This is a genomic window from Streptomyces yangpuensis (assembly GCF_001005295.1).
Lineage (GTDB): Bacteria > Actinomycetota > Actinomycetes > Streptomycetales > Streptomycetaceae > Streptomyces > Streptomyces yangpuensis.
In genome coordinates, this window is record NZ_LBMK01000003.1 from 264,831 (window position 1) to 321,496 (window position 56,666).

54 protein-coding genes, 3 tRNA genes and 1 pseudogene are annotated in these 56,666 nt (G+C 70.8%); 31 read left to right on the forward strand and 27 right to left on the reverse strand.

Annotated elements, in window-relative coordinates; genetic code table 11:
- Positions 1-12 precede the first annotated feature (12 nt).
- From AAT21_RS16475 to rpmH, 9 genes are all read right to left on the reverse strand, one after another.
- Positions 13-630 (reverse strand): GNAT family N-acetyltransferase, encoded by a 618-nt coding sequence (locus tag AAT21_RS16475; protein WP_030956777.1) that lies wholly within the window; start codon positions 628-630, stop codon positions 13-15.
- 102 nt (positions 631-732) lie between these two features.
- Positions 733-1,827 (reverse strand): ParB/RepB/Spo0J family partition protein, encoded by a 1,095-nt coding sequence (locus AAT21_RS16480; RefSeq protein WP_079025747.1) that lies wholly within the window; start codon positions 1,825-1,827, stop codon positions 733-735.
- Positions 1,824-2,912: a ParA family protein gene (locus tag AAT21_RS16485; RefSeq protein ID WP_079025748.1), complete on the reverse strand. Its 1,089-nt coding sequence runs from the start codon at positions 2,910-2,912 to the stop codon at positions 1,824-1,826. Before AAT21_RS16485 ends, AAT21_RS16480 begins: the two co-directional genes overlap by 4 nt.
- A gap of 265 nt (positions 2,913-3,177) precedes the next feature.
- Positions 3,178-3,894 carry a 16S rRNA (guanine(527)-N(7))-methyltransferase RsmG gene (gene rsmG / locus AAT21_RS16490; protein WP_030817076.1) on the reverse strand — a complete coding sequence of 239 codons (717 nt, stop codon included), beginning with the start codon at positions 3,892-3,894 and terminating at the stop codon, positions 3,178-3,180.
- Positions 3,895-4,022: 128 nt separating this feature from the next.
- The gene (locus tag AAT21_RS16495) at positions 4,023-4,535 is read right to left on the reverse strand and encodes a Jag family protein (protein ID WP_030025736.1); all 513 of its coding nucleotides are present in this window, start codon (positions 4,533-4,535) and stop codon (positions 4,023-4,025) included.
- A 15-nt stretch (positions 4,536-4,550) separates the two neighbouring features.
- Positions 4,551-5,654, reverse strand: coding sequence for a membrane protein insertase YidC (gene yidC / locus AAT21_RS16500; RefSeq protein ID WP_046777647.1), 1,104 nt, complete (start codon positions 5,652-5,654; stop codon positions 4,551-4,553).
- A gap of 3 nt (positions 5,655-5,657) precedes the next feature.
- Positions 5,658-5,939, reverse strand: a complete 282-nt coding sequence (gene yidD, locus AAT21_RS35715) for a membrane protein insertion efficiency factor YidD (RefSeq protein WP_076043740.1) — start codon at positions 5,937-5,939, stop codon at positions 5,658-5,660.
- Positions 5,936-6,310: a ribonuclease P protein component gene (gene rnpA / locus AAT21_RS35720; protein ID WP_079025749.1), complete on the reverse strand. Its 375-nt coding sequence runs from the start codon at positions 6,308-6,310 to the stop codon at positions 5,936-5,938. Before rnpA ends, yidD begins: the two co-directional genes overlap by 4 nt.
- Before the next feature lie 21 nt (positions 6,311-6,331).
- Positions 6,332-6,469 (reverse strand): 50S ribosomal protein L34, encoded by a 138-nt coding sequence (gene rpmH / locus AAT21_RS16505; protein WP_018547628.1) that lies wholly within the window; start codon positions 6,467-6,469, stop codon positions 6,332-6,334.
- A gap of 397 nt (positions 6,470-6,866) precedes the next feature.
- Between rpmH and dnaA the strand changes: the two genes are divergently transcribed.
- The 11 genes from dnaA to AAT21_RS37590 all read left to right on the forward strand — a co-directional run bounded on the left by dnaA (position 6,867) and on the right by AAT21_RS37590 (position 21,081).
- Positions 6,867-8,648 carry a chromosomal replication initiator protein DnaA gene (dnaA, locus tag AAT21_RS16510; RefSeq protein ID WP_046777648.1) on the forward strand — a complete coding sequence of 594 codons (1,782 nt, stop codon included), beginning with the start codon at positions 6,867-6,869 and terminating at the stop codon, positions 8,646-8,648.
- An 876-nt stretch (positions 8,649-9,524) separates the two neighbouring features.
- The gene (dnaN, locus tag AAT21_RS16515) at positions 9,525-10,655 is read left to right on the forward strand and encodes a DNA polymerase III subunit beta (RefSeq protein WP_030956769.1); all 1,131 of its coding nucleotides are present in this window, start codon (positions 9,525-9,527) and stop codon (positions 10,653-10,655) included.
- Between the two features lie 246 nt (positions 10,656-10,901).
- The gene (gnd, locus tag AAT21_RS16520) at positions 10,902-11,777 is read left to right on the forward strand and encodes a phosphogluconate dehydrogenase (NAD(+)-dependent, decarboxylating) (RefSeq protein WP_030956767.1); all 876 of its coding nucleotides are present in this window, start codon (positions 10,902-10,904) and stop codon (positions 11,775-11,777) included.
- A gap of 59 nt (positions 11,778-11,836) precedes the next feature.
- Complete coding sequence (recF, locus tag AAT21_RS16525) at positions 11,837-13,000, forward strand: DNA replication/repair protein RecF (RefSeq protein WP_046777649.1); 1,164 nt, start codon at positions 11,837-11,839, stop codon at positions 12,998-13,000.
- The gene (locus AAT21_RS16530) at positions 12,997-13,533 is read left to right on the forward strand and encodes a DciA family protein (protein ID WP_046777650.1); all 537 of its coding nucleotides are present in this window, start codon (positions 12,997-12,999) and stop codon (positions 13,531-13,533) included. The genes recF and AAT21_RS16530 overlap by 4 nt, the downstream gene beginning before the upstream one ends.
- 305 nt (positions 13,534-13,838) lie before the next feature.
- On the forward strand, positions 13,839-15,860 hold the full coding sequence (gene gyrB, locus AAT21_RS16535) for a DNA topoisomerase (ATP-hydrolyzing) subunit B (protein ID WP_046777651.1): 2,022 nt from the start codon (positions 13,839-13,841) through the stop codon (positions 15,858-15,860).
- Between the two features lie 45 nt (positions 15,861-15,905).
- The gene (gyrA, locus tag AAT21_RS16540) at positions 15,906-18,524 is read left to right on the forward strand and encodes a DNA gyrase subunit A (RefSeq protein WP_046777652.1); all 2,619 of its coding nucleotides are present in this window, start codon (positions 15,906-15,908) and stop codon (positions 18,522-18,524) included.
- Positions 18,525-18,611: 87 nt separating this feature from the next.
- Positions 18,612-19,175, forward strand: a complete 564-nt coding sequence (locus AAT21_RS16545; protein ID WP_046777653.1) for a DUF3566 domain-containing protein — start codon at positions 18,612-18,614, stop codon at positions 19,173-19,175.
- A gap of 118 nt (positions 19,176-19,293) precedes the next feature.
- Positions 19,294-19,367, forward strand: a tRNA-Ile gene (locus AAT21_RS16550).
- Positions 19,368-19,512: 145 nt separating this feature from the next.
- Complete coding sequence (locus AAT21_RS39045; RefSeq protein ID WP_208809277.1) at positions 19,513-19,647, forward strand: DLW-39 family protein; 135 nt, start codon at positions 19,513-19,515, stop codon at positions 19,645-19,647.
- 123 nt (positions 19,648-19,770) lie between these two features.
- Entirely contained in the window at positions 19,771-21,081 is a 1,311-nt protein-coding gene (locus AAT21_RS37590) for a hypothetical protein (protein WP_157879725.1), read from the forward strand.
- On the opposite strand, the gene AAT21_RS16560 is transcribed toward AAT21_RS37590, so the two are convergent.
- Positions 21,068-22,372, reverse strand: a complete 1,305-nt coding sequence (locus AAT21_RS16560; RefSeq protein ID WP_046777655.1) for a serine/threonine-protein kinase — start codon at positions 22,370-22,372, stop codon at positions 21,068-21,070. The two genes, AAT21_RS37590 and AAT21_RS16560, sit on opposite strands and share 14 nt — an antisense overlap.
- Positions 22,373-22,417: 45 nt before the next feature.
- Positions 22,418-22,966, reverse strand: coding sequence for a helix-turn-helix domain-containing protein (locus AAT21_RS16565; protein WP_046777656.1), 549 nt, complete (start codon positions 22,964-22,966; stop codon positions 22,418-22,420).
- A 162-nt stretch (positions 22,967-23,128) separates the two neighbouring features.
- Between AAT21_RS16565 and AAT21_RS16570 the strand changes: the two genes are divergently transcribed.
- Positions 23,129-23,201: transfer RNA gene (locus AAT21_RS16570), tRNA-Ala, on the forward strand.
- 443 nt (positions 23,202-23,644) lie between these two features.
- The gene (locus tag AAT21_RS34510; protein ID WP_052757838.1) at positions 23,645-24,190 is read left to right on the forward strand and encodes a LysM peptidoglycan-binding domain-containing protein; all 546 of its coding nucleotides are present in this window, start codon (positions 23,645-23,647) and stop codon (positions 24,188-24,190) included.
- Positions 24,191-24,292: 102 nt separating this feature from the next.
- On the opposite strand, the gene AAT21_RS16580 is transcribed toward AAT21_RS34510, so the two are convergent.
- The gene (locus tag AAT21_RS16580; RefSeq protein ID WP_412180322.1) at positions 24,293-25,021 is read right to left on the reverse strand and encodes a DUF5324 family protein; all 729 of its coding nucleotides are present in this window, start codon (positions 25,019-25,021) and stop codon (positions 24,293-24,295) included.
- Positions 25,022-25,168: 147 nt separating this feature from the next.
- On the opposite strand from AAT21_RS16580, the gene AAT21_RS16585 reads away from it, so the two are divergent.
- A complete protein-coding gene (locus tag AAT21_RS16585; RefSeq protein ID WP_030956755.1) occupies positions 25,169-25,696 on the forward strand; it encodes a peptidylprolyl isomerase in 528 nt (175 codons plus the stop codon).
- 150 nt (positions 25,697-25,846) lie between these two features.
- A complete protein-coding gene (locus AAT21_RS16590) occupies positions 25,847-26,722 on the forward strand; it encodes a rhomboid family intramembrane serine protease (RefSeq protein ID WP_046777657.1) in 876 nt (291 codons plus the stop codon).
- Between the two features lie 115 nt (positions 26,723-26,837).
- Here the strand turns inward: AAT21_RS16590 and crgA are convergent, their stop codons facing one another.
- Complete coding sequence (crgA, locus tag AAT21_RS16595) at positions 26,838-27,092, reverse strand: cell division protein CrgA (protein WP_046777658.1); 255 nt, start codon at positions 27,090-27,092, stop codon at positions 26,838-26,840.
- Positions 27,093-27,183: 91 nt separating this feature from the next.
- On the opposite strand from crgA, the gene AAT21_RS16600 reads away from it, so the two are divergent.
- The 6 genes and pseudogenes from AAT21_RS16600 to AAT21_RS16625 all read left to right on the forward strand — a co-directional run bounded on the left by AAT21_RS16600 (position 27,184) and on the right by AAT21_RS16625 (position 31,142).
- On the forward strand, positions 27,184-27,957 hold the full coding sequence (locus AAT21_RS16600) for a DUF881 domain-containing protein (RefSeq protein ID WP_046777659.1): 774 nt from the start codon (positions 27,184-27,186) through the stop codon (positions 27,955-27,957).
- Complete coding sequence (locus AAT21_RS16605) at positions 27,929-28,684, forward strand: class E sortase (RefSeq protein ID WP_079025752.1); 756 nt, start codon at positions 27,929-27,931, stop codon at positions 28,682-28,684. The genes AAT21_RS16600 and AAT21_RS16605 overlap by 29 nt, the downstream gene beginning before the upstream one ends.
- A gap of 89 nt (positions 28,685-28,773) precedes the next feature.
- Complete coding sequence (locus tag AAT21_RS38070; protein ID WP_030011120.1) at positions 28,774-28,950, forward strand: hypothetical protein; 177 nt, start codon at positions 28,774-28,776, stop codon at positions 28,948-28,950.
- Complete coding sequence (locus tag AAT21_RS16615; RefSeq protein ID WP_046777660.1) at positions 28,947-29,585, forward strand: aminodeoxychorismate/anthranilate synthase component II; 639 nt, start codon at positions 28,947-28,949, stop codon at positions 29,583-29,585. Before AAT21_RS38070 ends, AAT21_RS16615 begins: the two co-directional genes overlap by 4 nt.
- Positions 29,552-30,403, forward strand: a pseudogene (locus tag AAT21_RS16620) (class E sortase); the annotation flags it as partial. The gene AAT21_RS16615 and the pseudogene AAT21_RS16620, both read left to right, overlap by 34 nt.
- 13 nt (positions 30,404-30,416) lie before the next feature.
- Positions 30,417-31,142, forward strand: a complete 726-nt coding sequence (locus AAT21_RS16625) for a class E sortase (RefSeq protein WP_046777661.1) — start codon at positions 30,417-30,419, stop codon at positions 31,140-31,142.
- A gap of 184 nt (positions 31,143-31,326) precedes the next feature.
- On the opposite strand, the gene pknB is transcribed toward AAT21_RS16625, so the two are convergent.
- The 6 genes from pknB to AAT21_RS16655 form a co-directional block, all read right to left on the reverse strand.
- Positions 31,327-33,366: a Stk1 family PASTA domain-containing Ser/Thr kinase gene (gene pknB / locus AAT21_RS16630; RefSeq protein ID WP_046777662.1), complete on the reverse strand. Its 2,040-nt coding sequence runs from the start codon at positions 33,364-33,366 to the stop codon at positions 31,327-31,329.
- Positions 33,367-33,560: 194 nt separating this feature from the next.
- Positions 33,561-35,027: a peptidoglycan D,D-transpeptidase FtsI family protein gene (locus AAT21_RS16635; protein ID WP_046777663.1), complete on the reverse strand. Its 1,467-nt coding sequence runs from the start codon at positions 35,025-35,027 to the stop codon at positions 33,561-33,563.
- Positions 35,024-36,448 (reverse strand): FtsW/RodA/SpoVE family cell cycle protein, encoded by a 1,425-nt coding sequence (locus AAT21_RS16640; protein ID WP_046777664.1) that lies wholly within the window; start codon positions 36,446-36,448, stop codon positions 35,024-35,026. The genes AAT21_RS16635 and AAT21_RS16640 overlap by 4 nt, the downstream gene beginning before the upstream one ends.
- Positions 36,449-36,476: 28 nt before the next feature.
- Positions 36,477-37,988: a PP2C family protein-serine/threonine phosphatase gene (locus AAT21_RS16645; RefSeq protein WP_079025754.1), complete on the reverse strand. Its 1,512-nt coding sequence runs from the start codon at positions 37,986-37,988 to the stop codon at positions 36,477-36,479.
- A 93-nt stretch (positions 37,989-38,081) separates the two neighbouring features.
- On the reverse strand, positions 38,082-38,582 hold the full coding sequence (locus AAT21_RS16650) for an FHA domain-containing protein FhaB/FipA (protein ID WP_030647603.1): 501 nt from the start codon (positions 38,580-38,582) through the stop codon (positions 38,082-38,084).
- A 10-nt stretch (positions 38,583-38,592) separates the two neighbouring features.
- On the reverse strand, positions 38,593-39,414 hold the full coding sequence (locus AAT21_RS16655; protein WP_030956730.1) for an FhaA domain-containing protein: 822 nt from the start codon (positions 39,412-39,414) through the stop codon (positions 38,593-38,595).
- Positions 39,415-39,706: 292 nt separating this feature from the next.
- Here AAT21_RS16655 and AAT21_RS16660 point away from each other — a divergent pair.
- The 6 genes from AAT21_RS16660 to AAT21_RS16685 all read left to right on the forward strand — a co-directional run bounded on the left by AAT21_RS16660 (position 39,707) and on the right by AAT21_RS16685 (position 45,317).
- Positions 39,707-39,789, forward strand: a tRNA-Leu gene (locus AAT21_RS16660).
- Positions 39,790-40,055: 266 nt separating this feature from the next.
- Positions 40,056-41,756, forward strand: a complete 1,701-nt coding sequence (locus AAT21_RS16665; RefSeq protein ID WP_046777665.1) for a sensor histidine kinase — start codon at positions 40,056-40,058, stop codon at positions 41,754-41,756.
- Between the two features lie 9 nt (positions 41,757-41,765).
- Positions 41,766-42,425, forward strand: coding sequence for a response regulator (locus AAT21_RS16670; RefSeq protein ID WP_046777666.1), 660 nt, complete (start codon positions 41,766-41,768; stop codon positions 42,423-42,425).
- Positions 42,426-42,509: 84 nt separating this feature from the next.
- A complete protein-coding gene (locus AAT21_RS16675) occupies positions 42,510-43,937 on the forward strand; it encodes a DUF2252 domain-containing protein (RefSeq protein WP_046777667.1) in 1,428 nt (475 codons plus the stop codon).
- An 87-nt stretch (positions 43,938-44,024) separates the two neighbouring features.
- On the forward strand, positions 44,025-44,888 hold the full coding sequence (locus AAT21_RS16680) for a J domain-containing protein (RefSeq protein ID WP_046777668.1): 864 nt from the start codon (positions 44,025-44,027) through the stop codon (positions 44,886-44,888).
- An 84-nt stretch (positions 44,889-44,972) separates the two neighbouring features.
- On the forward strand, positions 44,973-45,317 hold the full coding sequence (locus AAT21_RS16685; protein ID WP_046777669.1) for a rhodanese-like domain-containing protein: 345 nt from the start codon (positions 44,973-44,975) through the stop codon (positions 45,315-45,317).
- 17 nt (positions 45,318-45,334) lie between these two features.
- On the opposite strand, the gene AAT21_RS16690 is transcribed toward AAT21_RS16685, so the two are convergent.
- From AAT21_RS16690 to paaA, 6 genes are all read right to left on the reverse strand, one after another.
- A complete protein-coding gene (locus tag AAT21_RS16690; RefSeq protein ID WP_046777670.1) occupies positions 45,335-46,477 on the reverse strand; it encodes an acyl-CoA dehydrogenase family protein in 1,143 nt (380 codons plus the stop codon).
- Positions 46,478-46,609: 132 nt separating this feature from the next.
- A complete protein-coding gene (locus AAT21_RS16695; protein WP_046777671.1) occupies positions 46,610-47,716 on the reverse strand; it encodes a 2Fe-2S iron-sulfur cluster-binding protein in 1,107 nt (368 codons plus the stop codon).
- Positions 47,717-48,226 carry a 1,2-phenylacetyl-CoA epoxidase subunit PaaD gene (paaD, locus tag AAT21_RS16700; protein WP_046777672.1) on the reverse strand — a complete coding sequence of 170 codons (510 nt, stop codon included), beginning with the start codon at positions 48,224-48,226 and terminating at the stop codon, positions 47,717-47,719.
- Positions 48,220-48,954, reverse strand: a complete 735-nt coding sequence (paaC, locus tag AAT21_RS16705; protein ID WP_046777673.1) for a 1,2-phenylacetyl-CoA epoxidase subunit PaaC — start codon at positions 48,952-48,954, stop codon at positions 48,220-48,222. Before paaC ends, paaD begins: the two co-directional genes overlap by 7 nt.
- A complete protein-coding gene (gene paaB / locus AAT21_RS16710; protein ID WP_030026914.1) occupies positions 48,951-49,235 on the reverse strand; it encodes a 1,2-phenylacetyl-CoA epoxidase subunit PaaB in 285 nt (94 codons plus the stop codon). The genes paaC and paaB overlap by 4 nt, the downstream gene beginning before the upstream one ends.
- Positions 49,232-50,215, reverse strand: a complete 984-nt coding sequence (gene paaA, locus AAT21_RS16715) for a 1,2-phenylacetyl-CoA epoxidase subunit PaaA (protein ID WP_046777674.1) — start codon at positions 50,213-50,215, stop codon at positions 49,232-49,234. Before paaA ends, paaB begins: the two co-directional genes overlap by 4 nt.
- 212 nt (positions 50,216-50,427) lie before the next feature.
- On the opposite strand from paaA, the gene AAT21_RS16720 reads away from it, so the two are divergent.
- Genes AAT21_RS16720 through AAT21_RS16730 form a run of 3 tightly spaced genes read left to right on the forward strand, consistent with a single transcriptional unit; the run spans position 50,428 to position 53,127 of the window.
- The gene (locus tag AAT21_RS16720; protein WP_046777675.1) at positions 50,428-51,090 is read left to right on the forward strand and encodes a DUF5819 family protein; all 663 of its coding nucleotides are present in this window, start codon (positions 50,428-50,430) and stop codon (positions 51,088-51,090) included.
- Positions 51,087-52,301 carry an HTTM domain-containing protein gene (locus AAT21_RS16725; protein ID WP_046777676.1) on the forward strand — a complete coding sequence of 405 codons (1,215 nt, stop codon included), beginning with the start codon at positions 51,087-51,089 and terminating at the stop codon, positions 52,299-52,301. Before AAT21_RS16720 ends, AAT21_RS16725 begins: the two co-directional genes overlap by 4 nt.
- 43 nt (positions 52,302-52,344) lie before the next feature.
- The gene (locus tag AAT21_RS16730; RefSeq protein ID WP_046777677.1) at positions 52,345-53,127 is read left to right on the forward strand and encodes a TrmH family RNA methyltransferase; all 783 of its coding nucleotides are present in this window, start codon (positions 52,345-52,347) and stop codon (positions 53,125-53,127) included.
- Here AAT21_RS16730 and AAT21_RS37595 read toward each other — a convergent pair.
- Positions 53,011-54,027, reverse strand: coding sequence for a hypothetical protein (locus tag AAT21_RS37595; RefSeq protein ID WP_235439013.1), 1,017 nt, complete (start codon positions 54,025-54,027; stop codon positions 53,011-53,013). The genes AAT21_RS16730 and AAT21_RS37595 overlap by 117 nt on opposite strands.
- 109 nt (positions 54,028-54,136) lie before the next feature.
- Here AAT21_RS37595 and AAT21_RS16740 point away from each other — a divergent pair, with 109 nt between their 5' ends.
- Positions 54,137-54,835, forward strand: coding sequence for a MerR family transcriptional regulator (locus AAT21_RS16740; RefSeq protein WP_046777679.1), 699 nt, complete (start codon positions 54,137-54,139; stop codon positions 54,833-54,835).
- A 56-nt stretch (positions 54,836-54,891) separates the two neighbouring features.
- Here AAT21_RS16740 and paaN read toward each other — a convergent pair whose 3' ends face one another.
- Positions 54,892-56,574, reverse strand: coding sequence for a phenylacetic acid degradation protein PaaN (gene paaN / locus AAT21_RS16745; RefSeq protein WP_046777680.1), 1,683 nt, complete (start codon positions 56,572-56,574; stop codon positions 54,892-54,894).
- Positions 56,575-56,666: the final 92 nt, after the last annotated feature.

The following is a 56,666-nucleotide window of genomic DNA, read 5'->3' on the forward strand; positions in this document are numbered from 1 at the left end:
GTTTCACGTAAGTCAGAGAGGCCGTAGTGCCGGCTCCTTGCGCGCGGCTCCCAGCAACCGGTCCAGGGCGAGCTCGACATCTTCCTTCCAGGACAGGGTCGACCTCAGCTCCAGCCGCAGCCGCGGATGGGCCGGATGCGGCCGTACGGTCTTGAAGCCCACCGCCAGGAGATGGTCCGCCGGCAGCAGGCAGGCCGGACCCTCCCACCGTGCGTCCCCAAACGCCTCGATCGCCCGGAACCCCCTGCGCAGCAGGTCCTTGGCCACCGTCTGCACCATCACGCGGCCCAGCCCCTGCCCCTGATATCCGGGCATGATCCAGGCGGTGATCAGCTGTACGGCGTCCGGTGAGACCGGGCTCGTCGGGAAGGCCGTGGCCCGGGGAACGTACGCCGGCGGCGCGTACAGCACGAAGCCGACCGGGACCTCGTCCACATAGACCACACGGCCGCAGGATCCCCACTCCAGCAGGACAGCGGAGATCCACGCCTCCTTCTCGGTCGCCGAGGTGCCCGCCTTCACGGCTGCCTCACCGCTGACCGGGTCCAGTTCCCAGAAGACGCAGGACCGGCAACGTCGGGGCAGATCCTGAAGGTTGTCCAGCGTGAGTGGTACCAGCCGACGACCCATGAACGCATCGTATCCACTGGTCCATCGTTCTTCGACAGCACGCGAAGGGGCGGATCGCGCCGGTTCACACCGACAAGATCCGCCCCTCGGCCGACCGGGGGATCACTCCCCGGAGAGACCCTGATCCAGCACCCGGCCCTCGCCCGGTGCCAACGTCCCCAGGATCCGCTCCAGATCCTCCATCGAAGCGAACTCGACGGTGATCTTGCCCTTCTTCTGGCCGAGATCCACCTTCACCCGGGTCTCGAACCGGTCCGACAGTCGCGTCGCCAGCTCGTTGAGCGCCGGCGAGACCCGGGCTCCCGCACGCGGGCCCTTCGCCTTCACCGCGCTCGAAGGCTCCGAGGCCATCAGTGTCACGATCTCCTCGACCGCGCGCACCGACAGTCCCTCGGCGACGATCCGGTGGGCGAGCCGGTCCTGCTCCGCGGAGTCCTCCACCGAGAGCAGCGCACGCGCGTGCCCCGCCGACAGCACTCCGGCAGCCACCCGGCGCTGCACCGGCGGCGACAGCTTCAGCAGCCGCAGGGTGTTCGACACCTGGGGACGCGAACGACCGATCCGGTCGGCCAGCTGGTCGTGCGTGCAGTTGAAGTCCTGGAGCAGCTGGTCGTAGGCCGCGGCTTCTTCCAGCGGGTTGAGCTGAGCCCGGTGCAGGTTCTCCAGGAGGGCGTCCAGCAGGAGCTTCTCGTCGTCCGTCGCACGGATGATCGCCGGAATGGCCTCGAGCCCAGCCTCCCGGCAGGCGCGCCAGCGCCGCTCACCCATGATCAGCTCATAGCGACCGGGGGACGCCTGGCGCACCACCACCGGCTGGAGCAGGCCCACCTCCTGAATGGAGGTGACCAGCTCGGCGAGGGCGTCCTCGTCGAACACCTCGCGCGGCTGCCGCGGGTTGGGTGTGATCGTGTCCAGGGGAAGCTCCGCGAACGTCGCTCCCGCCACCGGGTTCGCCTCCGGCTCCGGCTCCGGACCCGGCTCCTCCACCGGAAGGACCGCGAGCGATGTTTCACGTGAAACATCGGCCTGCGCCAGAGCCGCGAGCTTCGCCGCCGCGATCCCGCGCTCGGACGTCAGCTCCGGTACCGCCGTCGGGGAGGTGGCACCGGCACTGCTCGTCGGCAGCGTCTTCTCCTGCGGAGCCTGCGGGATCAGTGCAGCGAGCCCCCGTCCCAGCCCTCTACGTCGCTCGCTCACTGGATCCCCTCCGCCACACTCTGCGTGCTGTTCATGCCCGCGCCCAGATGGGCGTGCTGGGACTCGTACTGCATTCCGACTCCCCGATACGCGATCTCTCGCGCCGCCTCCAGATAGGAGAGGGAACCGCTGGAACCCGGGTCATACGTGAGCACCGTCTGCCCATAGCTCGGCGCCTCGGAAATGCGCACCGAGCGGGGGATGCTCGTCCGCAGCACCTCCTTGCCGAAGTGGCTGCGCACCTCCTCCGCCACCTGTGATGCCAGCCGGGTCCTGCCGTCGTACATCGTCAGCAGGATGGTCGACACGTGGAGAGAGGGGTTGAGGTGGGCTCGCACCAGATCGACGTTGCGCAGCAGCTGGCCCAGTCCCTCCAGCGCGTAGTACTCGCACTGGATCGGAATCAGCACCTCGGCGCCGGCCACCAGGGCGTTCACCGTCAGCAGTCCGAGGGAGGGCGGGCAGTCGATCAGGATGTAGTCGAGCGGCTGGTCGTACGCCTGGATCGCCCGCTGGAGGCGGCTCTCCCTCGCCACCAGCGACACCAGCTCGATCTCGGCACCCGCCAGATCGATCGTGGCCGGAGCGCAGAAGAGGCCCTCGACGTCCACGACCGGCTGGACGACCTCCATGAGCGGTCGGCTGTCCACCAGCACGTGGTAGATGGACGGCACATCGGCGTGGTGGTCGATACCCAGGGCGGTGGACGCGTTGCCCTGCGGGTCGAGGTCGACCACGAGGACCCGAGCCCCGTTCAGAGCCAGCGAGGCCGCCAGGTTCACGGTCGTCGTGGTCTTGCCCACGCCGCCCTTCTGGTTGGCGACCACCATGACACGGGTCTGCTCAGGGCGCGGCATAACCGCACCGGAGCGCCCCATGGCCTCCACCGCCAGCTGGGCGGCTCTGCCGATGGGGGTCTCGTTGTCTACAAGGGGTGGGGGCGATGTTTCACGTGAAACATCCTCACCCACCTGTTCAGAGCGGGGACCGGGGACCGGGTCGGCCATCGGCCCCGCGAGGTTGGCGTCGGACCGCACGGTGTCACTCTCCTCGACATCAGGCTCGCGATGAACAGAGCCTGCCATGTCACCGGGGTCGCGAACCAGCGGGGCCCGTACTCCTGTGGATGAATCCACCGATGTGGACAACTCCGTCCCCCTTGCGTCCTTGCGCTGGAGGGGGGACGCAGCCGCACGACCGCGGCTGATGATTCCGTGCAGCAGAGAGCGACGTTTCACGTGAAACACGATGCCCGGACGGAGTCTTCAGGCCTCTACGACACTCCGAAATGCATACCTATAGGGCCCAACACGGACGAAATCTCCGCGTGGGCCCCACACAGCCAGCGAATCAACGACGGCGACGAGACCGGCCGACCCTGGCGGCCTTAGCCCGCTTGGCGGCGAACCTCACTCCACCGGGGCTTTCTCCGACCTCGACCCGGACCACCGTCGACAGCGGGTCCACCAGACCCTCGCCGACCTGCAGCACCGAGGTCTTCACCACACCGAGCTTCGTCAGCGCCGTCTTCGCCGACACCAGCTCCTCCTCGGCGGTGTCGCCCTTGAGCGCCAGCATCTCTCCGTACGGACGCAGCAGGGGAACACCCCAGCCGGCCAGCCGGTCCAGCGGAGCCACCGCACGTGCCGTCACCACGTGCACCGGCTGCAGCTTGCCGAGGACCTCCTCGGCCCGCCCGCGCACCACCGTGACGTGGTCGAGGCCGAGCAGTTCCACGGCCTCCTGGAGAAAGGTCGTCCGCCGGAGCAGCGGCTCAAGCAGTGTGATCTTGAGATCCCGTCGCACCAGGGCGAGCGGGATACCGGGCAGGCCCGCGCCCGAGCCCACGTCGCACACCGTGACGCCCTGGGGCACCACCTCCGACAGCACTGCACAGTTCAACAGGTGCCGCTCCCACAGCCGCGGCACCTCGCGCGGCCCGATCAGGCCGCGCTTGACTCCCGCGTCCGCGAGCAGCTCCGCGTACCGCACAGCTTCCGGGAAAAACTCACCGAACACCGCGCGCGCCTCTTCGGGCGCCTCGGGAAGCTCAGCTGCCTCCGTCACGGGACCGTCCTTCCGTACCTCGTGGCCTTGCGGACCACGTATTCAAGATGCCGCGTCGTTCACATGCCAGGCTGACAAACTTCGGCCCCGCCTGCGACACAGACGGGGCCGAACACTCATGCCGGCGATCAGGCCGGGAGCACAACGACGAAGCGCTGCGGCTCCTCGCCCTCGGACTCGCTCCGCAGACCGGCGGCCGCCACGGCGTCGTGGACGACCTTCCGCTCGAACGGGGTCATCGGAGCCAGCTTCAGCGGCTCGCCGGACGCCTTCACGTCCGCCGCCGCCTTCGCGCCCAGGGCCGCCAGTTCCTCGCGCTTCTTCGCACGGAACCCGGCGATGTCGAGCATCAGCCGGCTGCGGTCCCCGGTCTCCCGGTGGACGGCCAGGCGGGTCAGCTCCTGCAGGGCCTCCAGGACCTCACCGTCGCGGCCCACGAGCTTCTGCAGGTCGCGGCTGGCGGAGTCACTGACGATCGACACCGCGGCGCGGTCGGCCTCGACGTCCATGTCGATGTCGCCGTCCAGGTCTGCGATGTCCAGCAGACCCTCCAGGTAGTCGGCCGCGATCTCACCCTCCTGCTCGAGGCGGGTCAGGGTGTCGCCACTCTCAGCGGCGGCGGTGGTGGTGCCTTCCGTCACGGGAGGGACTCCTTCTTACTTCTTGGGAGAGGGCTTGCTGGGCGTCTGGCGCTTCGACTTCGTCTGCCGCTTCGGCTGCTGCCGCTTCGCGGCACCACCGCTCGCGGCATCCGCGTCCGCCGTGGCCTCGGAACTCTTGATCACGGAACCATCCGCCTGAGCGGCCAGGCCCTGCTTGGACAGCGCCGTGATGAACTTCCGCTCGATGTCGTTGCGGTCCGGGCCCTTGGCCACGATGGCAGCGACGGTCTTCTTCTTGCCCCGGCCCTTGACCTCACCGTGCGAGGTGGCGTGCTTGAGCAGCCGCGTCAGGTACTGGTCCTGCGCCTTGCTGCCCGGCGTCGGGTTCTGGTTGATCACGTACATCTGCTGACCCATGGTCCAGACGTTGGTGGTCAGCCAGTAGACGAGGACACCGACGGGGAAGTTGATACCCATGACCGCGAAGATCACCGGGAAGATGTACATCAGCATCTTCTGCTGCTGCATGAAGGGCGTCTTGACCGAGAGGTCGACGTTCTTCTGCATCAGCTGACGCTGGGTGTAGAACTGCGACAGCGACATCAGGACGATCATGACCGCGGTCACGATCCGGACGTCCGTCAGCGAGGCGCCGAGCGCGGCGACCTTCTCGGAGCTGTCCATGAACTTGGCGGCGATCGGCGCGCCGAAGATCTTGGCCTCACGAGCGCTGTCGACGAGCTGCTGGTTCAGGACGCCGATGGTCTTGCCGTCGGCGATGTTCGCCAGCACGTGGTAGAGCGCGAAGAAGAACGGCGACTGCGCCAGGATGGGAAGGCACGAGGAGAGCGGGTTGGTACCCGTCTCCTTGTACAGCTTCATCATCTCTTCGGACTGACGCTGCTTGTCGTTCTTGTAGCGCTCCTGGATCGCCTTCATCTTCGGCTGGAGCGCCTGCATGCCACGCGTCGCCTTGATCTGCTTCACGAAGAGCGGGATCAGGCAGATACGGATCAAGATCACCAGGGACACGATGGACAAGCCCCAGGCCCAGCCGCTGTCCGGCCCGAAGATCGCCCCGTACAGCGAGTGGAACTGGACGATGATCCAGGAAACGGGTGTGGTGATAAAGCTGAACAGACCGGCGATCGTGTCCACTAATCAGGCTCCTTGAGCATTGCGAGATCTACGCAACGCACTGCGCAGCTGCTCGTGCCAACGCGGGCGTTTACGGGGTGGGACATGGTCCACGCCACCCGGCGACCACGGATTGCACCGCAGGATCCGCCAGGCGGTCAGCGCTGTCCCCTTCACCGCACCATGCCGGTCGATGGCCGTGTACCCGTAGTGCGAACACGACGGGTAGTAGCGGCACACCGGCCCGAGCAGCGGACTGATCGTCCACTGGTACAGCTTGATCAAAGCGAGCAGCGGGTACTTCATCGAGCCACGCCTCCCAGGAGCCGCACCAGAGCGGCATCCAGGTCCCGGGCCAGTTCGTCGGGGCCGGCTTCGCCCGCTCCGGGCAACGCTCGTACCACCACCAGGCTACCGGCGGGCAGCTGCGACAGCCGCTCGCGGACCAGATGGCGAAGACGGCGCTTCACCCGGTTCCGTATGACGGCATTGCCGACGGCCTTGCTGACGACGAAACCCGCACGCGACGAGGGATCGATCTCCCCCGACTCGTGCGGGTCCGTTGCACCGCTTGTACGTAGGTGGACGACGAGGAGTGGGCGACCGGCCCGGCGTCCTCGGCGTACCGCGCTCGCGAAGTCCTCGCGCCGCCTCAGCCGATTCTCGGGAGACAGCACGATGTCACGACCTGCGCGCTGTTACGCGGAAAGGGCGGCGCGGCCCTTGGAACGACGGTTCGCGAGGATCGCGCGACCGGCACGGGTACGCATCCGCAGGCGGAAGCCGTGGGTCTTGGCACGACGGCGGTTGTTCGGCTGGAAGGTGCGCTTGCTCACTCGGGGGCTCCAGAGAATGAATCGTTGTGGCGGGACATCGCCTGGCTGTCACCGTGCGCCCACGAGGAAACTCGCGTGTTCGCCCGAGTGGCACCGCTAATTGATCACTATCAGTGACCTTCGCCCATCGGTAGGCAGGCGGCAGCAGCCATCGACAACTCGACCTCGTTACGGTACGCGCGGCTACGCCATCCGGTCAAACCGAGCCTGCCCGACCCCGCACTGTGCACAGGCTGTGGACAACGACTTGAACCACGGCCTCTGGCCTGACTACCGTTGCCTGACCCCGGATTTTTTGTCCCGACCGTCCCAAAGAACCACACATTCGTGGGACCCCTGTGAGAGAGCGTGCTCTGTGGCTGACGTACCTGCCGATCTTGCCGCAGTGTGGCCAAGGGTGCTCGAAAAGCTCCTCGGGGAGGGACAGCCGGGCATCGAGCCCAAGGACAAGCAGTGGGTCGAGCGGTGCCAGCCCCTCGCACTCGTCGCCGACACCGCCCTGCTCGCCGTCCCCAACGAGTGGGGCAAGCGCGTCCTGGAAGGCCGCCTCGCCCCACTGATCAGCGACGCTCTCAGCCGGGAGTGCGGCCGCCCCATCCGGATCGCCATCACCGTGGACGACTCCGCCGGCGAGCCCGCCCCCGCCGCGCCTCCCGTCCAGCAGCCCGGCGGCTACGAACCGTACGGCGGCCAGCGCCCGGGCGGCGGCGGTCCCCCGGACGACCAGCTCCCCACGGCCCGCCCCGCGTACCCCGACTACCAGCAGCCGCGCTCCGAGCCCGGCGCGTGGCCCCGCGGCGGACAGCAGGACGACTACGGCTGGCAGCAGCCGCGCCTGGGCGGCTTCCCCGAGCGCGACCCCTACGCCTCCCCGCAGCCGGGCTACCTCCAGCAGCCCGAGCCCTCGGGCTACGACCAGCAGCAGTACGACCAGTCCTCCTACGACCAGGGCTCCTACGACCAGAAGCAGTACGAGCAGAAGCAGTACGAGCAGACCCCGTACGAGCAGCAGCAGTCGCACCAGCCCCACCAGGCCCATCAATACGAGCAGCAGTCCTACGAGCAGCCCGCACCGCGCCAGGCCGCCGGCCGGCCCGCCGCGCCCCCGCCCCCGGCCGGCGGCTCCACCTCGGGCCCGCTGGAGCCGACCGCCCGGCTGAACCCCAAGTACCTGTTCGACACCTTCGTCATCGGTGCGTCCAACCGCTTCGCGCACGCCGCCGCGGTGGCCGTCGCCGAGGCGCCGGCCAAGGCCTACAACCCCCTCTTCATCTATGGGGAGTCGGGCCTGGGCAAGACACACCTGCTGCACGCCATCGGGCACTACGCGCGGAGCCTCTACCCCGGCACCCGCGTGCGGTACGTGAGCTCCGAGGAGTTCACGAACGAGTTCATCAACTCGATCCGCGACGGCAAGGGCGACGCGTTCCGCAAGCGCTACCGCGAGATGGACATCCTGCTCGTCGACGACATCCAGTTCCTCGCGAGCAAGGAGTCGACGCAGGAGGAGTTCTTCCACACCTTCAACACGCTCCACAACGCCAACAAGCAGATCGTCCTCTCCTCCGACCGGCCGCCCAAGCAGCTCGTCACCCTCGAGGACCGGCTCCGCAACCGCTTCGAGTGGGGCCTGATCACGGACGTCCAGCCGCCCGAGCTGGAGACCCGCATCGCGATCCTGCGCAAGAAGGCGGTCCAGGAGCAGCTCAACGCCCCGCCGGAGGTACTGGAGTTCATCGCCTCCCGCATCTCGCGCAACATCCGCGAGCTGGAGGGGGCGCTGATCCGGGTCACGGCCTTCGCGAGCCTCAACCGGCAGCCGGTCGACCTGGGACTCACCGAGGACGTCCTCAAGAACCTGATCCCGGGCGGCGAGGACAGCGCGCCGGAGATCACCGCCGGCGACATCATGGCGGCCACCGCGGACTACTTCGGCCTGACCGTGGACGACCTGTGCGGCTCCTCCCGCAGCCGGGTCCTGGTCACCGCCCGCCAGATCGCCATGTACCTGTGCCGGGAGCTCACGGACCTATCGCTGCCCAAGATCGGGGCGCAGTTCGGCGGCCGGGACCACACCACGGTCATGCACGCGGACCGCAAGATCCGGGCTCTGATGGCCGAGCGGCGCTCCATCTACAACCAGGTCACGGAGCTCACCAACCGCATCAAGAACGGCTGAGCGCGGGCCTCGGCCGACCGGCCCGGCGCCGCGTCAGACCCCTTTCAAACACCTTCAGAGGGCGCTCCCGGTCCACAACGGGGGCGCCCTTCTTGGTGCGTGCGCCCCTGACCTGTTCGAATACGCCCCCCGGCGGGCAAGTTATCCACAGATTCGGGGACTTTCTTCCGTCCACACCCTGGGGACCGCCCGCGTCGCCCACAATCTGTCCACAGGGGCGGTTGTTGAGGGATCATCAGGGCTGGTCAGAACCCTGTGGATTTGTGCGCAAGCGTCATCCACAGCCTGTGGACAAAAATCTCGTCCACAGCCCTGTCCACGCCGTTGTCCACCGCTGCCCCACAGGTTCCCTCATGCTGTGCACAGGTTCTGCGGACTTCTCCACACCCTTGTCCACTGTTCGGCAACCCGCCACCCCCTCTCACCGCCCGGAGTGAAAGGCGTCACACGGATGTAGACGTTTGGGCTGTGGAGTACCGGGGGAAAGCTGGGGACACACCTGTGGAGTAATCAGGGTCACCTGGGGACAGCCTGTGCAGAACTTTTCGTTCTCCACAGGGACACCGTGTTGTCCACCGGTGTCACCCACAGGCCCGGTGGATAAAAAACGCACTCTGACCTGCGCTGTCGGGGTTATCCACCGTTTCCACAGGCCCTACTACTACCCCCATAGAGAGTTAGCCCGGTTTCGGTTTTCAAGCGGGTCCTGTGCACAACTCGTCGCCCGGCCGTCCCGCCGCCTCGCTCCCGACTTGACCGTCGGCCGCACCGAGTGTCGGCGCCGTACGTCAGACTGGTCCCCGGCATCGGTCGAGGCATCGACGAGCCGACGACGAAGGCCGGCAGACGAGCGAGCAACAGCAGGAGGCGGTTCCGGTGAAGATCCGGGTGGAGCGCGACGTACTCGCGGAGGCGGTGGCCTGGGCGGCCCGCAGCCTCCCGGCCCGGCCGCCGGTGCCCGTCCTCGCGGGCCTGCTGCTCAAGGCCGAGGAAGGCACCCTGAGCCTCTCCGGCTTCGACTACGAGGTCTCGGCCCGCGTCTCGGTCGAGGCGGACGTCGAGGAGGACGGCACGGTCCTGGTCTCCGGCCGGCTGCTCGCCGACATCTGCCGCGCCCTCCCCAACCGCCCGGTGGAGATTTCCACAGACGGTGTACGGGCGACCGTGGTCTGCGGCTCCTCGCGGTTCACACTCCACACCCTTCCTGTGGAGGAGTACCCGGCACTGCCGCAGATGCCGACCGCCACCGGCACCGTGGCCGGCGAGGTCTTCGCCTCCGCCGCCAAGCAGGTCGCCACCGCCGCCGGCCGTGACGACACGCTGCCGGTGCTGACGGGTGTCCGCATCGAGATCGAGGGCGACCGCGTCACGCTGGCCTCCACCGACCGCTACCGCTTCGCGGTCCGCGAGTTCCTGTGGAAGCCGGAGAACCCGGACGCCTCCGCCGTGGCCCTGGTGCCCGCCAAGACGCTCCAAGAGATCGCCAACTCTCTGACCAGCGGTGACACCGTCACCCTGGCGCTGTCCGGCTCCGGTGCGGGCGAAGGCCTGATCGGTTTCGAGGGCGCCGGCCGCCGCACCACCACCCGCCTGCTCGAGGGCGACCTGCCCAAGTACCGCACGCTGTTCCCGACGGAGTTCAACTCGATCGCCGTGATCGAGACCGCGCCGTTCGTCGAGGCCGTCAAGCGCGTGGCCCTGGTGGCCGAGCGCAACACCCCGGTCCGCCTCAGCTTCGAGAAGGGCGTGCTCATCCTGGAGGCAGGTTCCTCCGACGACGCACAGGCTGTGGAAAGGGTCGACGCCCAGCTCGACGGCGACGACATCTCGATCGCCTTCAACCCGACCTTCCTGCTGGACGGCCTGAGCGCGATCGCCTCCCCGGTGGCCCAGCTCAGCTTCACCACGTCGACCAAGCCCGCGCTGCTCAGCGGCCGCCCGGCGATCGACGCGGAGGCCGACGAGGCCTACAAGTACCTGATCATGCCGGTGCGTCTGTCCGGCTGACATCCCGCCTGTCGACGCCGGGCCCGGTCTCGCACCCTGCTGCGGACCGGGCCCGGCGTCGTCCACAGGCTGGGGAGGACTCCGGGAGAAGCCGGAAAGCCGGACCGCTCGCCATGGAGCGCCCGCGGGGCCCGTCGCCACGGCCCGGCGTAGGCTCGGATCCGGTGGGCGGCCCCCGCTCGTCCCGCGAGGACACGGCCGGGGCAGCCCCGGCAAAGACGGCCACAACGCTTAAGGAACCACCTGATGGAGCTTGGTCTCGTCGGTCTCGGCAAGATGGGCGGCAACATGCGCGAGCGCATCCGCCGCGCAGGCCACACCGTCATCGGATACGACCGCAACCCGGACCTCGCGGATGTCCACAGCCTGCGGGAACTCGTGGACAGCCTGCAGGCCCCCCGCGTCGTGTGGGTGATGGTCCCCGCCGGTGCGGCGACGCAGTCCACCGTCGACGAGCTGGCCGAGCTGCTCTCGATCGGCGACATCGTCGTCGACGGCGGCAACTCCCGCTGGACGGACGACGAGAAGCACGCCGAGGAGCTGGCGGCCAAGGGCATCGGCTTCGTCGACTGCGGTGTCTCCGGCGGCGTGTGGGGCCTGGAGAACGGCTACGCGCTCATGTACGGCGGGGCCAAGGACCACGTCGCCCGCGTCCAGCCGATCTTCGACGCCCTCAAGCCCGAGGGCGAGTTCGGCGCCGTGCACGCCGGCAAGGTCGGCGCGGGCCACTTCGCGAAGATGGTCCACAACGGCATCGAGTACGCCATGATGCAGGCCTACGCCGAGGGCTGGGAGCTCCTGGAGAAGGTGGACTCGGTCACCGACGTCCGCGAGGTCTTCCGCTCCTGGCAGGAAGGCACCGTCATCCGCTCCTGGCTGCTGGACCTGGCCGTCAACGCCCTCGACGAGGACGAGCACCTGGAGAAGCTGCGCGGCTTCGCGCAGGACTCGGGCGAGGGCCGCTGGACGGTGGAGGCGGCGATCGACAACGCCGTACCGCTGCCCGCGATCACGGCGTCGCTGTTCGCGCGGTTCGCCTCGCGGCAGGACGACTCCCCGCAGATGAAGATGATCGCCGCCCTCCGCAACCAGTTCGGCGGCCACGCGGTCGAGAAGAAGTAGCAGCTCAGCAGCACAGCAGTACGAAAGAGCAGTGGAAAGCCGGGGGAGGTCGGCGCCGTATGCATGTTTCGCATCTCTCACTGGCCGACTTCCGCTCGTACGCCCGGGCCGAGGTTCCCCTCGACCCGGGCGTCACCGCGTTCGTGGGCCCCAATGGCCAGGGCAAGACCAACCTCGTCGAGGCGGTCGGCTACCTCGCAACCCTGGGCAGCCACCGGGTCTCCTCGGACGCCCCGCTCGTACGGATGGGCGCGGACCGGGCGGTGATCCGTGCGGCCGTCACCCAGGGCGAGCGCCGGCAGCTGGTCGAGCTGGAGCTGAACCCGGGCCGCGCCAACCGGGCCCGGATCAACCGGTCCTCGCAGGTCAGGCCGCGGGACGTGCTGGGGATCGTACGGACGGTGCTGTTCGCCCCCGAGGACCTGGCCCTGGTCAAGGGCGACCCGGGCGAGCGCCGCAAGTTCCTCGACGAGCTGGTCACCGCGCGCTCGCCGCGGATGGCCGGGGTCCGCTCCGACTACGAGCGCGTCCTCAAGCAGCGCAACACCCTGCTGAAGTCCGCGGCGATGGCCCGCCGGCACGGCGGGCGCCAGGGGGCACCTCCCGGACGGAGTTCGGGTGCGGATCTGTCCACCCTCGACGTGTGGGACCAGCACCTCGCCCGCGCGGGCGCGGAGCTGCTGGCGCAGCGCCTCGACCTGATCGCGACGCTGCTGCCGCTCGCCGACAAGGCGTACGAGCAGCTCGCACCCGGCGGCGGCCCGCTGGGGCTGACGTACAGGAGCTCGGCCGGCGAGAGCGTCGACAGCGGTGCGGCGCGCAGCCGGGAGGCGCTGTACGAGGTGCTCCTCGCCGCGCTCGGCGAGGTGCGGGGGCAGGAGATCGAGCGGGGCGTGACGCTGGTCGGCCCGCACCGCGACGACGTGCTCCTGCGGCTGGGGGAGCTGCCCGCCAAGGGCTACGCCAGCCACGGCGAGTCCTGGTCCTACGCGCTGGCGCTGCGGCTGGCCTCCTACGAGCTGCTGCGCTCCGAGGGCAGCGAGCCGGTGCTGATCCTGGACGACGTGTTCGCGGAACTGGACGCGCGGCGCCGGGAGCGGCTGGCGGAGCTGGTGGCGCCGGGCGAGCAGGTGCTCGTGACGGCGGCCGTGGACGACGACGTCCCCGGCGTGCTGGTGGGAGCCCGGTACGGGGTGTCCGGCGGTGAGGTGACCCGGTTGTGAACGAGCACGGCAAGGACGCGCAGCAGGCGCGCAAGGCCCCGGAGGCCTCCGGGGTGGACCTGGCCCGCCAGGCCCTCGCGGCGGCCCGGGAGCAGGCGCGGGCCCGGGGCAACGCGGCGGGCGGCAGGAAGCGCCAGCAGCAGCCGGGGCTGCGGTCGGGCGCCCGCGCCGACGGCCGCGACCCGATGCCGCTGATGGCGGCGCTGGACCGGCTGCGCACCGAGCGCGGCTGGGAGATGCCGATGGCGGTGGCGGGCGTGATGGAGCGCTGGCCGGAGATCGTCGGCCCCGAGATCGCGGCCCACTGTGAACCGCAGCGCTACGAGAACCGTGAGCTGGTCGTGAGGTGTGACTCCTCGGCGTGGGCGGCGCAGCTGAAGCTGCTGGCCCCGCAGCTGGTGGCGCGGCTGAACGCGGATCTGGGGCAGGGCACGGTGCGCCTGATCAAGGTGCAGGGACCGGGCGGACGCCCGAAGGGGTACGGCCCCTGGCGGGCTCCCGGGAGCACCGGACCCGGCGACACCTACGGGTGAGTAGCACCCGTGGGCCGCTGTCGTGGCCGCGCCGGCGGGTGGCGTCCCTCACGGTAGCCGGAGGTTGACAGGCCGAAGCGCTGGGTGCCCGTGTGAGCCTCTTTGAGCCCCTTCCCGGATATGGGGAGTCGGAGAGTGGCGGTTCAGGGCGGCACATGCGGACTCAGGTACCGGCAAACCCCCATTCATGTCCGTGGTACCGGTAGACTGGAGGAAATCCCGCCCGTTCGCGGGATCACGCAGACAACGCAGATCGACGCGGCCGCTCCCGCCGGCGCACTTGCTGGTCCGGAGTACGGGCTGCGCTGTGCCAGAAAGGGCGCTTCGTGGCCGATTCCGGCGACTCCAACGAGAAGAATTACGACGCCAGTGCGATCCAGGTCCTCGAGGGCCTGGACGCGGTCCGCAAGCGGCCGGGTATGTACATCGGCTCGACGGGTGAGCGTGGTCTGCACCACCTCGTCTACGAGGTCGTCGACAACTCGGTCGACGAGGCGCTGGCCGGGCACGCGGACACCATCGACGTGACGATCCTCGCCGACGGCGGGGTGCGCGTGGTCGACAACGGCCGCGGTATCCCGGTCGGCATCGTTCCGTCCGAGGGGAAGCCGGCCGTCGAGGTCGTCCTGACGGTCCTGCACGCGGGCGGCAAGTTCGGCGGTGGCGGCTACGCCGTCTCCGGCGGTCTCCACGGCGTCGGTGTGTCCGTCGTGAACGCCCTGTCGACCAAGGTCGCGGTCGAGGTGAGGACGGACGGCCACCGCTGGACCCAGGACTACAAGCTGGGCGTGCCGACGGCTCCGCTGGCCAAGAACGAGGAGACGGCGGAGACCGGCACCTCGGTCACCTTCTGGGCCGACGGCGACATCTTCGAGACGACCGAGTACTCCTTCGAGACGCTGTCGCGTCGTTTCCAGGAGATGGCCTTCCTCAACAAGGGCCTGACCCTGTCGCTGACCGACGAGCGCGAGTCCGCGAAGGCGACCGTGGGCGCGGACGACCCGGACGCGGACACGGCGGAGCCCACGGCGCGCACGGTGAAGTACTACTACGAGGGCGGCATCGTCGACTTCGTGAAGTACCTCAACTCGCGCAAGGGCGAGCTGATCCACCCGACCGTCATCGACGTCGAGGCCGAGGACAAGGAGCGCATGCTCTCGGTCGAGATCGCGATGCAGTGGAACTCGCAGTACACGGAGGGTGTCTACTCCTTCGCGAACACGATCCACACGCACGAGGGCGGTACTCACGAGGAGGGCTTCCGGGCCGCGCTGACGGGTCTGGTGAACCGTTACGCGCGCGACAAGAAGCTGCTGCGCGAGAAGGACGACAACCTCGCCGGCGAGGACATCCGCGAGGGTCTGACGGCGATCATCTCGGTCAAGCTGGGCGAGCCGCAGTTCGAGGGCCAGACGAAGACGAAGCTGGGCAACACGGAGGCCAAGACCTTCGTGCAGAAGGTCGTCCACGAGCACCTCAACGACTGGTTCGACCGCAACCCGGTGGAGGCCGCGGACATCGTCCGCAAGGCGATCCAGGCGGCCACGGCGCGCGTCGCGGCCCGCAAGGCGCGTGACCTGACGCGCCGCAAGGGTCTGCTGGAGAGCGCCTCGCTGCCGGGCAAGCTGTCCGACTGCCAGTCGAACGACCCGACCAAGTGCGAGATCTTCATCGTCGAGGGTGACTCCGCCGGCGGCAGCGCGAAGTCCGGCCGCAACCCGATGTACCAGGCCATCCTGCCGATCCGCGGCAAGATCCTGAACGTCGAGAAGGCGCGCATCGACAAGATCCTCCAGAACACCGAGGTCCAGGCGCTGATCAGCGCCTTCGGCACGGGTGTGCACGAGGACTTCGACATCGAGAAGCTCCGCTATCACAAGATCATCCTGATGGCCGACGCCGACGTCGACGGCCAGCACATCAACACCCTGCTGCTGACCTTCCTCTTCCGCTTCATGCGCCCGCTGGTCGAGGCCGGTCACGTGTACCTGTCGCGTCCGCCGCTCTACAAGATCAAGTGGGGCCGCGACGACTTCGAGTACGCCTACTCGGACCGTGAGCGCGACGCCCTGGTCGAGATCGGCAAGCAGAACGGCAAGCGCATCAAGGAAGACTCGATCCAGCGCTTCAAGGGTCTGGGCGAGATGAACGCCGAGGAACTGCGCGTCACCACGATGGACGTGGACCACCGCGTGCTCGGCCAGGTCACCCTCGACGACGCGGCGCAGGCCGACGACCTGTTCTCGGTGCTGATGGGTGAGGACGTCGAGGCCCGGCGCTCCTTCATCCAGCGCAACGCCAAGGACGTCCGCTTCCTCGACATCTGAGTCGGCCCGACGCTGACCGCCGCCTGAAAGGATTTCTGACCAGCAATGGCCGACGAAACCACCCCCACCGCCGAGAATTCCGCGGAGGAGCAGCCCGTGCTGCGCATCGAGCCCGTCGGGCTCGAGACGGAGATGCAGCGCTCCTACCTCGACTACGCGATGTCCGTCATCGTCTCGCGTGCGCTGCCCGACGTGCGGGACGGCCTCAAGCCCGTCCACCGGCGCGTGCTGTACGCGATGTACGACGGCGGCTACCGGCCCGAGAAGGGCTTCTACAAGTGCGCCCGCGTCGTCGGCGACGTCATGGGCACCTACCACCCGCACGGTGACAGCTCCATCTACGACGCCCTGGTCCGCCTGGCCCAGCCGTGGTCGATGCGCATGCCGCTGGTGGACTCCAACGGCAACTTCGGCTCCCCGGGCAACGACCCGGCGGCCGCCATGCGCTACACCGAGTGCAAGCTGATGCCGCTGGCCATGGAGATGCTCCGGGACATCGACGAGGAGACCGTCGACTTCCAGGACAACTACGACGGCCGCAACCAGGAGCCGACGGTCCTCCCGGCGCGCTTCCCGAACCTGCTGGTCAACGGCAGCGCCGGCATCGCGGTCGGTATGGCGACCAACATCCCGCCGCACAACCTGCGCGAGGTCGCCGCCGGTGCCCAGTGGGCGCTGGAGCACCCGAACGCCACGCACGAGGAGCTCCAGGACGCGCTTCTGGAGCGCATCAAGGGCCCGGACTTCCCGACCGGCGCCCTCGTCGTGGGCCGCAAGGGCATCGAGGAGGCGTACCGGACCGGGCGCGGCTCCATCACGATGCGCGCGGTGGTCGAGGTCGAGGAGATCCAGAACCGCCAGTGCCTGGTGGTCACGGAGCTCCCGTACCAGACCAACCCCGACAACCTCGCGCAGAAGATCGCCGACCTGGTCAAGGACGGCAAGATCGGCGGCATCGCCGACGTCCGCGACGAGACCTCCTCGCGGACCGGCCAGCGCCTGGTGATCGTGCTCAAGCGCGATGCCGTCGCCAAGGTCGTGCTGAACAACCTCTACAAGCACACCGATCTGCAGACGAACTTCGGCGCGAACATGCTGGCGCTGGTGGACGGGGTGCCGCGCACCCTGTCGATCGACGCCTTCATCCGCCACTGGGTGACGCACCAGATCGAGGTCATCGTCCGGCGTACGCGCTTCCGCCTGCGCAAGGCCGAGGAGCGCGCCCACATCCTGCGCGGTCTGCTCAAGGCCCTGGATGCCATCGACGAGGTCATCGCGCTGATCCGGCGCAGCAACACGGTCGAGATCGCGCGCGAGGGCCTGATGGGCCTGCTGGAGATCGACGAGATCCAGGCGAACGCGATCCTGGAGATGCAGCTGCGCCGCCTCGCCGCCCTGGAGCGGCAGAAGATCGTCGCCGAGCACGACGAGCTCCAGGCCCGGATCAACGAGTACAACGCGATCCTGGCCTCCGAGGACCGCCAGCGCTCCATCGTCAGCGAGGAACTGGCCGCGCTCGTCGAGAAGTTCGGCGACGACCGGCGTTCCAAGCTGGTGCCCTTCGACGGTGACATGTCCATCGAGGACCTGATCGCCGAAGAGGACATCGTCGTCACCATCACGCACGGCGGTTACGTCAAGCGCACCAAGACCGAGGACTACCGCTCGCAGAAGCGCGGCGGCAAGGGCGTGCGCGGGACGAAGCTGAAGCAGGACGACCTGGTCGACCACTTCTTCGTCTCCACCACGCACCACTGGCTGCTGTTCTTCACGAACAAGGGCCGGGTCTACCGGTCCAAGGCGTACGAGCTGCCGGACGCCGGCCGGGACGCGCGCGGGCAGCACGTGGCGAACCTGCTGGCCTTCCAGCCGGACGAGAAGATCGCGCAGATCCTCGCCATCCGCGACTACGAGGCGGCGCCCTACCTGATCCTGGCCACCAAGGGCGGCCTGGTGAAGAAGACGGCGCTCAAGGACTACGACTCGCCGCGTTCCGGCGGTGTCATCGCCATCAACCTCCGGGAGACCGGCGCCGACGGCGCCGACGGCACCGCTGACGAGCTGATCGGCGCCGAGCTGGTGTCCGCCGAGGACGACCTGCTGCTGATCAGCAAGAAGGCGCAGTCGATCCGCTTCACGGCGACCGACGACGCGCTGCGCCCGATGGGCCGCGCGACCTCGGGCGTGAAGGGCATGAGTTTCCGGGAAGGAGACGAACTGCTCTCCATGAGCGTGGTCCGGCCCGGTACGTTCGTCTTCACCGCGACCGACGGCGGCTACGCCAAGCGGACGGCGGTCGACGAGTACCGCGTCCAGGGTCGTGGCGGTCTGGGCATCAAGGCCGCGAAGATCGTGGAGGACCGCGGGTCCCTCGTCGGGGCGCTCGTGGTGGACGAAACGGACGAGATTCTCGCCATCACGCTCAGCGGTGGTGTGATTCGTACGCGCGTCAATGAAGTCAGGGAGACCGGCCGTGACACCATGGGCGTCCAGCTGATCAACCTGGGCAAGCGTGATGCCGTGGTCGGCATCGCCCGCAACGCCGAGGCCGGTCAGGAAGCTGACGAGGTCGAGGCCGACGAGAACGAGACCGAGGCGGCCGACGCACAGGCCGTCGAGGCAGCCGAGGGCACGCAGCCTTCGGCCGGGGAGCACGAGGAGTAAGTCGTGAGTGGAGCCACGGGCGCCGGACCGGCCAAGACTGGAGCGAACGGTGCCCGTGGCCCCGCCGCGGACTCCCAGGGGGGAACCGTGACGGACACCCGAGGACCGCAGGCACCGGACGGGGCCGAGGCCGAGCCCGCTGCCGGCACGGACAAGCCCGCGCAGCCGTACCAGCCGCCGCAGGCCTACGCGGCCCCCACGGGCCCGGGTGCGCCGCGCGGCGGCGGCGCGGGCGCCACCACCCAGCGCAAGCCGCGTACACCGGTGCGTACGGCGCCCAGGACGCGCAAGGCGCGGCTGCGGGTGGCCAAGGCCGACCCGTGGTCGGTGATGAAGGTCAGCTTCCTGCTGTCGATCGCGCTGGGCATCTGCACGATCGTGGCGGCGGCGGTGCTGTGGATGGTCATGGACGCGATGGGCGTCTTCTCGACCGTCGGCGGCACGATCAGCGAGGCGACCGGTTCGAACGAGGGCAACGGATTCGACCTCCAGGCGTTCATGTCGCTGCCGCGCGTGCTGATCTTCACGTCGGTGATCGCGGTGATCGACGTGGTGCTGGCGACGGCCCTGGCGACGCTGGGCGCGTTCATCTACAACCTGTCGGCGGGATTCGTCGGCGGCGTCGAGCTCACCCTCGCCGAGGACGAGTAGGCCTCCCGGCGGAGCGCCTGCGAGGGGTCGGATGACCTGCGCAGACGCCCCCCGGGAACGGATTTTGGCCTGACCGGGTCTGTGCGCTAATCTTCAGGAGTCAGCGCGCAGCGCGGATGGGGCTATAGCTCAGTTGGTTAGAGCGCATCCCTGATAAGGATGAGGCCACAGGTTCAAATCCTGTTAGCCCCACAGTGTCGAAGACCCCCAGGCCCATGGCCTGGGGGTCTTCTTCGTCGGGCCAGTTGGCGCACCGGCAGGTCACCGATCGGTATCGGTCGGTGTGTATTGTTGGGCGCCAGAAGTCCCCTACGTCAACGAAAGACGAGGTCGCGCGGTGAAGAAGCTGCTCCTGGTCGCACTGGCCGCCATCGGCGGGCTCCTCGTGTACCGCCAGATCCAGGCGGACCGCGCCGAGCAGGACCTGTGGACGGAGGCAACCGACTCCGTGCCCTCTGGTTCCGGTGTGTGAGACCGAAGGCTCAAGTTCATGAAGCCCCGGCTGCCGCTGCGGCCGGGGCTTTGTGCTGCTCTGTGACGAAAACTTACGTTTTGCAAAGATTTGGCTTGCGGTAGCAAACTCGGGGTGGGCGTGATGGGTCGGGTACGGACGTCGGTGTGGGCGGTGGCCCTCGGCACGGTGGTGGCCGGTGTGCCCGTGGCCGCGTACGCCGGGGAGAGCGCCCCCCGGCCGCTGCCCGCCTACCGCCCGGCCGACGGCGCCGTGCCGGTCGAGGGCAAGCCCTCCTCGGCCGACGCACCGCTCGTCGAGGCCGGGAAGACCTACGAGGACACCATCGGGCCGGGGCCGCGCTTCTACCGCCTCGTCCTGGCCGGCGACGGCTCCAACGCCTACGTGAGCGCTGTGGTCCGGCCCCCGGCGGGCGCCAAGGTCTCCGGCAGCGACGGCGTCGAGGTCGAGCTGATCACCACGGCGGGGAAGTCCTGCGACAACAGCACCGGCCGCGCGACCTTCGGCTACGACCCCGTGCCCCTCGCCGCCGCCGGCGTCCGCTGGGGTACCGAGGACGAGTTGTGCGCGGCCTCCGGTGTCTACTACGCGAAGGTCACCCGGACTTCGGCCAAGGACTCCGACCAGAGCCCCTGGCCGCTGGAACTGAAGGTGCAGCGCGAACCGGGCCGCGGCGCGGGCGCCCCGACCACCGCGCCCAGCGGCCGGCCCACGGAGGCGCCGTCCCTGCCCGGCACCGAGGCGGTCGGCCGCGCCGGCGGCACCGGCTTCAACGACGCGCGGGCCCTGGGCGCCGGAGTGTGGCGCGACGAGCTGCGGCCCGGGCAGACCCGCTGGTACCGCGTCCCGCTGGACTGGGGGCAGCGGCTCGGCCTGGGGGCGGAGCTCTCCGCCGCCAGCGTGACCAAGAAGTACAGCTCCGCCTCGGGCGGACTGGCCGTCACCCTCTACAACCCCTACCGGGCCGCGGTGGCGGGCAAGGACGTGTCCTACGACGGCGTGCAGGCGGGGGTCACCCTGGAGAAGACGCCCCCGGTGGACTACGTGAACCGTTTCTCCGGTGACCGGGAGACCCGGCCCGTCGGTGTCGCGGGCTGGTACTACATCGCCGTGACGATGGGCGGGAAGGTCGCCGACTTCACCGAGGACGCGGTCCCCGTCCCGCTGACGCTGCGGCTGGAGGTGGCCGGCACCCCGGCCAAGGGGCCCGCGTACAAGGAGGATCCGGCCGCGGGCGGCTTCGGGGTCGGGGCCGACGACCGGGCGGCGGCGAAGGAGGGCCTCACGGCCCCGGAGGCCGCCGAGGCGGCCGGGACCCGCTCGGTGATGCGCGTGGTCGCGAGCGCCGGATTCGGCGGCGGGACACTGCTGCTGGCGGTGCTGGGCGGCTGGGTCCTGCTCGGCCGGCGGGGACGCGGCGCTACATCTGCGTGAGGGCCCAGACGCCAACCGCGAAGCACACCAGCGCCGCGGCGAGCAGCGAGGCCACCGCCTTCGGCGGGGGCGGTGCGATGCCGCCGCGCGCCGGGACCGCCGCGGTGGGTGCCCCGGGTGCGGCCGGTACGGCCGGCGGGGGCAGGTGGAAGCTGCCCGTCTCCGAAGAGCCGTACGCGGGCCCGTGCGCGGGTGCGTACGAGGGGCCGTGCGCGGGTGCCCCGACCGTGGCGGCGGCCTGTTGCGGGACGGCGGGCACCGTGGCGGCGGCACTGCGGGGATCGGCGACGGCGGGCACCGCGGCGGGCGCCTGCGGGGTCGCCGCGACAGTCGCGGCCGACCCGGAGGCGGCTGCGGAGGCGGCTGCGGAGGTGGCTGCGGACGGGGCCGTGCCCGTCGGCCGCTCGGGACCATCGGGGCCGTCGGGGCCGAAACCGGGCGGCAGCGGGCCGAGTTGGTCGAAGACCTCCACCGGATCCTCGTCCGGGGCGGGCGCGGGCAGCAGCTCCACGGCCGCGGCAAGGGCCTTGCGCGCCCCTGTGGCCGTCCGGAACCGGTTCTGGGGGTCGGGCTGCAGGAGGTTCGCGATGACGTCCCAGAGCGGGGCGGGAACGCCCTGCGGGGCGTCCGGGGTCCCGTGTGCGAGGAAGTGGTCCACCAGGGCCCGGGAGTCGGGCTTGCTCCCCTGGAGGAGGTACAGGGAGACCAGGCCCACGGCGAAGAGGTCCGCCGCGAAGTCGGGCTCCGCCCCCATCAGTTGCTCGGGCGCGAAATAGCCCGGCGTGCCGACCACGTAGTCGGTCTCGGTCAGGCGGGGCTCGCCCTTGCGCATGGAGATGCCGAAGTCGGACAGCCGCAGGTGCGGCCGCCCGCTTCCGGTGGCCTCCATGAGGATGTTGGCCGGTTTGATGTCGCGGTGCACGACGCCTTCCGCGTGCACCGCCGCCAGGCCCGACAGCAGCTGGTCGAGCAGGGTGCACACGAAGCGGGGCGGGAGGGGGCCGTAGTCCCCGATCACATGGCCGAGGGAGCCGCCGCCGACCAGGTCCATGGTGAAGAGGACCTTGTCGTCGTCGGCCGCCCAGCTCGCCGGCGCCAGTACGTGCGGGTGGTCGATCCGCAGCGCCTGCTCCCGGACGAACCGCAGGAGCGTGTGGGCGTCGCTCTGCAGCAGCACCTTCGCGGCGACGTAGCGGCGACGGCGGTGGTCCCAGGCCCGCCACACGGCGCCCGCGCCACCGCGCCCGATCGGATCGATCAGCTCGTACCGGCCGGCGAAGACCTCACCCATGGCTGCGCCCGTCCCCCGTCACCCGGTTGTCCGTCGTCGTGCTTGTCAGTTCTGGTGCGCCTCGTAGTGGGCGACCGCGTCCGAGGTGCGGCCCGCTCCGTACACCCGGAGGAACTCTGCCAGTTCCGGGTGGCTGGGGGCGAGGCTGTTCGCCGCGTCGATGATGTCGCCGGCCGCGGAGACCGAGCGCAGCAGCGACTGGATCTCGCGGACCACGCGCTTGACGGTGGGTGCGCCGGAACCGGTGGTGGTCTGGCCGCTGCTGCTGAGGACGGATCCCCCCTGGGTCTTCTTGATCTCGTCCATCCGGTCGGTCGCCTCCGCCGCGCTGACGCTGCCGTCGGCCACCTGTCCGGCGAGGTCCTGGAGGGCCTGGACGCGCTGGACCACGGCAGGATTTCCGATCTTGGCGCGCTGGCCGCTCATCAGCTGGGACAGCATGGGCGCCGACAGTCCGAGTACTGCAGCGAGACGGGCCTGGTTCAGGCCGAGGTCGTCTATGAGCCTGCGGAAGAGCGCCCCCAGCGGCTCTCCGTACCAGCTTCGCTGGAGTTCTCTGGCTCTGGCCGTGGCCTCTTGCTGCACTGCGTCCACTCTTACTACTCCCCTTCGCTGGTGCGAACCTCGCGAGCATCTTACGGAGAGTGGTCGCAGGGCGGGAGTCCCTATCATTTTGCGAGATGAGGGGGTAGACCCGGTACTCTGTTCTGCGGAACGACCACATCCCTCACGCGGGACCGGTGCGTCCAGTTCCCTGGGGCCTTAGCTCAGTTGGTAGAGCGCTGCCTTTGCAAGGCAGATGTCAGGAGTTCGAATCTCCTAGGCTCCACATCCAAATGCCCTCTGATCTGCGAAAACGCGGCTCAGGGGGCATTTTTCATGCCCTCGGACGGCGAAGGTCTGCCCGGCCGTTCCTCCCCGGGATGCCCCCGGCGGCACCGGGCGCGGGGCCTGCGGTGCAGCTCCCCCGGTGCAGCTCCCCCCGTGCCGCGGTCCGTTCGCGGCGGACCCCGCCGCCGGGCGGCCTTCCGGCCCCGCCCTGAACGGAGTTGGCTGTCCGGGTCCGGCACGTCTTCCGGGCAGTCGGGCAGCGCCGGTGGAACGAGCCGGCGCCGTGTCTTCCCGTCCCTTCCCGTCCCTTCCCGGACCGTTCCCGCGGGCCGTGCGTCCCCCGGACGGGCCCGTCGCTGGGCCGCCCGCCGCCCGGTGGCGGACAGTGGGGAGAAGGGCATCGACACCAGGGGGGAACCCGCACGCCGGAGGCGTACAGACATGGGACTCTTCGACTTCCTGAAGTCCGACAAGAAGAAGGCGCACGAGAGCGCCGGCAGGGCCAAGGAGCAGGCGCAGCAGCAGGCGGACGAGGGGGCGGGCCGCTCCAGGAGCGCCGCGGCCGACGCCGCCTCGGCGACGAGGGCCGCCGCCGAGCGCATGGCGGCCGCCGCGCCGCCCAGGCCGGGGCCCGCCCCCGCGACCCCGACCCCCGGCTCGGCGGCGCACAAGGCGGTGCCCGCACCGCCCAGGCCCGCCGCGATGCCGAAGCCCGCGCCGCCCTCCACCCCGCCAGGGGCGGCGCACACACCCACACCCCACTCGGCCGCGCACAAGGCGGTGCCCGCGGCCCCGGTGGCCAAGCCGGGGCCCGCCGCCCAGAAGCGCACCTACACCGTCCAGCAGGGCGACACGCTCGCCGCGATCGCCGGCCGTGAGCTCGGCAACGAGGCACGCTGGCGCGAGCTCTACGCCATGAACAGAGGCGTCATCGGCGCCAACCCCGACCTCGTGCCGCCGGGCGCGGTCCTGACGCTCCCCGCCTGACCGCCCGGCTCCGCCGGCACACCGACGTGGATGGGCCCGGACCCCCGAGGGGTCCGGGCCCATCCACGATGCCGGAACGTCCTGGTGCGAGGTGCCTGGTGCCTAGTGGCCCGGGCCCGGTTCCGGTTCCGGTCCGGAGCCCGCCTCGCGCTCCTTCTCCGCCAGCTCGTCGTCGAAGCTGGCCGGCGCGGCGTCGCGGTCGGACAGCTCGGTCGCCGCCGGCGGCTCGACCAGCCAGTCCGGGTTCGACTGCTGGTCCCACCACCGCCAGGCCAGATACGCGCCGGCCGCGAGCAGACCGACCACCGCGGCACCGCGCAGCACCTTGCCGCGGCGGCGCGCCCGCTCGTGCTTGCGCACGAGCTTCTGCACTTCCTTGGCGGTCACCTGGCCGCGCAGCGCCGCCAGGGCCGCCGTCGACCGCGACGCGGCCTCCTCGGCGACGGGCGTGGCGGCCGCGAGGGCGCTCTCGATCTTCGGCTGGGTGTAGTCGGCGGCCTGACGGGCCGCCAGGCGGGTCTGGTGCACCGCGCGCGTCGCCGCCCGGTCCACGGGTGGCGGTACGTGCGCCCGCGCCGCCTTCAGCCGCGGCTGCAGATGGCAGTCGTAGGTCATCCGGGCCTGCCGCGCGGCCCCGGTGGCCGCCTGGGACACCATCGGCGTCAGCCGTTCGTTGGCCTCGTGCGCGTAGTGCACCGCAGCGTCCCTGGCGGATTCCGCGTACGGCGCCACCATTTCAGCCGCGTACCGCACGCTGTCCCTGGCGCTCTCGGCTGCCAGGCGCGCGCTGTCCTTGCCGGTCACGGGTTCCTCCTCCTCGGTGGCGGACACAGTTCACCTTTCCACCCTTTGTCGGATCATGCCTGTCATAACGCCGACAGGCATGCGTGACAGGGCATACGAGTGGAGGATTTCAGTGCCGCGGAGCGCTCCGTGCGACCATCTGGACCGACAGTGATGACTATGGAAGGCAGATCCGTGGCCGAGAAGCTCTACGCCACCCTGAAGACCACGCACGGCGACATCGAGATCGAGCTCCTGGAGAACTTCGCTCCGAAGACCGTCCGGAACTTCGTCGAGCTCGCCACGGGCGCCCGCGAGTGGACGCGTCCCACCGACGGCCAGAAGACCACGGACCCGCTGTACGACGGCACCGTCTTCCACCGTGTCATCAGCGGCTTCATGATCCAGGGCGGTGACCCGCTCGGCAACGGCACGGGCGGTCCCGGCTACGCGTTCGCGGACGAGTTCCACCCCGACCTGGCGTTCACCAAGCCCTACCTGCTCGCGATGGCCAACGCCGGCCCGGGCACCAACGGCTCGCAGTTCTTCATCACCGTCGCCCCGACCGCGTGGCTGACGCGCAAGCACACCATCTTCGGCGAGGTCACCGACCCGGCGAGCCGGAAGGTCGTGGACGCGATCGCCTCCGGTGCCACCAACCCGCGCACCGAGCGGCCGCTGGACGACGTGATCATCAAGTCCGTCGTCGTCGAGAAGCGCTGACGGCCCGGCCCGCGTCACCGCGCCTCCCTCTCATCACGCCACCGCGCCGACCGCGCTCCCGGGAACCTTTCCGCCCCGCCCGTCCGTACTGCATACGTACCGGACCGGCGGGGTGCACACCGCTCGCCCCGCCGCCGACCGAGGGGACCGATGGACACCGACCGTCTGCCGGGCTGCTACCGCCACCCGGACCGCGACACGGGGATCAGCTGCACGCGCTGCGAACGCCCGATCTGCCCCGATTGCATGATCAGCGCAGCGGTGGGGTTCCAGTGCCCCGAGTGCGTCCGTGAGGGCTCCGGGACCGGGCGCCGGCCCGCCGCCCACGCGCCGCGCACCATCGCGGGCGGTGTGGTCGCCGAGGACCCCCAGCTGGTCACCAAGATCCTCATCGGGATCAATGTGGCCGTGTTCTTCCTCTGCCTGCTGGCCCCGGCGCTGGTGGTGCAGCTGCAGCTGGTCGGCGGCTACCTCGAATACCTCGGCGGCCCCGTCCACGGCGTCGCGGGGGGCGAGTACCACCGGCTGCTGACCTCGGTGTTCCTGCACACCGAGTGGTGGCACATCATCAGCAACATGATCGCGCTGTGGGTCATCGGCGGCCCGCTGGAGGCGGCCCTCGGCCGGACCCGGTACCTCGCCGTCTACCTGCTGTCGGGCCTCGGCGCGAGCGCTTTCGTCTATCTCCTGGCCGATCCGGGCGTCCGGACCGTCGGCGCGTCCGGGGCGATCTTCGGCCTGCTCGGCGCGACCGTGGTGCTGGCCCGTCGGCTGAGGTACGAGATGCGCCCGGTGATCATCATGGTCGTGCTGATGCTGGTGCTGACCTTCGTGCCGCTCGGCGGCGTCATGCGGGTGTCCTGGCAGGCCCACGTGGGCGGTCTGATCACGGGTGCGCTGGTGGGCCTGGGCATGCTCGCGCCGACCGGCGCCCGCAGTCGTGCGTTCGTCCAGTGGGGCACCTGTGCGGTGGTGTTCCTGCTGGCAGCGGCGCTGATCGTGCTCCGTACGGCGGAACTCACCTGATCACACCGGCGTCAACTCTCCACAGAGTTATCCACAGATCTTCTGTCTTTTCCTCAGGTGTGGATGACGCTGTGGATAACTCATGGGGAGAGCTTCCGTCAGGGACTGCCGGGTGCTACTTCCACTGCGTGGAAACGCCGAATCCCGCCGCGATGAAGCCGAAACCGACCACGATGTTCCAGTTGCCGAGGGCCTCGACCGGCAGCTGGGTCTCGGTCACGTAGAACACGACGATCCACGCGAGACCGATCAGGAAGAACGCCAGCATCACCGGGGCGACCCAGCTGCGGTTCGTCAGCCGGATGTTCTGCGGCTGCCGCGAGGGCGGCGGGGTGTAGTCGTCCTTCTTGCGGATACGTGACTTCGGCACGAGGGGCTCTCCTGTCGATGCGCTGGGGACCTTGCCTGCCCCGGGCGTCCGTTAGCGTAGTGGACCTGTGGCGTTGAAGGAGAAGGGTACGTTGAGCAATTCAGACGACTCCTCCACGGGTCCCCGTCGCCGGGCCAGGCCGGTCCGGTTGCTGACGGCGGCCGTCTTCGCCCTGGCCGGGCTGCTCTTCGTCACCAGTTTCAACACATCCAAGGGTACGAACATCCGCACGGACGCTTCGCTCCTGAAGCTGTCGGACCTGATCAAGGAACGCAGCCAGGACAACGCGGAGCTGGAGGAGAGCACCGGAGCGGCCCGCGCCCGCGTGGACGCCCTCGCCGACCGCGACGACGGCAGCACCAGGGCCGAGGACGCGAAGCTGGCCGCCCTGCGCGCCGCCTCGGGCACCGAGGAACTCTCCGGCAAGGGCCTGACGGTCACCCTCAACGACGCCCCGCCGAACGCCACCGCCCGCATCCCCAACGTGCCCGAGCCGCAGCCCAACGACCTGGTGATCCACCAGCAGGACCTCCAGGCCGTGGTGAACGCCCTGTGGCAGGGCGGCGCCGAGGGTATCCAGGTCATGGACCAGCGGCTCATCTCCACCAGCGCGGTGCGCTGTGTGGGCAACACCCTGATTCTCCAGGGCCGCGTCTACTCGCCCCCGTACAAGATCTCGGCGGTCGGCGACCCGGCGGCGCTCAAGAAGGCCCTCGCCGCCTCCCCGGCGCTGCAGAACTACCAGGCGTACGTGAACGCCTACGGCCTGGGCTGGAAAGTGGACGAGCACAAGGCGCTGACACTTCCCCCCTACTCCGGCACAGTGGACCTCCACTATGCGAAGCCGGTGGGCACCACCCCGTGACCGGGTCCGTCCCGACGTCCTGCTGCGCCTGGCGGTACGGACGTTCAGCGAGGTGTGCCTGACGGCGGGCACGCTGATCGTGCTCTTCGTCGTCTACGTCCTGGTGTGGACCGGGGTCAAGGCGGACCGGGCCGCGGACGGCGAGATGGCCCGGCTGCGCGACAGCTGGGCCGCCGCGGCGCCGCCGACGGCCCCGGCCGCCCCGGCCGCGGCCCCCGCCCCCGCCCCCGCACCCGCCCCCGCGGAACCGCGCTACCCCGCGGGCCGGGCCTTCGCCGAGATGTACATCCCGCGTTTCGGCCCGGACTGGGTCCGGCCCGTCCTGGAGGGCACGGATCCGGAGCTGCTCAAGAAGGGCCTGGGCCACTACCCCGCCACCGCCCGCCTCGGCGCCGTCGGGAACTTCTCCGTGGCCGGCCACCGCCGCACCTACGGTGACCCTTTCAAGGACTTTCCCCGGCTGCGCCCGGGGGACCAGGTGATCCTCAAGGACGCGGGCACCCGGTACACGTACACGATCCGGGGCGGGCCCCTGCGCACCCTGCCCACCGATGTGGCCGTGGTCGAGCCGGTCCCGCCGAAGTCCCCGTTCACGGCACCGGGCCGGTACCTGACGCTGACCACCTGCGACCCGGAATGGGGACACAGCCACCGGCTGGTGGTCTGGGCGGAACTGACCGGGACGCGCCCCGCCGCGGAGGGCGGACCGGAGGGTTCGTCCAGGTGACCCTCCCTGCCGGGCCGCTGCCTTTAGTCTGTTCGCGTACCGCCCCCGCGGTGCGTTGAACGAATGTGGACGAAAAGGAATCAGGCGGCATGTACGGCTGGATCTGGCGGCATCTGCCGGGCAACGCGTGGGTACGCGCGCTGATCTCCCTCGTACTGGTCCTCGCCGTGGTCTTCGTGCTGTTCCAGTACGTCTTCCCGTGGGCCGAGCCGCTCCTTCCGTTCAACGATGTGACGGTGGACGAGGGATCGGGAGCCACTCCGTGAGCGCACGCATTCTGGTGGTCGACAACTACGACAGCTTCGTCTTCAACCTGGTCCAGTACCTCTACCAGCTCGGAGCCGAGTGCGAGGTGCTGCGCAACGACGAGGTCGCCCTGGCGCACGCGCAGGACGGTTTCGACGGCGTACTGCTCTCCCCCGGGCCGGGCACGCCCGAGGAGGCCGGCGTCTGCGTGGACATGGTCCGGCACTGCGCCGGCACCGGCGTTCCCGTCTTCGGCGTGTGCCTCGGCATGCAGTCCATGGCGGTCGCCTACGGGGGCGTCGTGGGCCGGGCCCCCGAGCTGCTCCACGGCAAGACCTCGCCCGTGGTGCACGAGGGCCTGGGCGTGTTCGAGGGGCTGCCCTCGCCGTTCACCGCGACGCGGTACCACTCCCTCGCGGCCGAGCCCGCCACCCTGCCCGACGTCCTGGAGGTCACGGCCCGGACCGAGGACGGGATCATCATGGGCCTGCGCCACCGGGAGCACGACGTCGAGGGCGTGCAGTTCCACCCCGAGTCGGTGCTGACCGAATGGGGCCACCGGATGCTCGCGAACTGGCTGGTGCGCTGCGGTGACGCCGGCGCGGTGGAACGCTCGGTGGGGCTGGCCCCGGTGGTGGGCAAGGCCGTCGCGTGACGACGGTCGCGCCGTCCGCGCCCACGGAGGGCCGGGCCGCGCGACGCAGGGCAGCTCAGGAGGCCGCGAAACGGGCCGCCAGGAACTCCCGGAGGAGGGGCGGGCGGCGGCGCAAGCGGCCGGCGTCGGGCGGCCCGGTGATCATCGCGAGCCGGCTGGGCGGGGAGCTCTTCATCACGGTGGGCCTGGTGATGCTGCTGTTCGTCGCCTACCAGCTCTGGTACACGAACCTGGTGGCCGAGCGGACGGCGAACGGCGCCGCCGGCTCGCTGCGGCAGACCTGGGAGCGGCAGCCGGACGGCGCGGCGGCCGCACCGCCCGTGACGGCCTTCGAACCGGGCCAGGGCTTCGCGATCCTCCACATCCCCAAGCTGGACGTGAAGGTCCCGGTCGCCGAGGGCATCAGCAAGCCCAAGGTGCTGGACAAGGGCATGGTCGGGCACTACGGCGAGGGCGCGCTGAAGACCGCGATGCCCGCCGACAAGCAGGGCAACTTCGCGGTGGCCGGACACCGCAACACCCACGGGGAGCCGTTCCGCTACATCAACCGGCTGGTGCCCGGGGATCCCGTCGTGGTCGAGACCCGGGACGCGTACTACACGTACGAGATGACATCGGCGCTGGCGCAGACACCGCCGACGAACATCGGGGTGATCAAACCCGTGCCGGAGGGATCGGGATTCACTTCCGCGGGCCGGTACATCACGCTGACCACCTGCACCCCGGAGTTCACCAGCACCTACCGGATGATCGTATGGGGCAGGATGACCGAGGAACGCCCCCGCAGCCAGGGCCCGCCGCCCGCGCTGACCAGCTAAGGACGAATCAAGCGTGTCTCGTGCCAGCCGCCGCGCCGCGGCCCCGCCCGCCGGCAGCCGCAGTGTGCTCGCCGGGTTCCTGAGCCTGCTGGGAGAGGTCCTGATCACGGTGGGCCTGGTGCTGGGCCTGTTCGTGGCGTACTCGCTGTGGTGGACCAACGTCCTCGCCGACCGGCACGCCGCCGCGCGGGGCGACGAGATCCGGCGGCAGTGGCAGGCCCCGGCCCCCGAGCAGGCCGGGCCGGGGGCGCTCGACACCAGGGGTGGGGTCGGCTTCCTGCACGTACCGGCGATGAAGAACGGCGAGGTGCTCGTCAAGGCGGGCACGGCGCCCGACATCCTGGACGACGGTGTGGCCGGCTACTACACCGAGCCCGTGAAGTCGGCGCTGCCCTGGGAGGAGAAGGGCAACTTCTCGCTCGCCGCGCACCGGGACGGGCACGGGGCGAAGTTCCACAACATCGACAAGATGAAGAACGGCGACGCGATCGTCTTCGAGACCCGGGACACCTGGTACGTCTACAAGGTCTTCGCGGAGCTGCGCCAGACCTCGAAGTACAACACCGACGTGATCAACCCGGTCCCCAGGGAGTCCGGCAGGACCGCTCCGGGCCGGTACATCACGCTCACCACCTGCACGCCGGTCTACACGTCGAAGTACCGCTACATCGTGTGGGGCGAGCTGGTCCGCACGGAGAAGGTGGACGCGAAGCGCACCCTGCCGGCGGAACTGCGCTGAGGCGGCCCTGAGTGGCCCTGGGAGCCGCTGCTGGTCCCAGGTGGCCCACCGGTCCCGGCCGTACCGCCAAAGGGCCGCAGAAGAGCGCCTGTGGGCGCCCTCGTACGGCCGTGTACGAAAAGGGTCCGGCCTTCCTCTCCGCCGAGAGGAAGGCCGGACCCTTTTCGCGCGCGTCGTGCCGGTGTCAGCGGCGGCCTCCGCCGCCGGTCAGGCCGTCGAAGATGCTGCCGCCGTTGTTGCCGCCCTGCTGACCGGCCATCGTGAACACGTTCACGGCCTGTCCCGAGGCGCCCGGAGTGCCGGGCTGCGGGTCGGTGCCCATGACGATCGCGTTGTCGTCCGAGGGACCGGTGACGATGCCAACCCGCAGGTTGGCCCGCTGGAGGTCGTTCTTGTACTGGCCCAGGGTCCGGCCGGCGAAGTTCGGGACGACCGTCGCCTGCGCGGCCTTGGCGACGGTGATGTTCACCGTCTTGCCCTGCTCGATCTGCTGGCCCGCCGCGATCTGCTGGCTGATCACCGTGCCCGGAACGGCTCCGGGCTGCTGGTCGGACTCCGTGACGCTGCCGAGCCGGAGGTTGACGGCCTTGAGGGCCTTCTCCGCCTCGTCCTTGGTCTTGCCCTTCAGCTCGGGGACCTCGGACTTGGACTGCTCCTTGGCGACCGTCAGCGTGATCACGCTGTTCTTCTCGGCCTCGGAACCGGCCTTCGGGTTCTGGTCCAGGACCGTCCCCGGGGTGCGGTCGGACTCCTGCGTCTTGCGGTCGACCTGGAAGCCCTTGTCCTTCAGCGCCTTCTCGGCCTCTTCGTACTTCATGTTGAGCACGTCGACCACGGACACCTTCGGGGCGCCCGAGGAGACGGTGATCGTGACCGTCGAGCCCTCGTCGACCTTGGTGCCCGCCTCCGGATCCTGCTTGCAGACATTGCCCTTGGGCTGGTCGTCGCAGGGTGCGTCGGCGCCCTTGACCACCTTGAGCTTGGAGTTCTCCGCGCTCTTCGTCGCCTGCTCCAGGGTCTGGCCGACGAGCTTGGGCACACTGGGCCGGTTGTCGGCCGTGTTCGAGGACAGGGCCCGGCCGATCAGGATCGCGCCGACCAGCACGAGGATGCCGGCCGCCACGAGCAGCACGGTGGACGCCTTGCTCTTCTTCTGGCTCTGGCGGCGGTTCGAGCCCGGGTCGTAGCCGCCGTGGCCCTGGTCGCCGTAGCCGTAGCCGCCGTCGCCCGGCGGCATGGGCGGCATCATCGACGTCTGGGCACCGGAGTCGGCGGTGCGCAGGGCGGTGGTGGGCTGGTCGTAGCCCTGCGGGCCGTAGCCGTGGCCCTGGTCGTGCGGGTAGCCGTAGCCGGCCACGCCCATGGCGGCGGTGGCGGCGACGGGCTGGCCGTCGAGGCAGGCCTCGATGTCGGCACGCATCTCGTCCGCCGACTGGTAGCGGTAGTCGGGGTCCTTGACCAGTGCCTTGAGGACGATGGCGTCCATCTCGGGCGTGATCTCGGGGTCGAAGTTCGACGGGGGCTGCGGCTCCTCCCGCACGTGCTGGTAGGCCACGGCCACCGGCGAGTCGCCGACGAACGGGGGCCGCACGCTGAGGAGTTCGTAAAGCAGGCAGCCCGCGGAGTAGAGGTCGGAGCGCGCGTCGACCTGCTCGCCCTTGGCCTGCTCCGGGGAGAGGTACTGGGCGGTGCCGATGACGGCGGCCGTCTGCGTCATGGTCATGCCGGAGTCGCCCATGGCGCGGGCGATGCCGAAGTCCATGACCTTGACCTGGCCGGTGCGGGTCAGCATCACGTTGGCGGGCTTGATGTCACGGTGCACGATGCCGGCGCGGTGCGAGTACTCCAGGGCCTGGAGGATGCCGATGCACATCTCCAGCGTGCGCTCGGGCAGCAGCTTGCGGCCCGAGTGCAGCAGCTCGCGCAGGGTCGAACCGTCGACGTACTCCATCACGATGTACGGGATGGAGATGTTGTCGACGTAGTCCTCGCCGGTGTCGTAGACGGCGACGATCGCCGGATGGTTCAGCGACGCGGCCGACTGGGCCTCGCGCCGGAACCGGGCCTGGAAGGACGGGTCGCGGGCGAGGTCGGCGCGCAGGGTCTTGACGGCGACGGTACGGCCGAGCCGGGTGTCGTGGGCGAGGTAGACCTCGGCCATGCCACCGCGGCCGAGCACGTGGCTCAGCTCGTACCGGCCGCCGAGGCGACGCGGCTCTTCCATAACGTTGCAGCCCTCTCCGTCAGTCCCGACCGCACCTGTGTGTGGTCCGGCGGTGTGCTGTTCGCGCAAAGGCTACCGGCCGATCGTCCGTGATCGGATCGTGGCCACAGCCTGATACAGGACCGGTACCGTACGCTCGGATCGGGGGCGGATTCAGTGACCTGCGTCACGTCGGGCGCCCCGTGATCCCCCGGTCACCCCTGGCTCTTCAGCACCGCTTCCATGACCGCCTTGGCGACCGGGGCGGCGAGACCGCCACCGCTGATGTCGTCACGGGCGGTTCCCTCGCTGTCCTCGATCACGACGGCGACGGCGACGGGCGAGGTGCCGTCCGGGTTCTCGGCGTAGGAGATGAACCAGGCGTACGGGCGCTTCTTGTTGCCCTCGCCGTGCTGGGCGGTACCGGTCTTGCCGCCGACCGTCACGTTCTTGATCTGGGCCTTGTCGCCGGTGCCCTTCGCGACGACGTTGACCATCATCTGCTGGACCTTCTGCGCGTTGTCCGCGGACAGCGGCCGGCTCATCTCCTGCGGCTCGTGCTTCTCGATGATGTCCAGGTTCGGCGCGGTGAGGTGGTCGACCATGTACGGCTTCATCAGCTTGCCGTCGTTGGCGATCGCCGCGGTGACCATGGCCATCTGCAGCGGGGTGGCGGCGGTGTTGAACTGCCCGATCGAGCTCTGGGCGTTGCCGTCCCGGCCCATCTTCTTGTCGTAGACGCTGGCGAAGGCGCGGACCGGGGTGTCGATCTTGTCGTTGTTGAAGCCGAACTTCTCGGCCGTCTCCACCATCTTGTCGCGGGTGACCTTGTCGCCGAGGTTCGCGAAGACGGAGTTGCAGGAGATCCGCAGCGCCTCGTTCAGGCTGGCCTTCTCGCACCCGGTGTGGGAGTTGGGCAGCTGGGTCTTGGTGCCGGGGAGGATGTACGGCTCGGGGGTGTCCGTCGGGTCGTCGATCCCCTTGACCACGCCGTGCTCCAGCGCCGCCGCGGCGGTGACCACCTTGAAGGTGGAGCCGGGCGGGTAGGTCTCGCGCAGGGCGCGGTTGACGAGCTTTTTGTCCTCACTGTCCTTCAGCTCGACCCAGGCCTTCTCGTCGGCCTTGGAGTTGCCGGCGAAGGTGGACGGGTCGTAGGAAGGGGTGGAGACCAGCGCGAGGATGGCGCCGGTGCGCGGGTCGATGGCGGCGACCGCGCCCTTCTTCGTGCCGAGCTTCTCGAAGGCGGCCTGCTGCGCGGCGCGGTTGAGCGTGGTGACGACGTTGCCGCCCTGCTTCTTCTCGCCGGTGAACATGCCGATGGTGCGGTCGAAGAACAGCCGGTCGTCGTTGCCGGTGAGGATGCCGTCCTCGAGCGATTCGAGCTGCGTGGCGCCGAAGGCCTGCGAGGCGTACCCGGTGACCGGGGACCACAGCGCCCCTTCGGTGTAGGTGCGCTTGTACTTGTAGTCGCTGCCGTCGGTGACCGTGGAACCGGTGATCGGCTGGCCCTGCACGATGATGTTGCCGCGCTCGGTCGCGTACTGGGCGATCTGGACCCGTCGGTTCTCCTTGCGCGTGCTGAGTTCCTCGGCCTGGACGTACTGCAGCCAGTTGGTCCGGATCAGCAGCGCGAGGACGAGCAGCCCGCAGAACAGCGAGATGCGGCGCAGGGGCTTGTTCATGACGGGCGGACCACCTGGGTCATCTCGGAGTCGGGGGACGGGGCCGGGGCCGGTGCCGGTCGGCGGGCGGTGTCGCTGATCCGGATGAGGACGGCGATGAGGATCCAGTTCGCGAGGACGGAGGAACCGCCGGAAGCGAGGAAGGGCATCGTCATGCCGGTGAGGGGGATGAGCCCCATGACTCCGCCGGCGACGACGAAGATCTGAAGCGCGAAGGCGCCGGAGAGACCGATGGCGAAGAGCTTGCCGAAGGGGTCGCGGGCGGCGAGGGCGGTGCGGACGCCCCGCTCGATGATGAGCCCGTAGATCAGCAGGAAGGCCATCACGCCGGAGAGGCCGAGCTCTTCGCCGACGGTGGAGAAGATGAAGTCGGAGTTCGCGGCGAAGCCGATGAGGTCGGAGTTGCCCTGGCCCCATCCGGCGCCGAGGACCCCGCCGGAACCGAAGCTCATGATCGACTGGCCGACCTGCTCGCAGGCGCCCGAGGTGGTGTAGCAGCCGAAGGGGTCGAGCCAGGCGTTGACGCGGGCCTGGACGTGGCTGGCGAAGGAGGCCACCACGACCGCGCCGCCGACCGACATCAGCAGACCGATGACGATCCAGCTGGTGCGCTCGGTGGCCACGTACAGCATGATCACGAACATGCCGAAGAAGAGCAGCGAGGTACCGAGGTCGTTCTCGAAGACCAGGACCAGCAGGCTCATCGCCCAGATCATCAGGATGGGGCCGAGGTCGCGGCCGCGCGGCAGGTAGAGGCCCATGAAGCGGCGGCTGGCCAGCGCGAGCGCGTCGCGCTTCACCATCAGGTAGCCGGCGAAGAAGATCGCGATGACGATCTTCGCGAACTCACCGGGCTGGATGGAGAAACCACCGACGCTGATCCAGATCTTGGCGCCGAAGACGTCGGCGCCCAGGCCCGGGACGACGGGCAGGATCAGCAGCACCAGTGCGCCGGCCATGGAGATGTAGGTGAACCGCTGCAGGACGCGGTGGTCCTTGAGGATCAGCAGCACGGCCGCGAACAGGGCGATGGCGAGCGCTGTGTAGAGCATCTGGTTGGGCGCGGAGGGCGAGAAGGCCCCGAAGCTGCGCTTGGCGAGGTTCTGCAGCCGCTCGGACTGGTCCAGGCGCCAGATCAGCACGACGCCGAGCCCGTTCAGCAGGGTGGCGAGCGGCAGCAGCAGCGGGTCGGCGTACTTCGCGTACCGGCGCACGACGAAGTGCGCTATGCCGGCGAGCACGGCGAAGCCGGCCCCGTACGCGAACATGCCGGGGGGCAGCTCGTTGTGGATCGCCAGACCCACGTTGGCGTAGGCGAAGATCGGGATGACCACGGCGAAGGCGAGCAGCAGGAGCTCGGTGTTCCGCCGGCTCGGCAGCTCGATGGCGCCGATGGTGGTCGTGTTGGTGACAACGCTCATGGTGTGGCAGGCCCCCTGTGCCCGCGGGCTACTTTCCGCACAGGCCGACCAGCTGCTGCTCCTCGGGAGTCAGGCTGGGGCCGGGTGTCTGGCTGTTCTGCGCCTCGGCGCCTCTGCGCTCTTCGTCCTTCTTGCAGGCGGAGACCTGGACGCCGAGGTCGTCCAGCTTCTTGCGGGCCCCGTCGAGGCTGCCCTCGCTGATGGTGGCCTCGACCAGCTTCCGCTTGAAGGGCGGCAGGTACTTCAGTTCGATGTCCGGGCGGTCGGTCTCCACCTTGGAGAGCTCCAGCGGTCCGAGCTTCGGGCTGATGCCGCGGAAGAGCGCGACGTGCTCGCCCTTCACACCGACGTAGAACTGGGTCTGGGTCCAGCGCCAGCCGGCGTAGAGGCCGCCGCCGATGACACCGGCGACGACGAGCAGGGTCAGGGTGCGGGTGGTCCACTTGCGCCCTTTGCTGCGGCGCCTGCGGGGGTGGTCGTACGTGTCGTCGTAGCCGGAGTCGGAGTCGTACCCGTCGGCCTCGCCGAAGGAGCCGTAGCCGCCGCCCTGGCCGTGGTCGCCGTACCCGTAGCCGGGGGCGTCGCCGCTGCCGGGGGGACCGAAGGCGCCCGCGGGCGGCGGGGCCTGGCGGCCGAGCCCGGAGGCGCGGCCGGCCGGCGTCTGCATGGCGTTGTTGTTGTCGAAGAGCTGGTGCTGGGTCTCGGCGACCGCGCCGACGACCACCGGGGTGTCGCTGACCTGGGCGGCGAGGGTGTCGCCGCTGTCGGTGTCGAGGACGTCGGCGACGATGCAGGTGATGTTGTCGGGTCCGCCGCCGCGCAGGGCGAGCTGGATCAGGGACTGCACGGTCTCGCGGGGGCCGTGGTAGTCGGCGAGCGTCTCCTCCAGCGTCTGGTGGGAGACCACGCCGGAGAGCCCGTCGGAGCAGATCAGGTAGCGGTCGCCGGCGCGGACCTCACGGATGGAGAGGTCGGGCTCGACGATGTCGCCGCTGCCCAGCGCGCGCATCAGGAGGGAGCGCTGCGGATGGGTCGTCGCCTCCTCCTCCGTGATGCGGCCCTCGTCGACCAGGCGCTGCACCCAGGTGTGGTCCTGGGTGATCTGGGTGAGGACGCCGTCGCGGAGCAGGTAGGCGCGGGAGTCGCCGACGTGGACGAGGCCGAGGCGCTGGCCGGTCCACAGCAGGGCGGTGAGGGTGGTGCCCATGCCCTCGAGCTGGGGGTCCTCCTCGACCATGACGCGCAGCTGGTCGTTGGCCCGCTGCACGGCGGTGGCCAGCGAGGTGAGGATGTCGGAGCCCGGTACGTCGTCGTCGAGCTGCACGAGGGTGGAGATCACCTCGGAGCTCGCGACCTCGCCGGCGGCCTGGCCTCCCATGCCGTCGGCGATCGCCAGGAGACGGGGGCCGGCGTAGCCGGAGTCCTCGTTCCCCTCGCGGATCATGCCTTTGTGGGATCCGGCTGCGAACCGCAGGGACAGACTCATGCGCACCTGCCCTGTCGACGAAGCTTGCTCCGGGTACAACCGGTCTCGAGCCACACTGCCCACCCTCCGGTCGGGAGCGCGCTCGTGTCCGTGTCCTCGCTGGCACGGATCACCGCCGCGCGCTCGCTCCGCTCGCTCATTCTCGTACTACTTCCGCAGCTCGATGACGGTCTTGCCGATGCGGATCGGTGCGCCCGGCGGAATGGGCGTCGGGGTGGTCAGCCGGGTCCGGTCGAGATACGTGCCGTTGGTGGACCCGAGATCCTCGACGATCCACTGGCCGTCACGGTCGGGGTAGATCCTGGCATGGCGGCTGGACGCGTAGTCGTCGTCCAGCACGATCGTGGAGTCGTGGGCGCGGCCCAGGGTGATCGTCTGTCCGGCGAGGGCCACGGTGGTGCCCGTGAGGATGCCCTCGGAGACGACGAGCTTGGTCGGCGCACCGCGACGCTGGCGCTGCTGCGGAGGCGCGGCCTGGCGGCCGCCCTGCTGCGGGGCGCCGCCGGCGCCGCCGCGGCGGGAGGACCCGCGCTGGGTCACCCTCGTGCCGAAGAGATCGCTGCGGATGACCTGGACGGCCACGATGACGAACAGCCACAGAACGGCCAGGAAACCCAACCGCATGACCGTCAGGGTCAGCTCTGACATTGCCCCCGCTTCACCCTTCGGCTTGCCGGTAAATGATGGTGGTGCTGCCCACGACGATCCGCGAGCCGTCGCGGAGCGTAGCGCGGGTGGTGTGCTGCCCGTCCACCACGATGCCGTTGGTGGACCCGAGATCCTGGATCGTCGAGGGCGTTCCGGTCCGGATCTCACAGTGCCGGCGCGATACGCCGGGGTCGTCGATCCGCACGTCGGCTTCGGTGCTTCGGCCGAGTACGAGCGTGGGGCGCGAGATCTGGTGGCGGGTGCCGTTGATCTCGATCCAGTGCCGCCGGGGGCCGCCGGAGCCGGCCCCCGGAGCCGCCGCGCCGGGACCGCCCGGGGCGGGCCTGCGGGCGCCGGGTCCGCCCGGGGGCGGGCCGGCGGGCATGGGAGGTGCGGCGACCGGCGGATAGCCGTAGCCGCTCGCAGGGGACGGCGGCGCCCCCTGTGGCTGGGAGGTGCTGGAGGCGAGGGTGCGACTGCGGACCCGGTAGAGCCCGGTGTCGAGGTCCTCGGCCTTCTCCAGGTGGACCTTGATGGGGCCCATGAAGCTGTACCGCTGCTGCTTGGCGTAGTCGCGGACGAGGCCCGCGAGCTCGTCGCCGAGCTGCCCGGAGTAGGGGCTCAGGCGGTCGTAGTCGCCGGCGCTGAGCTCCACGATGAAGTCGTTGGGGACGACGGTCCGCTCGCGGTTCCAGATGGTGGCGTTGTTGTCGCACTCCCGCTGGAGGGCTCCGGCGATCTCCACCGGCTGGACCTCGGACTTGAACACCTTGGCGAAGGTGCCGTTCACCAGACCTTCGAGTCGCTGCTCGAACCGCTTCAGAACTCCCATGGGGCACCTCCTCCGTCGTTGTCGCCCTGTACTGCTTACTGATCGTATCCACGCGTGGCGGATTCGGGTGGTTCCCCTTCGTACCTGTGGGGACGAGTGTTGGTCCTCACAAGGGATCGTAGGGGCGCCCGAGGAACAGTGTCCCGCACCCGGAGCGGAGTGCGGGAGGGGCTGTCCGCTCAGGGGCGTATGCCCCCGGGGAAAGCGATGTGAATCCACCCCGTTCTACGTGCTAATGTTTCGACGTCGCCAGGGGAACGGCCCGAAAGGGAAGACCACTGGGACGCTGCTCGGGCGAGTGGCGGAACGGCAGACGCGCTGGCTTCAGGTGCCAGTGTCCTTCGGGACGTGGGGGTTCAAATCCCCCCTCGCCCACATCGACGAGACGGTCGTCACTGCGAAAGCGGTGGCGGCCGTTTCGCTTTGTGCCCGTGACGGGGTGTGCGCGGGATTCGTGAGGTGCCGGTGGATCGCTGTCCGGTGTCCGGTGTTTCCTGTGTGGTGTCGGTCACGGCGGAGTCGGCCGCGGATGCGCGCGGGGCCAACTTCTCATGCGGGATCAGACTTTCGTCGTCGCGGGTGAGACGAAAGAGGGCGGCCGGGGCGGTGGCCGGATGTCTAGGGTCGGGCGCGTGGATGTGATGGCGAAGACACGTGCGGGCTGGGACTGGCTGCGGGGGCCCGAGCCGTGGACGCGGCGGATGCTGGCGGGGGACCTCGCGCTCGCCGCCGTGCTGGCCATACTCGGGCTGGGCGTCGAGGAACTCGACCGGGGGTCCGGGCAGCGGATGCTGCTGGGCGCCGTGGTCGTGGTGGCGCTGACCCTGCTGCGCAGGCGGCTGCCGGCGGCGACGCTCGTGGCGGGTTCGGCGCTGAGTTCGGCCCTGCCGGGGCTGTTCTTCGTCCTGCCGCTGCTGGGCTGGTCGGCCGGGCGGCGGATCGTCGGCGTGGGCCGGGCGCTGGGCGCCTTCACCCTGGCCTTCGTCGCGGCGCTCGCCTTCAGCGTCCTGGACCAGTGGTCGCAGATGCGACCGCTGCTGATCATCGTGTTCTCCACGCTGATGTTCCTGGCCGTCACCGTGATGCCGGGCCTGGCCAGCCGGTACTGGTCCCAGCGCCGCACCCTGCTGGCGGCCCTGCACGAACGCAACGGGCAGCTGCTGCGCGAGCGGGCCATGGTCGCCGGGCAGGCGCGGCTGCGCGAGCGGCAGCGCATCGCCCAGGACATGCACGACAGCCTGGGCCACCAGCTGGCGTTGATCGCCGTGCACACGGGTGCGCTGGAGGTGGATCCCGAACTCACCGACCGTCAGCGGGAGGCCGTGGGCGTGCTGCGGCAGGCCTCGGTGTCCGCCATGCACGAACTGCGCGAGGTCGTCGGCATCCTGCGCGACGGCGTGGAGGCGCCCCCGCCGGTGGAGGAGGCACAGCCCGCGGCGCGCGGCGTGGCCGGGATCGCCGGGGTCGTGGAGGCGGCGCAGGCCGCCGGGACCGAGGTGCGGATGACCACTTCGGGACGGCCGAGGCAGCTGGTCGCGGCCTGCGACCACGCCGCCTACCGGATCGTGCAGGAGGCCCTGACCAACGCCTACAAGCACGCTCCCGGGGCGCCGATCACGGTGGAGCTGCGGTACGAGGACGACTCGCTGGTGGTGGAGATCGCCAACGGGCCGTCGGCCGGACCGGACGAGGACGTGGTGTCGGGCGGGCAGGGTCTGACGGGGCTGCGGGAGCGGGCCCGGCTGGTCGGCGGCATGGTGCACGCGGGCCCCGCCGAGGGCGGCGGGTTCCGGGTGGCCGGCGTGCTGCCGTACGGCGCGGAGCCGGCCGGCGCCCAGGACGTGGCAGACGACTTCGGGCAGCAGGCCCAGGCGCAGAAGGGCACCCTGCCCCCGGCGCGGGGGCGGCGGGGCGAGCAGCAGCCGATGGACTGGGCGGCGGTGGACCGGGAGCTGGCCGTGCGGGTGCCCAGCCGTGCCGGTGGCATCGCCGTAGGCTGCGGGATCGCGTTCGCGGCGGTGGTCGTGCTGGTGATCGTGATGATCGCCGCGGCGGTGATGCTGATGGACACGGCGGTCGACTCGATGATCGGCAGGGACGAGTACGACGCCGTGCACGTCGGCGAGGCGGAGACGACGGTCCGCGACCGGCTGCCGGGCGGCGAGAGCTTCCTGACCGCGGGAGCCGACCGGAAGGGGCCGCCCCGGCCGGAGGGCTCGGAGTGCCTGGTGCTGCTGGCCAACGACCAGACCGGCCAGAGCCTGACCACGGACCTGGTTTTCCGGTTCTGCTTCAAGGACGGCAAGCTCGTGGACAAGCAGGCGTACGAGGTCAAGCAGTAGGAGCACGGGGTGACAGCCGAAGTGATCAGAGTGGTGATCGCCGACGACGAGCCGCTGATCCGGGCCGGGATCAGGATGATCCTGACCTCGGCGCCGGACATCGAGGTCGTCGCGGAGGCGGCGAACGGCCGGGAGGCGGTCGAGCTGGCCCGCTCGCACGCCCCCGAGGTGATGCTGCTCGACATCCAGATGCCGGTGATGGACGGACTGACCGCACTGGGTGAGCTGCGGCGGGCCGCTCCGGAGGTGCGGGCCCTGATCCTGACCACCTTCGGCGAGAAGGAGAACGTGCTGCGCGCGCTGGGCCAGGGCGGGGCGGGGTTCCTGCTCAAGGATTCGGCGCCGGGCGAGCTGATCGGCGCGGTCCGGGCGGCCGCGGCCGGGGACGCCTACCTCTCGCCCGGGGCCACCCGGCACGTGGTGGACCAGCTGGCGTCCGGCAAGGTGGCGGCGCGCGGCGAGGAGGCCCGCCGTCAGGTGGCCGAGCTGAGCGAGCGGGAGCGGGGGGTGCTGGCGCTGCTCGGGGAGGGCCTGTCCAACGCGGACGCGGGCCGACGCCTGCACATGAGCGAGGCGACCGTGAAGACGTACGTGAGCCGGATCCTGGCCAAGCTGGGCTGTGAGAACCGGGTCCAGGCGGCGTTGCTGGCCCGGGACGCCGGTCTGTAGACCCCGGCCGGGGGCGCCGGGCCGCGGGTGCTGGCCAGGGACACCGGGCTGTCGGTACGGTCAGCCCGTTCTCGAAGCGATCACATGAACGAACGGGTGGGGGCGGCGCCGATGGCGGCGACAGCGGGACAGCGGATTCCGGACGTGGCGGGGTTCGCGCCGCGCGTGGCGGCGGACTCGCCGAAGGAGGCGGGCAAGGCGCTGCGCGCCCGTGTGCCGAGGGCGGCGCACGCCGGCTTCACGGTGCCGGCCGGGCGGCCGGACGCGGTGCGGGCGGTGGAGGAGTCCAATGCCGGGCGGGTGGCCGAGCTGGCGCCCATACGGGTCGGCCGGATGGCGGCCAACCCCTTCGCGTTCCTGCGCGGTGCGGCCGGGCTGATGGCGCACGACCTGTCCGGAGGTCCGGTGACCGGTGTCGGTGCGCAGATCTGCGGCGACGCGCACGCGGCGAACTTCGGTCTGTACGGGGACGCGCGCGGCCGGCTCGTCATCGACCTGAACGACTTCGACGAGACCGTGTTCGGCCCGTGGGAGTGGGACGTGAAGCGGCTGGCGGCCTCCCTGGTGCTCGCCGGGCGGGTGGCCGGGGCGGACGAGGACACCTGCCGGGCGGCCGCGCTGGACTCCGTGGGCGCCTACCGGCGGACCGTGCGGCTGCTGGCCAAGCTGCCCGCCCTCGACGCGTGGAACGCGATCGCCGACGAGGAACTGGTCTCGCACGCCGACGCCCGTGACCTGCTGGGCACCCTGGAGCGGGTCTCCGAGAAGGCCCGCAACAACACCTCCGCCCGGTTCGCCACCAAGTCGACGGAGATCGGGCCGGACGGCGGCCGCCGTTTCGTCGACGCACTGCCCGTACTGCGCCGGGTCACGGACGGGGAGGCGGCGGCCGTGGCGGCCTCGCTCGGCCCGTACCTGCAGACCCTCCAGGGCGACCGGCTGCCGCTGCTGGCCCGGTACGCGATCCACGACGTGGCCTTCCGCGTGGTGGGCACCGGCAGCGTCGGCACCCGCTCGTACGTGGTCCTGCTGCTGGACCACCGGGGCGAACCGCTGGTCCTCCAGGTGAAGGAGGCCCGGCCCTCGGTGCTGCTCCCGTACCTGCCCGGGCTGGGCTTCGTCGCGCCGCCGGAGGAGCACGAGGGCCGCCGGGTGGTGGCCGGGCAGAAGCGGATGCAGGTTGTCTCCGACATCATGCTCGGCTGGACCACGGTGGAGGGGCGCCCCTACCAGGTCCGCCAGTTCCGCAACCGCAAGGGCAGCGTGGACCCGGCAGCGCTGGCCCCCGACCAGATCGACGACTACGGGCGGATGACCGGTGCCCTGCTGGCCCGGGCGCACGCGCACAGCGTCGACCCGCGGCTGCTGGCCGGGTACTGCGGCAAGAACGAGGAGCTGGACGAGGCGATGGCGGCCTTCGCAGTGGCCTACGCCGACCGGACCGAAGCCGATCACGCCGACCTGGTCGCCGCGGTGCGGGCCGGGCGGATCGCCGCGGAGGCCGGGGTCTAGAACGAGCAAGGTCGCGCCGGTTCCTGCGCGACGGGCGATGTTTCACGTGAAACATCGCCCGTCGCGGGCGGGCCGTACCCTGGCCGGGTGAGCGAGCAGACCGAGCAGCCCGAGCAGACCGTCCCCGGTGGATCCGGTGATTCCTCCGTCACCGGTGAGGAGCGCCCCGAGGAACGTCCCGAGGCGCGCCTGGAGCGGGCCGTACGGGCCGCGGAGCAGGCGCTGATCGAGTTCGAGATCGCGGTGGAGACCTTCCGCGTGGAGGTGGAGAACTTCTCCCGCCTGCACCATCAGAAGCTCGGCCCCATGTACACGCGGCTCGACGAGCTGGACGCGCTGATCGCCGAGGCGAAGGCCGCGCGTACCGGCGATGCCGAGGACCTGCGGCGGGCGCGGGACGCGCGCTCGCTGGTCATGCCGATGCCCGGGGTGGAGGAGCTCTTCCACGACTGGCTGGGCTCGGACGGCATCTCCGACGACGCCGCCGCGATGCTCACCGACCGGCCGGTGCGGCCCCCGGAGCGGGTACGCCCCTCCGAGGAGGTGCGCCGCCTGTACCGCGAGCTGGTCCGCCAGGCCCACCCCGACCTGGCCCAGGAGGAGGACGAGCGGGAGCGCCGCGACGCCTTCATCGCGCGGGTCAACGCCGCGTACGGCCGCGGCGACGAGGGGCTGCTGCGCGAGCTGGCCGAGGAGTGGGCGGCCGGCCCGGTGCCCGAGACGGCCGGGCCCGGCGAGAGCGAGGAGCTGTACGCCCGGCTGGAGTGGCTGGCGCAGCGCAAGGAGCTGCTGTCGCTCGTGGCGAAGGAGCTGGAGGAGAGCGCGATCGGGTCGATGCTGCGGATGGCTCCCGACGACCCGGACCGGCTGCTGGAGGAGATCGCGGAGCAGCTGCTCGCGCAGGTCTCCGAGCGCGAGGCGGAGCTGGCGGCCGAGCTCGCCGCCCAGTGAGGACGGGGCCGTTCGCGCACGCATGGCCGGGGCTGCGGGTCGGATAGGTTGGCAGCAGACCTGTGAAGAGAGAAGGCGACAGTTATGAACTTCGGACCGCTTCCCTCGGTGGACGCCGCCGCGGTGCCCTCCGAAGGCTTTGTCCTCGACGTCCGTGAGGACGACGAATGGGCGGCCGGGCACGTCGAGGGCGCTCTGCACATCCCGATGAGCGACTTCGTGGCCCGCTTCGGCGAGCTGACGGAGGCCGTCGATGACGGCCGCCGCGTCTACGTGATGTGCCGGGTCGGCGGGCGTTCCGCGCAGGTCACCCAGTACCTGGTGCGTCAGGACATCGACGCCGTGAACGTCGACGGCGGTATGCAGGCCTGGGACGGGGCCGGGCGCCCGATGGTGACGGACAACGGAAGCCCGGCCTTCGTGCTCTGACCCCGTGAGGGGCGGCTTCAGGCGAGGGGGTGGGCGGCCAGCAGGTCGCCCAGGGCCTCCTCGTGGGCGGCCGCAGGGCCCAGCTGGAGCTCCAGCTGCTTGGCCCAGGCGTGGTAGCGGTGCAGTGGGTAGTCGGTGTCGGCGCCGAAACCGCCGTGCAGGTGCTGCGCGGTCTGGACGACCCTGCGCACGCCTTCCGAGGCCCAGATCTTGGCGACCGCCACGTCACCGGCGCTCGGCAGCGGCCCGCCGGCGCCGCCCGTCGCGGCATCGAGCCGCCAGGCGGCCTGCCACAGGGTGACCTCCATGGCGCGCAGGTCGATGTAGCGGTCGGCGGCCTGGACGGCGACCGCCTGGAAGGTGGCCACCGGGAAGCCGAACTGCTCGCGCTTGCTGGTGTACCGGCTCGTCATGCCGAGGACGCCCTCGCCCAGCCCGAGCGCCAGGGCGCAGGTGCCCGTGGTGAGGATCTGGCGGAGCCGCTCCCAGGCTCCCGGGGTCTCGATCAGGTGGGTCCGGTCCACCCGCACGCCGTCCAGGGCGAGTTCGGCGAACCGCTCCCCACTGGTGGAGACCTGCTCGGCGAGGGCGAGGCCGTCGGCCGTGCGCGGGACCAGTGCGAGGACGCCCTCGCCCTCACCGGTGTGGGCCGGTACGGCGATCCAGTCGGCGGTGTGTGCCCAGGGGACGGCGGTCTGGGTGCCTTCCAGCACCCACGCCTCGCCGTCGAGCCGTGCGGTGACGGCGAGTTCGGCCGGGTCGTGGCCGGAGCGGCCGTGCGCGGCGGCGGTCAGCACGAGCGTGCCGCGCCCGGCGCCGGGCAGCAGGGCGGCGGCCAGTTCGGGGCTGCCGTGGGCCTGGACGGCCATGGCGGTGGCGCAGTGCTCCAGCAGGGGGACCCGGGCCAGTACCCGGGCGGCCTCGCGCAGGACCAGGCACAGGGCGATGGTGTCCAGGCCGGCGCCGTCGTGTTCCTCGGCGAGGACCAGGCTCAGCAGGTCGGACGCGGCGAGCCGGGCCCACAGCGGGCGGTCGAAGTCGTCGGCCACGGCGCCCGGGGTGAGCGCGGGGCTGGGCACGCCGTCGGGTGCGACGTCCGCGAACACGGCCCTGGCCGCCTCGACGGCGGCCCGCTGCTCCTCGGTGAAGGTGAAGTCCACTGCCTGTCCTCCCGTTCTGACCTGACGGGGCGTCAAGATAGAACACGTTCCTGAAAATGGACAGGGAGGAGGACGGCAGGGACGAGGCCAGGGACGAGGGCAGGGGCAGGGGCAGGGGCCGGTGGATGCGGCCTAGCGGTCGAAGTCGATCTCCACTTCCTCGGTGACCGGGTGCGACTGGCAGGCCAGGACGAAACCGGCGTCCGTCTCCTCGGCCTCCAGGGCGAAGTTCCGGTCCATCCGGACCTCGCCCGACACCACGAACGCCCGGCAGGTGCCGCAGACGCCGCCCTTGCAGGCGTACGGGGCGTCCGCGCGGTTGCGGAGCACCGCGTCCAGCAGTGACTCGCCGTCCCGGACGGGCCAGGTGCCGGAGCGCCCGTCGAGCCGTGCGGTGACCCGGCCCTGCGCGGCCGCGGCCGACGTCGCCGTGCGGACCGGCGCGGGGGTGGTGTCCTCGACGTGGAAGATCTCTTCGTGCACCCGGCTCCGGGCGACGCCGAGCGTGCTCAGGGCCCGCTCCGCGCCCTGCACCAGACCGTACGGCCCGCACAGGAACCAGCCCGTGACCTCCGCCACCGGGAGCAGGGCGGGCAGCAGGGACGCCAGCCGCTCCTCGTCGAGCCGGCCGGACGGCAGCCCCGACTCCTGCTCCTCCCGGGAGAGCACCGTGACCAGCTGGAACCGCGAGGGGTAGCGGTCCTTGAGGTCGGCGACCTCCTCCAGGAACATCGTCGAAGCGGCCGTACGGTCGCTGCGCAAGAGGCAGAAGCGGGCGTCGGGCCGCCCGGCAAGCAGGCTCGCGGCGATCGACAGCACGGGCGTGATCCCGCTGCCGCCGACGATCGCGGCGTAGTGCCCGGCGGCGGGGGCCGCGGCGGGATCCAGCACGAAGCGCCCGGCCGGGACCATGACGTCCAGCACGTCGCCGGCCGCGATCTCCTTGTGCGCGAAGGTGGAGAACTCCCCGCCCTCCACCAGCCGCACGCCGACCCGCAGCAGCGCGGGGCCCGGGCCGTCCGCCGTGGGGGCCGGCGAGCAGATCGAGTAGGTGCGACGGACCTCGGTGCCGCCCTCGGGAGCGGTGCGGCGCAGCGTCAGATGCTGGCCGGGGGCGTGCCGGTAGTCCTCGCGCAGCTCCTCGGGGACCCGGAGGGTCAGCGCCACCGAGTCGTCGGTGAGCCGGTCGACTTCCGCCACCGTCAGCGGGTGGAACGCGCCGTGGCGGGGGGCGGCCATCTACAGCTCCTTGAAGTGGTCGAACGGTTCGCGGCAGGCGGTGCAGCGGCGCAGCGCCTTGCACGCGGTGGAGGAGAAACGGCTGAGCAGCTCGGTGTCGGTCGATCCGCAGTTCGGGCAGCGGACGGACAGGGTCACCGGGACCGGCCCGCCGGCCGCGTGCGGCCTGGGCGGGGCGATGCCGAACTCGGCCAGCTTGCGGCGGCCCTCGGCGCTGATGTCGTCCGTGGACCAGGCCGGGGCCAGCACGGTGGTCACCCGCACCTCGGGGATGCCGTGGCCGGTCAGGACCCGCTCGATGTCGGCGGACATGGCCTCGATGGCCGGGCAGCCGGTGTAGGTGGGGGTGAGGGTGACCTCGGCATGGCCGTCCTCGTGCATCCGCACCCCGCGCACCACGCCCAGCTCGCCGAGGGTGAGCACCGGCAGTTCGGGGTCCGGGACGGAGCCGGCCAGCTCGGCCAGCTCGGCCTCCAGGCGGGTCGTCGTGACGTCGGCGGTGGTCACCATGACGCCCCCGGGTGGCTGCGGTGCAGGTGCTGCATCTCGGCCAGCATCCGGCCGAAGGACTCGGTGTGCAGTCCCTGGCGGCCGGCGCCGGCCGCCCAGGCGCCGGTGCGCGGTCCGTCGGGCAGGGTGAGCCCGGCACGCTCCACGACATCGGTCAGTGCGGCCAGCCAGCGCTCTTCGAGGGCGGCCCGGTCCACGCCGTCGAGACCCTCCACCGGCTGGAACAGCTCCCCGGTGAACTTCCACAGCGCCGTCAGCGCCGCCTGCATGCGGGCGCGGCTCTCCTCGGTGCCGTCGCCGAGCCGCAGGGTCCACTGCTCGGCATGGTCGCGGTGGTACGCGGTCTCCTTGACGGCCTTGGCCGCGAGCGGCGCGAACGGGCCGTCCCCGCGGGCCAGTTCCGCGTAGAGCTCGTGCTGGTGGACGGAGAAGTACAGCTGGCGGGCGATGGTGTGGGCGAAGTCGCCGTTCGGCTGCTCGACCAGCTGGAGGTTGCGGAAGGACCGCTCCTCGCGCAGGAAGGCCAGCTCGTCCTCGTCGCCGACCATGGACAGCAGGATGCGGGCCTGGCCGAGCAGGTCGAGGGCGATGTTGGCGAGGGCGACCTCCTCCTCCAGGACGGGGGCGTGGCCGGCCCACTCGCCGAGGCGGTGGGAGAGGATCAGCGCGTCGTCGCCGAGGGCGAGGGCCGCCGCCGCGGTGGCGGTGGTGGTGTCGGTGCCGGTCACAGGTGGCTCACTCCCTCCGGGATGTCGTAGAAGGTGGGGTGCCGGTAGGGCTTGTCGGCGGACGGGGCGAAGAAGGGGTCCCGCTCGTCGGGCGAGGAGGCGGTGATCGCGGTGGAGGGGACCACCCAGATCGAGATGCCTTCGTTGCGCCGGGTGTAGAGGTCGCGGGCGTTGCGCAGGGCCATTTCCGCGTCGGGGGCGTGCAGGCTTCCCGCGTGCGTGTGCGAGAGGCCGCGGCGCGAGCGCACGAACACCTCCCACAGGGGCCAGTTCTGCGTCATACCCGTGCCTCCTCGTTCTGTCCGGCGGACTTCGCCGTCTGCTGCTGTGCCGCCTGCTTCTGCGCGTACGCGGCGGCCGCGTCGCGCACCCAGGCACCTTCCTCGTGGGCCCGGCGCCGCTGGCCGATCCGCTGCTCGTTGCAGGGGCCGTTGCCCTTGAGCACGTCCCAGAACTCGGCCCAGTCGATGGCGCCGAAGTCGTGGTGGCCGCGCTCCTCGTTCCACTTCAGGTCCGGGTCGGGCAGGGTCAGGCCGAGGGACTCGGCCTGAGGGACGGCGATGTCCACGAACCGCTGGCGCAGCTCGTCGTTCGAGTGGCGCTTGATGCGCCAGGCCATCGACTGCGCCGAGTGCGCCGACTCGTCGTCCGGCGGGCCGAACATCATCAGGGAGGGCCACCACCAGCGGTTCACCGCGTCCTGCGCCATGGCGTGCTGCTCCTCGGTGCCCTGGGAGAGGGCCATGAGGAGCTCGAAGCCCTGGCGCTGGTGGAAGGACTCCTCCTTGCAGATCCGGACCATGGCGCGGGCGTAGGGCCCGTAGGAGCAGCGGCAGATCGGCACCTGGTTGGTGATCGCCGCGCCGTCCACGAGCCAGCCGATGGCGCCGACGTCGGCCCAGGTCAGGGTGGGGTAGTTGAAGATCGAGGAGTACTTCTGCTTGCCCGAGTGGAGCTTGTCGAGAAGCTCGTCGCGGCTGGTGCCGAGGGTCTCGGCCGCGCTGTAGAGGTAGAGGCCGTGTCCCGCCTCGTCCTGCACCTTGGCCATCAGGATCGCCTTGCGGCGCAGCGAGGGTGCCCGGGTGATCCAGTTGGCCTCGGGCTGCATGCCGATGATCTCGGAGTGGGCGTGCTGCGCCATCTGCCGGACGAGGGATGCGCGGTACTGCTCCGGCATCCAGTCACGCGGTTCCACACGCTCGTCCGCTGCCACGGCGGCGTCGAACGCCGCCGCGAGCTGTGCGCCCAGATCAGCCGTCATGCCCGTCCCGTCCGTCCCGTCTGTCCCCAGGGCCGCGTCCGGGCCCGTTTCCGGGGTCACTGCCACCATTTACGGCCCCTTGTCGGTGTATGCCGGCCGTCCGTCACCCGACCGACCGATCGTTCGGTTCATTCGCTTCAATGGTGAGACGGCGGCCCGTAGGGTGTCAACCTCTGTGGTCAACCCTGTGGACGCCGGACGATCGGGGCGGGATGGATTCGAACGAGCACGAGCTCGCCGAAGGGGCCGCTCCACCACCCCCGAGGGCGCCCGGAATCGCCGGTCTGTCCACCCCGTACCGGGTCGTGACCGCCCTGGCCCTGGGCGCCGTCGGGCTCGCCGCATGCACCCACCTCGCGCTGGTCTTCCTGCACGTGGCCCCGTCCAACACGCTGAGCAAGCAGCACGCGGGGACGGTCGACGCCTGGATCTATCCCGAGTTCGAACAGAACTGGAAGCTCTTCGCGCCCAACCCGCTCCAGCAGAACATCGCCGTGGAGGTCCGCGCGGAGGTGCGGACCGCCGCCGGCGAGCTGCTCACCACCGGCTGGCGGGACCTGAGCGCCGAGGACGCCGCCGCGATCCGGCACAGCCTGCTGCCGAGCCACACCGAGCAGAACGAGCTGCGCCGGGCCTGGGACTTCTACACCGGCTCCCACGACGAGGACGAGAAGCCCGTCGGCGAGCGCGGCGAGCTGTCCGAGGAGTACCTGCGGCGGATCGCGGTGAACCGGATCGCGCCGGACCACCGCGGCGGGCACATCCTGCGGATCCAGATGCGTTCGGCGAGCAGGGCCGTGCCCGCGCCGACGTGGAGCACCGAGACCACCGACACCCAGACCTACTACCGGGAGCTGCCGTGGTGGAAGGTGTGAGACGGGCGCGTGCCGCGCTGGCGCGGGCCGTCGCCGAGGTCAGCGGGCAGGCGCTGGGCCCGTACCAGAGCGCCGTCGTCCGCATCGGCTTCGCCGGCACCTGGCTCTTCTTCCTGCTGCGGGAGTTCCCCCACCGGGCCGAGCTGTACGGCCCGGACGGGCCGTGGAGCCAGGAGCTGGCGCAGCGGCTGCTCGACTCCAACGGCGCCTTCACGGTCCTGACGTGGTCCGGCTCGGCCCTGTGGTTCGAGACCGTCTACGCCGTGGCCGTGCTGGCGAGCGCCGGCCTGCTGCTGGGCTGGCGGACCCGGGCGACATCCGTGGTGTTCATGATCGGCGTGCTGTCCCTGCAGAACCGCAGCGTGTTCATGGGCGACGGCGGGGACAACGTCATCCACCTGGTCGCGATCTACCTGGTGCTGACCCGGTGCGCACAGGTGTGGTCGCTGGACGCGCGCAGGGCGCGCAGGCGGGGCTCCGCGACGGCGGGGGCGGCCGGGCCCGTGCTGTGGGGCGCGCTGGGGGCGGTCTTCGCCTACGGGGCCGCCACCGGGCGGTTCAGTCCCGGCTGGCTGGCGGCGTTCGCCGCGGTGTGGGTGGCCTGCGGACTGTGGTGGCTGGTCGATCGCCACGAGCCGGAGGGTGAGGGGCGGGCCGTCCTGGACGTCCTGGCGAACCTGCTGCACAACGCGGGCATGCTGGTGATCATGGCCGAGGTCTGCCTGATCTACGCGACGGCCGGCTGGTACAAGATCCAGGGCTCGCGGTGGCAGGACGGGACGGCGCTGTACTACCCCCTGGGGCTGGACTACTTCACCCCGTGGCCGGCCCTGTCGGCGCTGCTGGCGGGCAGCGGGACGCTGGTGATGCTGCTGTCGTACGGGACGGTGGCGGTGCAGGTGGCCTTCCCGTTCACGCTCTTCAACCGGCGCATCAAGAACGTGCTGCTGGTTCTGATGATGCTGGAGCACGCGGGGATCGCGGTGCTGCTGGGGCTGCCGTTCTTCTCGCTGGCGATGATCGCCGCCGATGCGGTGTTCCTGCCGACGGGCTTCCTGGTGTGGCTCGGGGCGCGGGCCGCGGCGCTGCGGGTGGCCGCGCCGCGGGCGCTCCGGCGTCCGGAGCGGAGCCCTGCGGGGCCTTCCCCCGTCCCGCCGCCCCCCGAAACCGGGCTCCGCCCGGACCCGGCCCTCGAACGCGGGACGGGCTGAGACGGATGTCCGGGGTGCGGGGCGGGGGCCGTAGGGTCGGGGCATGAGTGAGGATCAGGGGTCCGGGGAGATCGCGCGGGACTGGCAGGAGGCGTCCGGCCTCGGGGACCTCGTGCTCCTCGACGGGTTCCACGCGCTCAAGCACGCCCTGCGCTTCGGGGCCGAGGTGCGCCTGGCCGTCGCGGACGATCCCGGCGCCGTACGGGCCCTGGCCCGCGCGCTGGCTCCGGACGTCGAGGCCGACGTGGCCCGCCTGGTGCGGCCGGCCGTGCTCAAGGAGCTGCTGTCCCGCGTCCACCCCACCGGGGTCGCCGCCCTCGCCGTACGGCCCGACCGGGCCGCGGGCATCGCGGGCCTGGGGCGGATGCCGAGGCCCGCGCCCGTCGTCGTCCTCGACAACCCCCGCAACCTCGGCAACGTCGGAGCCGTCGTCCGCCTCGCCGCCGGCTTCGGCGCCACCGGTGTGGTCACCCGCGGCGACCTCGACCCCTGGCACCCCAACGTGGTCCGGGCCGGGGCCGGACTGCACTACGCCACCACCGTCGAGCGCCTCGCCCTGGAGGAGCTGCCGCCCGGGCCGCTCTACGCGCTCGACCCGGAGGGCGCGGACATCCGCGGCCTCACCCTCCCGGACGACGCGCTGCTGGCCTTCGGCTCGGAGCGGCACGGGATCTCCCCCGAGCTGCGCGCCCGGGCCGACCACCTGGTGTCACTGCCGATGCGCCCCCAGGTCTCCAGCTACAACCTCGCCACCAGCGTGGCCATGACCCTCTTCCACTGGGGCGGTCCCCCGCCCGGGCAGGAACACGGCGGCGAGAACGCCTAGGACTCCCCCGGCCAGGACCGCCGCGGCCGCGGTGAGGGTCGCGCCGTCCGGGTGGAGCGGTGACTGGCCGCGCAGTGCCTGCCAGGTCAGCAGGGCGAGCACCGCCGCGTACACCGCGCCGCCCACGAGGACCAGCCGCACCCGGACCCGTTCGTCGCGCAGCCGGGCGGAGCGCGGGGCGAGCGCGGCCAGGACGAGCACCAGCAGCGGGAGCAGCTGGAGGGCGTGCATCCCGAAGAAGTGCGGGACGCGCAGGTCCCCTCCGGTGGTGGACCAGCCGGTGAGGAACATCCCGGGGCCGCCGTCGGGCACCCCCACGCTGTGCGCGCCGCTCTCGGCGACCGCCCGACCGGCGGCCTCGTGGCGCTGTTGTCCGGGGGTGGGCAGGACCATCAGGAACGCGAGCGCGGCGCCGGTCAGCGCGAGGACCGTGGAGATCCGGATCGACCACGTCGTGGCCCGGTCGGCGGTCCGCGCGCTCCAGAGCAGGGCGGCGAGGACGAGGGTGCCGAGCCACAGCACGACCACGGTGTTGCCCATGAGTGCGTAGACCCCGGCGTCGAAGGGCGTGGCGTTGTTGAAGTGGCTGCGGACTCCGCGGACGACCTGCAGGGTGATCAGCGCCATTTCCACGGCGCTCGCGACGACCACCGTCGTGCCCGCCCACCAGGCGGTCCGGCGCAGTCGCGGCCGGTCCTCGCCCAGCAGCGAGACCATCCAGGCCAGGCTGAGGCAGTAGGCGACGAACGAGACCGAGAACTTCAGCGGCTTGGCCCAGATCGGTGCCCCCGTCAGCACGCGGTCGTCGACCGCGAGTCCGACGGCGCACACGACCGCCCACAAGGCCATCACCAGGGCGAACAGCACCAGCGGGCGGTGCCACGTACGCCAGGAGGACATCGTCATTCATACCCCCGTCATGAATGGATAGCGATGCTGTCCGCTATCTGATAGCGCCACTATCTATGATGGGGGCGGATTCGGGCAAGAGAAATCAGGGTGAACGCACGTGCGCATCGGAGAGCTGAGCCGCCGGACCGGGGTGCCGGTACCGACGATCAAGTACTACCTGCGGGAGGGGCTGCTGCCCGCCGGCGAGCTGACGAGTCCCAACCAGGCCAGCTACGGGGAGGGCCACGAGCGGCGGCTGCGGCTGGTCCGCGCGCTGCTGGAGGTCGGCGGGCTCTCGGTGGCGGCCATCGGTGAGGTCCTCGCGGCCGTCGACGACAAGGACGGGCCGGTGCACGAGTTGCTGGGCGCGGCGGCGACGCGGCTGGTGCCGGAGTTCGGCGACGGCGGCAGAGGGGGTGGCAGAGAGGCCGACAGCAGGGCCGGCGGCGACGGTGGTGGTGCGCCGGACGCGGAGACCGTACTGGCGCGGGACCGGGTGGCGCGGCTGATCGAGGCGCGCGGCTGGCGGATCGAGCCCGGCAACAAGGCCGCCGAGGCGCTGGTGGCCGCCCTCGCCTCGCTCGCGCGGGTGGGGCACGGCGGCTTCGTGGACCTGCTCGACGACTACGCCGAGGCCGCCGAGCGGGTGGGCCGAACCGACCTGGACTACGTCGCCCGGCGGGTGGCCCGCGAGGACCTCGTCGAGGCCGTGGTGGTGGGCACGGTGCTGGGCGACGCGGTTTTCGCCGCCCTGCGCAGGATGGCCCAGGTGGACGCCTCCGCCCAGATGTTCGGGGAGGAGGCGCCCAGGGCGTGAACGGGCGCCGGACGGGACCGCGTCCGGCGGTCCCGTCCGGTCGTTGCGTCCGGCGGCTACGCCTGGCGGCGGACCTCCACCACGCGGAAGCGGTTCGAGACGAAGGCGCCGTCGCACAGCGCGGCATTTGCCGCGGGGTTGCCGCCGGAGCCGTGGAAGTCCGAGAACGCCGCGGTCTGGTTGACGTAGACCCCGCCGGTCAGGTTCAGCGAGAGCTGCGCGGACTCCTCCAGGCAGACCTCTTCGAGGGCCCGCTCGGTGTCGGGGGAGGTGGTGTAGGCGCCGACCGTCATGGCGCCCTTCTCCCGCACGGTGCGGCGCAGCAGGTCCAGCGCGTCCTGCGTGGAGTCCACGGCCACCGCGAAGGAGACCGGGCCGAAGCACTCGGAGAGGAAGGGCGCCTCCGGGTCCGGCTTGGCGGCGTCCAGCTTGACCATCACCGGCGTACGGACCACCGCGTCCGGGAACTCGGGGTTGGTGACCTCGCGCGACTCCAGCGCGACCTCGCCGAGGTCGGCGGCCGCCTCCAGGCGGGCCTTGACGTCCGGGTTGACCAGCGCGCCGAGCAGCGCGTTGGCCCGGGCGTCGTCACCGAGCAGGCCGCCGACCGACGCCGCGAGGTCGGCGACGACCTCGTCGTACGACTTGTGGCCGGCGTCCGTCGCGATGCCGTCGCGCGGGATCAGCAGGTTCTGCGGGGTGGTGCACATCTGGCCGCTGTAGAGCGAGAGGGAGAAGGCCAGGTTGGCCAGCATCCCCTTGTAGTTGTCGGTGGAGTCCAGGACGACGGTGTTGACGCCGGCCTTCTCCGTGTAGACCTGGGCCTGGCGGGCGTTGGTCTCCAGCCAGTCGCCGAACTCCGTGGACCCGGTGTAGTCGATCAGCTTGATCTCGGGGCGGACGGCGAGGTCCTTGGCGATGCCCTCGCCCGGACGCTCGACCGCGAGCGCCACCAGGTTCGGGTCGAAGCCCGCCTCCGCGAGGACCTCGCGCGCCACCTGCACGGTCAGGGCGAGCGGCAGCACGGCCCGCGGGTGCGGCTTGACCAGCACCGGGTTGCCGGTGGCCAGCGAGGCGAACAGGCCCGGGTAGCCGTTCCAGGTCGGGAAGGTGTTGCAGCCGATCATGAGGGCGATGCCGCGGGGGACCGCGGTGAAGGTCTTGCCGAGCTCCAGCGGGTCCTTCTTGCCCTGCGGCTTCGACCAGTCCGCCTGTCCCGGGACCCGGGTCTGCTCCTCGTAGGCGTAGGCCACGGCTTCCAGCCCGCGGTCCTGCGCGTGGGGACCGCCCGCCTGGAACGCCATCATGAAGGCCTGGCCGCTGGTGTGCATGACCGCGTGCGCGAACTCGTGCGTGCGGGCCGAGATGCGGGCCAGGATCTCGATGCAGACCAGGGCGCGCGCCTCCGGGCCGGCGTCGCGCCAGGCGCCCATGCCGGCCTTCATCGCGGGCAGCAGGACGTCCGGGTCCACGTGCGGGTACTCGACGCCCAGCTCCGGGCCGTACGGAGACACCTCGGCGCCCGCCCAGCCGTCGGTGCCCGGCTGGCCGAGGTCGAACCGCGTGCCGCGGAGCGCCTCGAAGGCGGCGAGCCCGTCGGCCGGGGCGGTCTCGCCGTACGCCTTCGGGTGCTCGGGATGCGGGGACCAGTAGGCGCGGCTGCGGATCGCCGACAGGGCCTGGTCCAGGGTGGGCCGGTGCTTGGCGGACAGCTGGGGGACGGTGAGCTCGGCGGCCATCAGGGACCAACTCCTCGTTGAGCCGGGCGAAGGAGAGCAGACTGGAGTTAGAGTAACCGAACGATCGGTCGGGACAAGAGGGCCCGGCGGAC

Bases quoted from the DNA above. Each gene is read 5' to 3' on its own strand.
- AAT21_RS16475 (WP_030956777.1), bottom strand. From the start codon at position 630: ATGGGTCGTCGGCTGGTACCACTCACGCTGGACAACCTTCAGGATCTG.
- AAT21_RS16485 (WP_079025748.1), bottom strand. From the start codon at position 2,912: ATGGCAGGCTCTGTTCATCGCGAGCCTGATGTCGAGGAGAGTGACACC.
- yidD (WP_076043740.1), bottom strand. From the start codon at position 5,939: ATGAAGTACCCGCTGCTCGCTTTGATCAAGCTGTACCAGTGGACGATC.
- gnd (WP_030956767.1), top strand. From the start codon at position 10,902: ATGGAGCTTGGTCTCGTCGGTCTCGGCAAGATGGGCGGCAACATGCGC.
- recF (WP_046777649.1), top strand. From the start codon at position 11,837: ATGCATGTTTCGCATCTCTCACTGGCCGACTTCCGCTCGTACGCCCGG.
- gyrA (WP_046777652.1), top strand. From the start codon at position 15,906: ATGGCCGACGAAACCACCCCCACCGCCGAGAATTCCGCGGAGGAGCAG.
- AAT21_RS37590 (WP_157879725.1), top strand. From the start codon at position 19,771: ATGGGTCGGGTACGGACGTCGGTGTGGGCGGTGGCCCTCGGCACGGTG.
- AAT21_RS16560 (WP_046777655.1), bottom strand. From the start codon at position 22,372: ATGGGTGAGGTCTTCGCCGGCCGGTACGAGCTGATCGATCCGATCGGG.
- AAT21_RS34510 (WP_052757838.1), top strand. From the start codon at position 23,645: ATGGGACTCTTCGACTTCCTGAAGTCCGACAAGAAGAAGGCGCACGAG.
- AAT21_RS16590 (WP_046777657.1), top strand. From the start codon at position 25,847: ATGGACACCGACCGTCTGCCGGGCTGCTACCGCCACCCGGACCGCGAC.
- AAT21_RS16605 (WP_079025752.1), top strand. From the start codon at position 27,929: ATGCGAAGCCGGTGGGCACCACCCCGTGACCGGGTCCGTCCCGACGTC.
- AAT21_RS38070 (WP_030011120.1), top strand. From the start codon at position 28,774: ATGTACGGCTGGATCTGGCGGCATCTGCCGGGCAACGCGTGGGTACGC.
- pknB (WP_046777662.1), bottom strand. From the start codon at position 33,366: ATGGAAGAGCCGCGTCGCCTCGGCGGCCGGTACGAGCTGAGCCACGTG.
- AAT21_RS16635 (WP_046777663.1), bottom strand. From the start codon at position 35,027: ATGAACAAGCCCCTGCGCCGCATCTCGCTGTTCTGCGGGCTGCTCGTC.
- AAT21_RS16640 (WP_046777664.1), bottom strand. From the start codon at position 36,448: ATGAGCGTTGTCACCAACACGACCACCATCGGCGCCATCGAGCTGCCG.
- AAT21_RS16650 (WP_030647603.1), bottom strand. From the start codon at position 38,582: ATGTCAGAGCTGACCCTGACGGTCATGCGGTTGGGTTTCCTGGCCGTT.
- AAT21_RS16655 (WP_030956730.1), bottom strand. From the start codon at position 39,414: ATGGGAGTTCTGAAGCGGTTCGAGCAGCGACTCGAAGGTCTGGTGAAC.
- AAT21_RS16665 (WP_046777665.1), top strand. From the start codon at position 40,056: ATGGCGAAGACACGTGCGGGCTGGGACTGGCTGCGGGGGCCCGAGCCG.
- AAT21_RS16675 (WP_046777667.1), top strand. From the start codon at position 42,510: ATGAACGAACGGGTGGGGGCGGCGCCGATGGCGGCGACAGCGGGACAG.
- AAT21_RS16685 (WP_046777669.1), top strand. From the start codon at position 44,973: ATGAACTTCGGACCGCTTCCCTCGGTGGACGCCGCCGCGGTGCCCTCC.
- AAT21_RS16695 (WP_046777671.1), bottom strand. From the start codon at position 47,716: ATGGCCGCCCCCCGCCACGGCGCGTTCCACCCGCTGACGGTGGCGGAA.
- paaD (WP_046777672.1), bottom strand. From the start codon at position 48,226: ATGGTGACCACCGCCGACGTCACGACGACCCGCCTGGAGGCCGAGCTG.
- paaB (WP_030026914.1), bottom strand. From the start codon at position 49,235: ATGACGCAGAACTGGCCCCTGTGGGAGGTGTTCGTGCGCTCGCGCCGC.
- paaA (WP_046777674.1), bottom strand. From the start codon at position 50,215: ATGACGGCTGATCTGGGCGCACAGCTCGCGGCGGCGTTCGACGCCGCC.
- AAT21_RS16720 (WP_046777675.1), top strand. From the start codon at position 50,428: ATGGATTCGAACGAGCACGAGCTCGCCGAAGGGGCCGCTCCACCACCC.
- AAT21_RS16730 (WP_046777677.1), top strand. From the start codon at position 52,345: ATGAGTGAGGATCAGGGGTCCGGGGAGATCGCGCGGGACTGGCAGGAG.
- AAT21_RS37595 (WP_235439013.1), bottom strand. From the start codon at position 54,027: ATGTCCTCCTGGCGTACGTGGCACCGCCCGCTGGTGCTGTTCGCCCTG.
- paaN (WP_046777680.1), bottom strand. From the start codon at position 56,574: ATGGCCGCCGAGCTCACCGTCCCCCAGCTGTCCGCCAAGCACCGGCCC.